The 56173-nt window shown below is 69.8% G+C and carries 52 protein-coding genes and 1 pseudogene (1 of these 53 cut by a window edge); 25 read left to right on the forward strand and 28 right to left on the reverse strand.

All coding sequences use genetic code 11. From position 1 onward, the window contains the following. Positions 1-193: 193 nt before the first annotated feature. The 7 genes from ABZS64_RS24570 to ABZS64_RS24600 form a co-directional block, all read right to left on the reverse strand. Positions 194-418 carry a hypothetical protein gene (locus ABZS64_RS24570; RefSeq protein ID WP_355833496.1) on the reverse strand — a complete coding sequence of 75 codons (225 nt, stop codon included), beginning with the start codon at positions 416-418 and terminating at the stop codon, positions 194-196. Positions 419-512: 94 nt separating this feature from the next. After that, complete coding sequence (locus tag ABZS64_RS24575; protein WP_355833499.1) at positions 513-1733, reverse strand: histidine kinase; 1221 nt, start codon at positions 1731-1733, stop codon at positions 513-515. After that, positions 1730-3463, reverse strand: a complete 1734-nt coding sequence (locus tag ABZS64_RS24580; protein WP_355833502.1) for a cation acetate symporter — start codon at positions 3461-3463, stop codon at positions 1730-1732. Before ABZS64_RS24580 ends, ABZS64_RS24575 begins: the two co-directional genes overlap by 4 nt. Positions 3464-3486: 23 nt before the next feature. Beyond that, positions 3487-3867 (reverse strand): hypothetical protein, encoded by a 381-nt coding sequence (locus ABZS64_RS24585; protein ID WP_355833505.1) that lies wholly within the window; start codon positions 3865-3867, stop codon positions 3487-3489. 113 nt (positions 3868-3980) lie between these two features. Beyond that, entirely contained in the window at positions 3981-4250 is a 270-nt protein-coding gene (locus ABZS64_RS24590; protein WP_355833508.1) for a hypothetical protein, read from the reverse strand. Positions 4251-4460: 210 nt separating this feature from the next. Then, complete coding sequence (locus ABZS64_RS24595) at positions 4461-5327, reverse strand: LytTR family DNA-binding domain-containing protein (RefSeq protein ID WP_355833511.1); 867 nt, start codon at positions 5325-5327, stop codon at positions 4461-4463. A gap of 33 nt (positions 5328-5360) precedes the next feature. Further along, positions 5361-5579 carry a zf-HC2 domain-containing protein gene (locus tag ABZS64_RS24600; RefSeq protein ID WP_355833741.1) on the reverse strand — a complete coding sequence of 73 codons (219 nt, stop codon included), beginning with the start codon at positions 5577-5579 and terminating at the stop codon, positions 5361-5363. 222 nt (positions 5580-5801) lie between these two features. On the opposite strand from ABZS64_RS24600, the gene ABZS64_RS24605 reads away from it, so the two are divergent. Continuing rightward, positions 5802-6467: a zf-HC2 domain-containing protein gene (locus tag ABZS64_RS24605; RefSeq protein WP_355833514.1), complete on the forward strand. Its 666-nt coding sequence runs from the start codon at positions 5802-5804 to the stop codon at positions 6465-6467. A gap of 4 nt (positions 6468-6471) precedes the next feature. Here ABZS64_RS24605 and ABZS64_RS24610 read toward each other — a convergent pair whose 3' ends face one another. From ABZS64_RS24610 to ABZS64_RS24640, 7 genes are all read right to left on the reverse strand, one after another. Further along, the gene (locus ABZS64_RS24610) at positions 6472-7332 is read right to left on the reverse strand and encodes a DNA-formamidopyrimidine glycosylase family protein (protein WP_355833517.1); all 861 of its coding nucleotides are present in this window, start codon (positions 7330-7332) and stop codon (positions 6472-6474) included. 37 nt (positions 7333-7369) lie between these two features. After that, positions 7370-8221, reverse strand: a complete 852-nt coding sequence (locus ABZS64_RS24615; RefSeq protein ID WP_355833520.1) for an amidohydrolase family protein — start codon at positions 8219-8221, stop codon at positions 7370-7372. Positions 8222-8227: 6 nt separating this feature from the next. Continuing rightward, complete coding sequence (locus tag ABZS64_RS24620; RefSeq protein ID WP_355833523.1) at positions 8228-8539, reverse strand: L-rhamnose mutarotase; 312 nt, start codon at positions 8537-8539, stop codon at positions 8228-8230. Continuing rightward, a complete protein-coding gene (locus ABZS64_RS24625; protein ID WP_355833526.1) occupies positions 8536-9537 on the reverse strand; it encodes an aldo/keto reductase in 1002 nt (333 codons plus the stop codon). The genes ABZS64_RS24620 and ABZS64_RS24625 overlap by 4 nt, the downstream gene beginning before the upstream one ends. Before the next feature lie 153 nt (positions 9538-9690). Further along, positions 9691-11031 carry a wax ester/triacylglycerol synthase family O-acyltransferase gene (locus ABZS64_RS24630; RefSeq protein ID WP_355833529.1) on the reverse strand — a complete coding sequence of 447 codons (1341 nt, stop codon included), beginning with the start codon at positions 11029-11031 and terminating at the stop codon, positions 9691-9693. A 114-nt stretch (positions 11032-11145) separates the two neighbouring features. Next, complete coding sequence (locus ABZS64_RS24635) at positions 11146-13218, reverse strand: SpoIIE family protein phosphatase (RefSeq protein ID WP_355833532.1); 2073 nt, start codon at positions 13216-13218, stop codon at positions 11146-11148. A 54-nt stretch (positions 13219-13272) separates the two neighbouring features. Further along, complete coding sequence (locus tag ABZS64_RS24640; protein WP_355833535.1) at positions 13273-14334, reverse strand: DUF6777 domain-containing protein; 1062 nt, start codon at positions 14332-14334, stop codon at positions 13273-13275. 155 nt (positions 14335-14489) lie between these two features. On the opposite strand from ABZS64_RS24640, the gene ABZS64_RS24645 reads away from it, so the two are divergent. Genes ABZS64_RS24645 through ABZS64_RS24655 form a run of 3 tightly spaced genes read left to right on the forward strand, consistent with a single transcriptional unit; the run spans position 14490 to position 17253 of the window. Beyond that, the gene (locus ABZS64_RS24645) at positions 14490-15308 is read left to right on the forward strand and encodes a YndJ family protein (RefSeq protein WP_355833539.1); all 819 of its coding nucleotides are present in this window, start codon (positions 14490-14492) and stop codon (positions 15306-15308) included. Continuing rightward, on the forward strand, positions 15305-15847 hold the full coding sequence (locus tag ABZS64_RS24650; protein WP_355833542.1) for a DUF1990 domain-containing protein: 543 nt from the start codon (positions 15305-15307) through the stop codon (positions 15845-15847). The genes ABZS64_RS24645 and ABZS64_RS24650 overlap by 4 nt, the downstream gene beginning before the upstream one ends. Beyond that, positions 15847-17253 carry a lipase maturation factor family protein gene (locus ABZS64_RS24655; RefSeq protein ID WP_355833545.1) on the forward strand — a complete coding sequence of 469 codons (1407 nt, stop codon included), beginning with the start codon at positions 15847-15849 and terminating at the stop codon, positions 17251-17253. Before ABZS64_RS24650 ends, ABZS64_RS24655 begins: the two co-directional genes overlap by 1 nt. Here the strand turns inward: ABZS64_RS24655 and ABZS64_RS24660 are convergent. Continuing rightward, entirely contained in the window at positions 17231-19585 is a 2355-nt protein-coding gene (locus ABZS64_RS24660) for an alpha-L-fucosidase (RefSeq protein ID WP_355833548.1), read from the reverse strand. The two genes, ABZS64_RS24655 and ABZS64_RS24660, sit on opposite strands and share 23 nt — an antisense overlap. A 177-nt stretch (positions 19586-19762) precedes the next feature. Here ABZS64_RS24660 and ABZS64_RS24665 point away from each other — a divergent pair, with 177 nt between their 5' ends. Together ABZS64_RS24665 and ABZS64_RS24670 are read left to right on the forward strand one after the other, a co-directional pair. After that, on the forward strand, positions 19763-21247 hold the full coding sequence (locus tag ABZS64_RS24665; RefSeq protein WP_355833551.1) for a carotenoid oxygenase family protein: 1485 nt from the start codon (positions 19763-19765) through the stop codon (positions 21245-21247). 15 nt (positions 21248-21262) lie between these two features. After that, positions 21263-22195: a helix-turn-helix domain-containing protein gene (locus ABZS64_RS24670; protein ID WP_355833554.1), complete on the forward strand. Its 933-nt coding sequence runs from the start codon at positions 21263-21265 to the stop codon at positions 22193-22195. A gap of 54 nt (positions 22196-22249) precedes the next feature. Here ABZS64_RS24670 and ABZS64_RS24675 read toward each other — a convergent pair whose 3' ends face one another. Further along, on the reverse strand, positions 22250-22423 hold the full coding sequence (locus ABZS64_RS24675; RefSeq protein ID WP_355833557.1) for a hypothetical protein: 174 nt from the start codon (positions 22421-22423) through the stop codon (positions 22250-22252). A 263-nt stretch (positions 22424-22686) separates the two neighbouring features. Here ABZS64_RS24675 and ABZS64_RS24680 point away from each other — a divergent pair, with 263 nt between their 5' ends. After that, positions 22687-23526: an SDR family oxidoreductase gene (locus ABZS64_RS24680; RefSeq protein ID WP_355833560.1), complete on the forward strand. Its 840-nt coding sequence runs from the start codon at positions 22687-22689 to the stop codon at positions 23524-23526. Here ABZS64_RS24680 and ABZS64_RS24685 read toward each other — a convergent pair. The 3 genes from ABZS64_RS24685 to ABZS64_RS24695 form a co-directional block, all read right to left on the reverse strand. Further along, positions 23498-24967, reverse strand: a complete 1470-nt coding sequence (locus ABZS64_RS24685; protein WP_355833563.1) for an SDR family NAD(P)-dependent oxidoreductase — start codon at positions 24965-24967, stop codon at positions 23498-23500. The genes ABZS64_RS24680 and ABZS64_RS24685 overlap by 29 nt on opposite strands. A gap of 186 nt (positions 24968-25153) precedes the next feature. Then, a complete protein-coding gene (locus ABZS64_RS24690) occupies positions 25154-25882 on the reverse strand; it encodes an SRPBCC domain-containing protein (protein ID WP_355833566.1) in 729 nt (242 codons plus the stop codon). Between the two features lie 86 nt (positions 25883-25968). Further along, on the reverse strand, positions 25969-26577 hold the full coding sequence (locus ABZS64_RS24695) for a helix-turn-helix domain-containing protein (protein ID WP_355833569.1): 609 nt from the start codon (positions 26575-26577) through the stop codon (positions 25969-25971). 313 nt (positions 26578-26890) lie between these two features. On the opposite strand from ABZS64_RS24695, the pseudogene ABZS64_RS24700 reads away from it, so the two are divergent. Beyond that, positions 26891-27169, forward strand: a pseudogene (locus tag ABZS64_RS24700) (endo alpha-1,4 polygalactosaminidase); the annotation flags it as partial. A 15-nt stretch (positions 27170-27184) separates the two neighbouring features. Here ABZS64_RS24700 and ABZS64_RS24705 read toward each other — a convergent pair. From ABZS64_RS24705 to ABZS64_RS24720, 4 genes are all read right to left on the reverse strand, one after another. Next, positions 27185-27601 (reverse strand): ATP-binding protein, encoded by a 417-nt coding sequence (locus ABZS64_RS24705; RefSeq protein WP_355833572.1) that lies wholly within the window; start codon positions 27599-27601, stop codon positions 27185-27187. Positions 27602-27744: 143 nt separating this feature from the next. Next, complete coding sequence (glgC, locus tag ABZS64_RS24710; RefSeq protein WP_355833575.1) at positions 27745-28962, reverse strand: glucose-1-phosphate adenylyltransferase; 1218 nt, start codon at positions 28960-28962, stop codon at positions 27745-27747. 28 nt (positions 28963-28990) lie between these two features. Beyond that, positions 28991-30154, reverse strand: a complete 1164-nt coding sequence (glgA, locus tag ABZS64_RS24715; protein WP_355833578.1) for a glycogen synthase — start codon at positions 30152-30154, stop codon at positions 28991-28993. A 69-nt stretch (positions 30155-30223) separates the two neighbouring features. Next, complete coding sequence (locus tag ABZS64_RS24720) at positions 30224-30916, reverse strand: (2Fe-2S)-binding protein (RefSeq protein WP_355833743.1); 693 nt, start codon at positions 30914-30916, stop codon at positions 30224-30226. Positions 30917-31138: 222 nt separating this feature from the next. Here ABZS64_RS24720 and ABZS64_RS24725 point away from each other — a divergent pair, with 222 nt between their 5' ends. Beyond that, on the forward strand, positions 31139-32236 hold the full coding sequence (locus ABZS64_RS24725; protein ID WP_355833581.1) for a DMT family transporter: 1098 nt from the start codon (positions 31139-31141) through the stop codon (positions 32234-32236). On the opposite strand, the gene ABZS64_RS24730 is transcribed toward ABZS64_RS24725, so the two are convergent. Then, positions 32138-33313 carry a transglycosylase family protein gene (locus ABZS64_RS24730; protein ID WP_355833584.1) on the reverse strand — a complete coding sequence of 392 codons (1176 nt, stop codon included), beginning with the start codon at positions 33311-33313 and terminating at the stop codon, positions 32138-32140. The two genes, ABZS64_RS24725 and ABZS64_RS24730, sit on opposite strands and share 99 nt — an antisense overlap. A 90-nt stretch (positions 33314-33403) precedes the next feature. After that, positions 33404-34663, reverse strand: a complete 1260-nt coding sequence (locus ABZS64_RS24735) for an ROK family transcriptional regulator (RefSeq protein ID WP_355833587.1) — start codon at positions 34661-34663, stop codon at positions 33404-33406. A 142-nt stretch (positions 34664-34805) separates the two neighbouring features. Between ABZS64_RS24735 and ABZS64_RS24740 the strand changes: the two genes are divergently transcribed. From ABZS64_RS24740 to ABZS64_RS24755, 4 genes are read left to right on the forward strand one after another with little or no spacing between them, the layout of a single operon-like run. Continuing rightward, positions 34806-36119: a sugar ABC transporter substrate-binding protein gene (locus ABZS64_RS24740; protein ID WP_355833590.1), complete on the forward strand. Its 1314-nt coding sequence runs from the start codon at positions 34806-34808 to the stop codon at positions 36117-36119. 10 nt (positions 36120-36129) lie between these two features. Continuing rightward, entirely contained in the window at positions 36130-37134 is a 1005-nt protein-coding gene (locus ABZS64_RS24745) for a sugar ABC transporter permease (protein ID WP_355833593.1), read from the forward strand. Beyond that, entirely contained in the window at positions 37127-37990 is an 864-nt protein-coding gene (locus ABZS64_RS24750) for a carbohydrate ABC transporter permease (protein WP_355833596.1), read from the forward strand. The genes ABZS64_RS24745 and ABZS64_RS24750 overlap by 8 nt, the downstream gene beginning before the upstream one ends. Before the next feature lie 29 nt (positions 37991-38019). Then, a complete protein-coding gene (locus tag ABZS64_RS24755; RefSeq protein WP_355833599.1) occupies positions 38020-39375 on the forward strand; it encodes a GH1 family beta-glucosidase in 1356 nt (451 codons plus the stop codon). Here ABZS64_RS24755 and ABZS64_RS24760 read toward each other — a convergent pair. Beyond that, positions 39335-40435 carry an aldo/keto reductase gene (locus tag ABZS64_RS24760; protein WP_355833602.1) on the reverse strand — a complete coding sequence of 367 codons (1101 nt, stop codon included), beginning with the start codon at positions 40433-40435 and terminating at the stop codon, positions 39335-39337. The genes ABZS64_RS24755 and ABZS64_RS24760 overlap by 41 nt on opposite strands. An 87-nt stretch (positions 40436-40522) precedes the next feature. Between ABZS64_RS24760 and ABZS64_RS24765 the strand changes: the two genes are divergently transcribed. Both ABZS64_RS24765 and ABZS64_RS24770 read left to right on the forward strand, forming a co-directional pair. After that, positions 40523-42256, forward strand: coding sequence for an ABC transporter ATP-binding protein (locus ABZS64_RS24765; RefSeq protein ID WP_355833605.1), 1734 nt, complete (start codon positions 40523-40525; stop codon positions 42254-42256). Continuing rightward, a complete protein-coding gene (locus ABZS64_RS24770; RefSeq protein WP_355833608.1) occupies positions 42253-44103 on the forward strand; it encodes an ABC transporter ATP-binding protein in 1851 nt (616 codons plus the stop codon). The genes ABZS64_RS24765 and ABZS64_RS24770 overlap by 4 nt, the downstream gene beginning before the upstream one ends. Here ABZS64_RS24770 and ABZS64_RS24775 read toward each other — a convergent pair. Further along, the gene (locus tag ABZS64_RS24775) at positions 44080-45489 is read right to left on the reverse strand and encodes a condensation domain-containing protein (protein WP_355833611.1); all 1410 of its coding nucleotides are present in this window, start codon (positions 45487-45489) and stop codon (positions 44080-44082) included. The genes ABZS64_RS24770 and ABZS64_RS24775 overlap by 24 nt on opposite strands. Next, the gene (locus tag ABZS64_RS24780; RefSeq protein ID WP_355833614.1) at positions 45482-45952 is read right to left on the reverse strand and encodes a cupin domain-containing protein; all 471 of its coding nucleotides are present in this window, start codon (positions 45950-45952) and stop codon (positions 45482-45484) included. The genes ABZS64_RS24775 and ABZS64_RS24780 overlap by 8 nt, the downstream gene beginning before the upstream one ends. Before the next feature lie 481 nt (positions 45953-46433). Here ABZS64_RS24780 and ABZS64_RS24785 point away from each other — a divergent pair, with 481 nt between their 5' ends. The 10 genes from ABZS64_RS24785 to ABZS64_RS24830 form a co-directional block, all read left to right on the forward strand. Beyond that, the gene (locus ABZS64_RS24785; protein WP_355833616.1) at positions 46434-47543 is read left to right on the forward strand and encodes a hypothetical protein; all 1110 of its coding nucleotides are present in this window, start codon (positions 46434-46436) and stop codon (positions 47541-47543) included. 1 nt (position 47544) lies between these two features. Further along, positions 47545-48291, forward strand: a complete 747-nt coding sequence (locus tag ABZS64_RS24790; protein ID WP_355833619.1) for a nucleoside monophosphate kinase — start codon at positions 47545-47547, stop codon at positions 48289-48291. Continuing rightward, positions 48288-49106, forward strand: coding sequence for a hypothetical protein (locus tag ABZS64_RS24795; protein ID WP_355833621.1), 819 nt, complete (start codon positions 48288-48290; stop codon positions 49104-49106). The genes ABZS64_RS24790 and ABZS64_RS24795 overlap by 4 nt, the downstream gene beginning before the upstream one ends. Next, positions 49103-50164 carry a pyruvate kinase gene (gene pyk, locus ABZS64_RS24800; protein ID WP_355833624.1) on the forward strand — a complete coding sequence of 354 codons (1062 nt, stop codon included), beginning with the start codon at positions 49103-49105 and terminating at the stop codon, positions 50162-50164. The genes ABZS64_RS24795 and pyk overlap by 4 nt, the downstream gene beginning before the upstream one ends. A gap of 4 nt (positions 50165-50168) precedes the next feature. After that, positions 50169-51695, forward strand: coding sequence for an AMP-binding protein (locus tag ABZS64_RS24805; protein ID WP_355833626.1), 1527 nt, complete (start codon positions 50169-50171; stop codon positions 51693-51695). Further along, positions 51692-53029: a type III PLP-dependent enzyme gene (locus ABZS64_RS24810; protein WP_355833629.1), complete on the forward strand. Its 1338-nt coding sequence runs from the start codon at positions 51692-51694 to the stop codon at positions 53027-53029. The genes ABZS64_RS24805 and ABZS64_RS24810 overlap by 4 nt, the downstream gene beginning before the upstream one ends. Continuing rightward, entirely contained in the window at positions 53026-54213 is a 1188-nt protein-coding gene (locus ABZS64_RS24815) for an acyl-CoA dehydrogenase family protein (RefSeq protein ID WP_355833632.1), read from the forward strand. The genes ABZS64_RS24810 and ABZS64_RS24815 overlap by 4 nt, the downstream gene beginning before the upstream one ends. Positions 54214-54266: 53 nt before the next feature. Then, positions 54267-54533: a phosphopantetheine-binding protein gene (locus ABZS64_RS24820; RefSeq protein WP_355833635.1), complete on the forward strand. Its 267-nt coding sequence runs from the start codon at positions 54267-54269 to the stop codon at positions 54531-54533. Next, positions 54530-55717, forward strand: coding sequence for a nucleotidyltransferase family protein (locus ABZS64_RS24825; RefSeq protein ID WP_355833637.1), 1188 nt, complete (start codon positions 54530-54532; stop codon positions 55715-55717). Before ABZS64_RS24820 ends, ABZS64_RS24825 begins: the two co-directional genes overlap by 4 nt. A 126-nt stretch (positions 55718-55843) precedes the next feature. Then, positions 55844-56173: the beginning of an LmbU family transcriptional regulator gene (locus ABZS64_RS24830; RefSeq protein ID WP_355833640.1), read on the forward strand. Its footprint extends 339 nt past the window's final position; 330 of the gene's 669 nt are visible here — the first part of the coding sequence; it begins with the start codon at positions 55844-55846; its stop codon lies beyond the right edge, outside the window.

Below are 56173 nucleotides of genomic sequence, written 5' to 3' on the forward strand. Positions count from 1 at the left end.
CGTGCCCGAAGGGCTACGGGGGAGCATCGCAAGGCATGAGGATGGGGGTCCCCCCGCCGAAGGCAGGGGGAGAGCCGACGCGGAGCGTCGGCGACCGACGCAACGCAGCGTGGGGGCACCTCCCGTGCCCGAAGGGCTACGGGGGAGTGCCGTGCCAGACCCCGCGAGCCCGGCAAGATCGACCGGACAGGACCTAGACGGCGTGCAGCTGCCTCGCCCGGCGGCTGAGGTGCCGGACGGCGCGGGTGGCCCGCCGGTGCACCTCGACCAGTGGCAGCCCGAGCGCGGCCGCGGCCTCGCCGGGGGTGCTGCGCAGCACATGGAGCTGATGGACCACCGCGCGATCGCGCGGGTCGAGCGCGCCGAGCAGGCTGCGCAGATCGTCAAGGGTGGGCGCCGCCGCGGATCGCATGCTCATCTTTCGTACTCCCCGTTGTAGTCGCTCATCGTCACCGGTTGATACGAAACGAGTGGCAAGGCGACTCAATGACGGCAAGGAAATCGGCGAAGTCTCAGTCCGTGGACCGGCGGCCGGCCGAGGAGTGCACGCCCGAGCGGTACTTGGGGATCCGGATCGTGATCTTCATGCCCGCGCCGACGCCCGTCTCGATGACCAGTCCGTGATCGTCGCCGTACACCTGGCGCAGCCGCTCGTCGACGTTGGAGAGGCCGATGCCCGACGACGCCGTCCGCTCCCCCGCCAGGATCTTCCGCAGCACGGCCGGGTCCATGCCCACGCCGTCGTCCTCGATGGTCACCATCGCCTCGGCACCGGCGTCCTGCGCCGCGATGATGACGCGGCAGTCCTTCCTGGAGTCCTCCAGACCGTGCTTGACGGCGTTCTCGACGAGCGGCTGAAGACAGAGGAACGGCAGGGTCACCGGCAGCACCTCGGGCGCGACCTGGAGCGTCACCTTCAGCCGGTCCCCGAAGCGGGCACCGGCGAGCGCCAGGTACTGCTCGATGGAGCGCAGTTCGTCGGCGAGGTTGGTGAACTCGCCGTGCCTGCGGAAGGAGTAGCGGGTGAAGTCGGCGAATTCCAGGAGTAGTTCACGGGCACGCTCGGGATCGGTGCGGACGAAGGAGGCGATCGCGGCGAGGGAGTTGAAGATGAAGTGCGGCGATATCTGGGCCCGCAGCGCGCGGATCTCCGCCTCGATGAGCCGGGTACGGGACCGGTCGAGCTCGGCGAGTTCCAGCTGTACGGAAACCCAGCGGGCCACTTCGGTCGCGGCCCGCACCAGGACGGCCGACTCCCGCGAGCCGTAGGCGACAAGCGCGCCGAGCACGCCCTCCTCACCGGTGAGCGGGGCGATCACGGCCCAGCGCAGCGGGCACTCCAGGTCCTCGCACTCGGTGTGCACGCTCTGGCTGCGCCCCGAGTCGAGCATGTCGGCGACGCGCACCATCACCCGCTGCTCGTGGTGGTCGGCGCCGGGACCGTCCCAGGCGAGCACGGATTCACGGTCGGTGAGGCAGAGCGCCTCGGTGCCGAGCAGGGAGCGCAGCCGCCGGGCCGCCTTGCGTGCGGTGTCCTCGGTGAGACCGGCGCGCAGCGGGGGCGCGGCGAGCGAGGCGGTGTGCAGGGTGTGGAAGGTGGCCCTCTCGACGGGTGTGCCCAGGTCGAGGTCGGGTTTGGAGCCGCGACGTGAGGTCAGTCTGCCGAGTGCCACACCGGCGGCGAGCAGTACGGCTCCGGCGGCGGCCAGTGCGGCCATTCCCGTCCCGGTCATCGTTCCGCTCCTTCGGGCTGGTGCCTGCCGACGAGGTCTTCCGGCAGATGCAGCCGGGCGAGGATGGCGGTGGCGCCGGGAGGTATGTGGCGCGGCGTGGCAAGCGACACCAGCACCATGGTCAGAAAGCCGACGGGTACGGACCACACGGCGGGCCATGCCATCAGGGTGTGCACCCAGCCGCCGGGGGCGAGGCCCGCACGGGTGGCCATCACCGCGGTGAGGGCCGATCCGCCGCCGACGACGAGCCCGGCCGCGGCGCCGGGCGGGGTGAGTCTTCGCCACCAGATGCCGAGCACGAGCAGCGGGCAGAAGGAGGAGGCCGAGACGGCGAAGGCCAGCCCCACCGCGTCGGCGACGGGCACATTGGTGGCCACCACGCTCACGGCCAGCGGCACCGCCATGGCGAGCAGGGTCGCGAGACGGAAGTGCCGTACGCCTCGCGAGGGCAGCACATCCTGGGTGATGACACCGGCGACGGACATGGTCAGTCCGGAGGCGGTGGACAGGAACGCCGCGAACGCGCCGCCCGCGAGCAACGCCCCCAGCAGATCCCCGGCGATACCGCCGACCATCCGCTCCGGCAGCACCAGCACGGCGGCGTCCGCGTCACCGGTGAGCGAGAGTTCGGGGGCGTAGATCCGTCCGAGGGCGCCATAGACGGGCGGCAGCAGATAGAAGGCGCCGATCAGTCCGAGGACGACGAGTGTGGTGCGGCGTGCGGCGCGTCCGTTGGGGCTGGTGTAGAAGCGGACGGCGACATGCGGGAGCCCCATCGTGCCGAGGAAGGTGGCGAGGATGAGTCCGTACGTCGCGTACAGGTGATAACCGTCCCTGCCGCCGGACAGGGGCTGGGACCAACTGGCCGGATCGGAGCCGGAGGAGGCCCGCTGGGGCACTTCGGCGCCCCGCGGGAAGACCAGGGACGTTCCCGCCCCGATGCGGTGGGTGCCCCGGTCGAGGGCGACTTTTCCGTCCTCGTACGGGGTGTTGTCGATGTCGCCGGTGACGGTGAGGGTCAGCGGCGTGTCGAAATCAACGCGGACGGTGTCGTCGATGCGCACCGTGGTGTGCTCGCGGAAGAGGGCCGGCGCGTCGAAGCGGGCCCTGGGCGTGTCGTCGCCGGCCCAGGCCGCGACGAGGAAGAGCGCGGGCACCAGCAGCGCGGTGAGCTTGAGCCAGTACTGGAAGGCCTGCACAAAGGTGATGCTGCGCATGCCGCCCGCAGCGACGGCCCCGGTGACGACAAAGGCGACGACCAGGCCGCCGACCCAGTCCGGTGCGCCGGTGAGGATCTCCAGGGTCAGTCCCGCGCCCTGGAGTTGGGGCAGCAGATAGAGCCAGCCGATGCCGACGACGAAGAGGCTGGCGAGTCTGCGCACGGCGGCGGACTCCAGCCGGGCCTCGGCGAAGTCGGAGAGTGTGTACGCGCCGGAGCGGCGCAGCGGGGCGGCCACCAGCACCAGCAGGACGAGATAACCGGCGGTGTAGCCGACCGGGTACCAGAGCATGTCGGGGCCCTGGAGGAGCACAAGGCCGGCTATGCCCAGGAAGGAGGCGGCGGAGAGGTACTCGCCGCTGATGGCGGCGGCGTTGAGGCCGGGCTTCACGGTGCGGGACGCGACGTAGAAGTCGGATGTGGTGCGGGATATGCGCAGGCCGAGCGCGCCGATGAGCACGGTGGCGAGCACCACGATGGTGACGGCGGTCACCGCGTAGGTCTGGTTCACGTGGGGTTCCAGGGGAGCATGGGTCAGCGGCCTTCGACGAGCCTGGTGAAGTCCTCTTCGTTGCGCTCGGCACGGCGTACGTACCAGCGGGCCGTCAGCCACATCACCGGGTAGACCGCAACACCGAGTGCCGCCCAGACGAACGGCTCAGGTGAGGCGAGGGGGCCGTCGAAGGCGGCCGGGAGCGCGAAGAGCAGCGGCAGCGAGCCGACGAGGAGGGCGAGCGCCCCCAGTGCGTAGAGCGCGGCCCGCAGCTGGCTGCGCATCAGGGAACGCACATAGGTGGCGCCGAGTGTCGTCTGCTCGCTGATCTCGGACCGGGCGGGCGCGTGGCCCGGCGCACGCCGGGCGCTGCGCGGCACGCCGGTGACCACCTCACGGCGTGGGGGTTGCTCTGCAGACATCGTCGTCCGCTCCAGCGTCTGTAGGCGAACTCTCGGGAGCTGTGGAGTCTACGCAGGCACGATTACCTGCGGTAGGCCTGCCGGGTAAGCCTGTCGGCGACCGGCCCCGAGCCTCAGTGGCCCGTCCGCTGGGCGCAGTCGCTCAGCGCGATCTCCAGCTCGACATAGGACTCCTCGGCCCTGCGGAAGGCGACTTCGAGGGCCGCCTCGGCGCGCGGGCCGACGAGTCCCTGGGCCGACTCCTGGATCTCGTACAGCACATCCGCCCAGCGCCCGGCGGCGCTCTTCACCGTGGCGAGCAGGGCTTCGAGGTCGCGAGCGCTGCCCACCCGGGTCGCCGGCAGGCTTCGGAGCTCCTCCAGCAGTGCTTCGATGTCGGACATCAGGCCCCTTCTCCGCTTGCCCGATCAAGGTTAGGCGGCGGCCGGGGCGGCTGCCGCCGAATGGGACACCGGCTCGGTCAGCGGACGGCGCCCGTCGCCGTACGGCCCTGACGGGGCGACGAGCGGCTGCCCACGGCCGTCGAACGGTCGGCCAGGACCGGGGCGCCGGGTCAGCCCCGTGCGGTAGGGGTACCTCCCGTGCCCTTGGGGCTAACGGGGGTGCATCAGCAGATCGCGCAGTTGGCGAGCGTGACGGCGGCTGACGGCGAGCTCGGCGTCGCCCACCCGCACGGTGGTCGTCCCGGCGTCCAGGCGCAGTTCGTCGATACGGGCGAGGGCGACCAGATGGCTGCGGTGTATGCGTACGAATCCACGCGATGCCCAGCGCTCCTCAAGGGTGGACAGCGGGATGCGCACCAGATGGCTGCCCTCCTTGGTGTGGAGGCGTGCGTAGTCGCCCTGGGCCTCCACATAGGCGATGTCGTCGATCGGTACGAACCGTGTGACACCGCCCAGTTCGACCGGTATCTGCTCGGGACCGGCAACACCTCCCGGCAGGACGCCGGCTGCCGGGGCGTGCTGCGGGACAGCCGGTCCGGACGTCGCTGTGTTCGCTACGGGGGTGTGCGCGGCCGGGGTGTACGCCCCCGGGTCCACCGGCTCGGACTGCCGGAGCTCCCGCGCAGAGACGACCAGATCGCGGACCCGTCGCACGGCTTCGGCCAGCCGCTCCCTGCGCACGGGCTTGAGCACATAGTCGACAGCCTTGAGGTCGAAGGCCTGGACTGCGAAGCCCTCGTGGGCGGTGACGAACACGATCAGCGGCGGTCGCGCGAATCCGGCGAGCAGCCGGGCGACATCGAGCCCGGTCAGTCCGGCCATGTGGATGTCGAGGAAGACGACATCGATGCCGTCCTCACCGTCCGGGCCCGCCTCCAGCGCACGGCTGATGCGGCGCAGTGCCTCGGTGGCGTCCGTCGCTCCCTCCGCGCTGGTGATCCGGGAGTCGGAGCGCAGCAGGTAGAGCAGTTCCTCAAGTGCCGGTTTCTCGTCGTCGACAGCCAGTACGCGCAGCATGCTGCGGAGTGTATGCGCGCCCGGATCGCGGGACTACGGCGTGTCGTCGCCGAGACCGCCGAGCAGGTCCTCCTCGGAGAACAGGGCCAGCAGCGCAGGCGCGTCGGCCATGTCGAGATAGGCGGTCCGGCACGGGTCGCAGTGCTGCAGGTGGCCGGAGACCCGGGCGTCCTCGGCGGGGCTGAGCGCGCCGAGGACGTAGGCGCCGAGCAGCAGTTCCACATGGGCACTGTCGGGGTGCGGCACGATCATGCGACTCCCCGTTTCTTCACCTGTCACGCACACATTCTGCGGGCACCTGTCCCTGCGCCTCAAGCGAGTCGGGCGGGCGAACCCCTTCACCCTCCACCACGGTCGAAACCGCCGCCGCGTTGCGCTTGTGGCACACGGGTTGAGCACAGCGCGCACCTGGTCCGTACTCCTGGGCAACAGACCGCACCGAACGCAGCACCGCAAGCGACGAATCGAGGACGCATGAGCATGCAGCAGCGGCACCGGGACGTCGCCGCCTATGCGCTGGGCGTTCTCGAGCCCGCGGACGTCTTCCGGTTCGAGGAGCATCTGGCCGAGTGCGTGAGGTGCACGGTACAGCTCTCGGACTTCACCGCCGTCGCCGCGTCACTGGCCGAACTCGCGGGCCCCGGGCAGGTCGAGGCCCGTCCCAGCCCGCTGATGCTCGACCGGCTGACCGCTGAGGTCGCAGTGGAACGACGGCAGAGCCGCGGGCGCAGGCTGCGGCTGGTGGCGGCGGCAGCCGCGCTGATCGTGGCCCTGCCGGCGGCGACGGTCGCGCTCAGGGGTGGCAGCGGTCCGGCCGGTCAGCGGGTCGAGGCGAGGGACGCCAGGACGGGTGTCACCGCGTCCGCCGCGTTGCAGGACCGGGAGTGGGGCACCGAGGTCGCCCTGCACCTCACCGACCTCAAGGGGCCGCGCTCCTGCAGACTGATCGCCATCGGCAAGGACGGCATCGAACACCCTGTCCTCAGCTGGTCGGTGCCCGCGGGCGGCTACGGGATCGCCGGCTCCCCCGGGCACGAGGAGCCGTTGGACATCGAGGGCAGTACGGAAGTACCGAGCGGCGAGATCGCCCGCTGGGAGGTCCGTACAGTCGACGGGCAGCCGCTGGTCTCCCTCAAGTAGAGGCCTATTTGAGCAGGCGCGAGAGTCTGCGGTCGGCGAGCGGCTTCCCGCCCGTCTGACAGGTGGGGCAGTACTGCAGCGAGGAGTCGCTGAAGGAGACCTCACGGATGGTGTCGCCGCAGACGGGGCACGGCTGACCCGTGCGGCCGTGGACGCGCAGGCCGCTTTTCTTCTCGGCCTTGAGGCGGCCCGCCGCCACTCCGCGTGAGCGCTCGACCGCCTCGCTCAGCGTCGCGCGCAGTGCGTCGTACAGGGACGTGATCCCGGCCTCGTCGAGGTTCTGCACCGGCTTGAACGGCGACATCTTCGCGACGTGCAGAATCTCATCGCTGTATGCGTTGCCGATGCCCGCGATCAGGCTCTGGTCCCGCAGGGCGCCCTTGATCTGGCGTCGTTCCCCGGCGAGCAGGGCGGCGAAGGCGTCGCGGTCGAAGTCGTCGGCGAGCGGATCGGGGCCGAGGCGTGCGATGCCGGGCACCTCGGCAGGGTCGTGCACGAGATGGACTGCGAGGCGTTTGGTGGTTCCCGCCTCGGTGAGGTCGAAGCCGCCGCCCGATGCGAGGACGGTACGCAGGGCGAGCGGCCCCTTGCCTGGGCGTGGCGGCGCGGCCGGGAACTCGTCCTTCCACTGGAGCCAGCCCGCCCTGGCGAGATGTGCGACGAGATGGAGGCCGCCCGCGGTGATGTCGAGCCACTTCCCGTGCCGGTCCACGGCGGTGACCTCGGCGCCCTCGACGGCGGTCAGGGGCGGGTCGTACGTCTTGAGGACGCTGATCGCCAGCGGCAGGACGCGGACGATCTGCTGTCCCACCAGGTGATCGTCGAGGAACTCTCTCAGCGCTTCGACTTCGGGCAGCTCCGGCATGCATCCAGAGTGCCAAAGGCGCGGAAGGGTCGCAGGTTCATAGCCCGCGCAGTCCGTAGACGCGGCTCGCGGTGGTCTCGAAAACGGCGGTGCGTTCGGCGTCGGTCAGCTGATGGGTCAGGGCCCGCGCCGCCGCCACCACCTCGGCATGGCTCGCCGCGAGAAGGCACACCGGCCAGTCGGAGCCGAACATCAGCCGGTCGGTGCCGAAGGCGTCGAGGACCGTGTCGGCGTAGGGACGGAGATCGGGGGTGGTCCAGGTGGACCAGGCCGCCTCGGTGACCATTCCGGAGAGTTTGCAGACGGCGTTCGGGAGGGCCGCGAGGGCGCGCACATCGCTCCCCCAGGGCTCCAGCTCCTTGGATGCGATGGGCGGCTTGCCGAGATGGTCGAGTACGAAGGTGAGCTGGGGCAGCCGAGCCGCCGCCTGGGCCGCTGCGGGCAGCTGGTGGGGCTGCACCACGAGGTCGTAGACGAGTCCGGCGGCCGCGACGGCGGCGAGGCCGCGCTGTACGTCGGGGCGCAGCAGCCACCCGGGGTCGGACTCGCCCTGGACCTGGTGGCGGATGCCTGCGAGCCGGTCCCCGCCGGGGAGTTCGCGCAGGGCAGCGAGCGTGTCGGCGACATCGGGCGCGGTGAGGTCGGTCCAGCCGACGACACCCGCGACGAGATCGCTGCCGTCAGCGAGCGCCAGGAATTCGGGGGTCTCCTCGGCGACGGTGACCGTCTGGACGAGAACGGTTGCGCGTACGCCTGCGGCGCGCGCCTGGGGGGCGAGGTCGTCGAGCGAGAAGCTACGGCGGATGGGCGCCAGGTCGGGGCCGGTGATCCAGTCCTGGTCCCGTACGGAGAGGTCCCACACATGGTGATGGGCGTCGATGATCGCCATCGGCTCTCACAGCTCCCAGACGACGGGCAGTCCGGCATCCGCACCGTCCGCGGAGTAGTCGTGCACCACATCGAGCAGTTCGGCCATCCGGGCCTGCCAGGCGATGTTGACGGGAAGCTTCTCGAGTTCGGCGAGGAGATGGCCGTAGTCGTCGCAGTCGAGGAGGTGGAACAGGTCCGTGCCGCTGCGCCAGATGGTCCAGGAAGTGACGCCGGCGGCACTGATCGCGGCGGTCAGCTCTGCGGGTACTTCGCGGTGCGCCGCCTCGTACTCGGCGATGCGGTCGGCGCGGACCTTGGTGCGCAGGGCGACTCTCATCGGGCATCCCCGTCCTTCGGCAGCGGTCCTTCGTCGTTCTTCGGCAGGAGTCCTTCGTCGCGCAGCTCGTCCCAGAGCGCGGGCGGGACGGTGCGGGCCAGCATGTCGGCCGCGTCCCGTACTTCAGCGGCGGAGCGGGTGCCGACGAGGACGCCCGCGACGGCAGGGTGGGAGAGCGGGTAGTGGAGGGCTGCGGCACGCAGCGGGACCCCGTGGCGTTCGGCGACGGCCTTGAGCCGCAGGGCGCGCCCCAGGATCTCCTCGGGCGCGGCGGTGTAGTCGTAGGTGGCGCCGGGGCGGGGGTCGGCGAGCAGCCCGGAGTTGAAGACCCCGCCGACGACGACGCTCCTGCCGCGGGCCGCGGCCTCGGGCAGCAGTTCGGTGAGCGCGCTCTGGTCGAGGAGCGTGAAGCGTCCGGCGCACAGGACGGCGTCGACGTCGGTGTCGCGCAGGAAGCGGGTGAGCATCGGCGCCTGGTTCATTCCGGCACCGATCGCGCCGATCACGCCCTCGGTGCGCAGCCGTTCAAGCGCCGGATAGCCGTGACGGAAGGCGGCTTCCTCATGCTCGTCCGGGTCGTGCAGATAGACGATGTCGATCCGGTCGAGGCCGAGCCGCTCGAGGCTCGCCTCGATACTGCGGCGCACGCCGTCCGCGCTGAAGTCCCAGACACGGCGGTGGTCCGCGGGGACGGCGAAGCCCTGCGCGAGGTCGTCGCCGCCGGCGGGGCAGGGTTCGAGCAGCCGACCGACCTTGGTCGAGAGGGTGTACGCGTCGCGGGGACGGGTCCGCAGCGCCTCGCCCAGCCGGCGTTCGGACAGGCCGAGGCCGTAGTGGGGTGCGGTGTCGAAGGTGCGGATGCCCGCGGCCCAGGCGGCGTCGACCGCGGCGGCGGCAGCGTCGGGCTCGACGGGGGTGAACAGATTGCCGATGCCCGCGGCCCCGAAGGACAGCTCGGTGATCTCGACCGCGCTGTGTCCGAGCGTGCTCCATCGCATCCGCTGAGCCCCTCACCGTGGCGTGCGCCGATCACTTCGCCGACGATCTCGCCGATCATTTCGCCGACCACGACGAATATTCATCGGATCACTTGGGGGCGTCAACACCCTTGGAGGGGCGAGATCTTGCGCCGACCGTCCGAGCTGTCCGATCTATCGGGTGACACCGAGGAGTTCGTCGAGCTCCTCGCCCAGACTCCGCGCCAGCCGGTCGAGGTCCGGGACGGCCTTGCCGTCGGCGACCAGACCGGCATGCACACGCCCGCCGTACGTCGACAGCGCGATCGCCAGGGACTGCCCGCGGGCGAGCGGCGCCATCGGGTAGATCTCCCGCAGCGGGCAGCCGCCCAGCGACAGGGCCGAGCGCGGCAACGGCACGTTGGTCACCAGGACGTCGAAGAGCATCCTGGCCGCACCCCCGGCCAGGGGCGCGCCGAACCGGTGTGCCAGTGGCGGCAGTTGATCGGCCAGTACGGCGAGTGCCCCGGCGCCCCGCGAGGGACCGGCGGCCTTGTTGCGGTCCATGGCGGTGCGTACGGCGTCCAGCCGGGAGCGTGGATCCGGGTCGCCGACCGGCAGTTCGAGCAGATACGCCGAGAACTTGTTGCCCGATCCGGGCGGGCTGCCGGGCCTGCGCCGGGAGACGGGCACGAGGGCACGCGGGTCGGCGGCGGGCAGCGGCTCGCCGCGGTCCTCCAGCCAGCGCCGCATCCCGCCCGCGACGACGGCGAGCAGCACGTCGTTGGCGGTACCGCCCGCCGCCTTGCGTACGCGCTGGACCTCGTCGAGGTCGAGCACGGCGGTGCCGAGGCGCCGGGTGCCACTGGAGCCGGCCGTGAGTGCGGGCACGCCGCGCGGGTCGAGCCTGCTGGCCCGTACGACGGAGGCGCCGACACCGACGGCCCGGCCGAGCTCCTCGATGCGGCCCCGGGCGAAACCGGCCACCTGCCGCGGGCCCGCGAGCCAGGACGTGGGCTGTACGGTGCGCGCCCGCCGTACACCCGCAGTGCGCGCGTCGGCGATCTGGTCGAAGATTCCCGCCCCGATGGCGACGGCACGCATGCCGTCGGCCAGTGCGTGATGGAGCTTGACCAGCACCGCGAACGGACCGCCCGACTCGCCGCTCAGCAGGTACATCTCCCAGGGCGGCAGGCCCCGTTCGAGTGGCCGCTCCATGAGCTCACCGGCGATCGAGACGGCCCCGGCGGCGAAGTCGCCGTCGGGGATGCGGACCTGGTGCACATGCCGCCGTACGTCGAAGTCCTTGGCCACGGACCAGGCGGCACCGCCGACGGGCAGCAGGACGTCCCTGACCCGCATCCGCAGCCGTCGGATCGCGGCGGCGCGAGTGGCGAGCAGGTCGAGGACACGCTCGCCGCTCTGCGCCCCGGGTGCCGGGGCGAAGAAGGCGAGGGCGCCGAGATGCATCGGATGACCGGCGGACTCGAGATGCCAGAACGCCAGATCGAGGGGGGCAAGAAGCTCGCTGCTCAAAGGGTCCTCTTGTCCTAGAAGTGTCCCGGAAGGCCACGGAGTGCGCAGTCAACCGCCTGCGGTCGGTTACGGTCAAGTACGATCAGTTCACGGACAGTTAACATCAGGTGGGCATCAGCGAGCCGGTCGGTTCGGGACGATGAATTCGCACCAGACACATTTGCCACTGCCTCTCGACTCGACGCCCCAGGCCTCCGCCAGGCGGTCCACCAGCATCAGTCCACGGCCCGAGACTCCCGACTCCCCAGCCTCCCGGCGGCGCGGCAGCGCGCTGGAGCGGTCCTCGACCTCCACGCGCAGCCGCCGCTCCGGGCCGGCCAGCACCCGGGTTGTCACGATCGCGCCGCCGTCGGTGTGCATCAGCGCATTGGTGATCATCTCGTCGGCGGCCAGTTCGATCTCGTCCGACCGCTCGCGCGCACCCCACGCCCCCACCGCCGCACGGATCATGTGCCGGGCCGAGCGCAGGGCCTCCGGGTCGTTCTGGCCGACATGCTGCTGCAGCCGGCCGCCCGACTGCGGTGTGAACGCACCCCTGCGACGCAACAGCAGGAGCGCCACGTCGTCGTCGCCGCCGCGCTCGTCCACCACCTCGCACAGGCGGTCGGCGAGCAGTTGCAGATCCTTCGGTCCTGAGCGCACCAGGGCGGTGAGCAGCTGCATTCCGTCGTCGAGATCGGCACCGGGCTGCTCGACAAGACCGTCGGTGCACAGCAGGAGGGTCTGTCCTGGGTCCAGTTCGACGGTGCTGACGGGGTATTCGAGCCGCCCGAACTCCGCCGAGAGCCCCAGCGGCAGCCCGCCCTCCACCGGCAGCCTGCGGCAGTCGCCGTCGTTGTCCCTCAGCAGCGGGTCAATGTGCCCGGCGCGCACCAGCTGGACCACGCCGGTCGTCAGATCGGCCTGCGCGTACAGGCAGGTCGCGAAGCGTTCGGTGTCCAGTTCATGGAGGAAGACGGAGGCACGCGCCATCACGGTGGCCGGGGTGTGCCCCTCGGCCGCGTACGCACGCAGCACGATCCGCAGCTGCCCCATCACCGCGGCCGCATCGGTGTCATGCCCCTGTACGTCGCCGATGACCGCGCCGACCCGTCCGCCGGGCAGCGCGATGATGTCGTACCAGTCGCCGCCGATGTCCCGGCCGAGCCGCGCGGAGCGGTAGCGCACCGCGATCTGAGCCCCGGGCACCTCGGGGATCCGGCGCGGCAGCATCGCCTGCTGCAGCCCTTCGGCGAGGTCGTGGTCCTGTTCGTACAAGACAGCGCGCTGCAGGCTCTGCGCGATGCTGCTGCTGAGCGCGACCAGCAGGTTGCGCTCGTCGGGGCTGAAGCCGATCTTGTCGCTGTAGAGCAGGCCGAGTGCTCCGATGGGGCGGGCCTGGGCGATCAGTGGCAGATAGGCCGCCGAGCTGATGTCGAGCCCTTTGATGTGCGGCCACAGCAGCGGATAGGACTCGGCGAAGTCCCGTGGGGACTCGATGAAACGGGGCGCGAGGGTGCGGACCACCTCGCTCATCGGGTACTGCTCGTCGACGCGCGTGTAGCGGGTGCCGGGCACGAAGGAGCCCTCGGGCCCCTCGGCGACCAGATGGATCCGGCCCGCTTCAAGCAGCCCCATGACCAGGCTGGTGGCCCCGAAGTGCTCCAGGCCGTGCGAGTCCTTCAGTACGTCGATGACGTCCTGGACGGTCCGCGCGTGGGCGAGGGCCGCGGTGGTGCTCTCGACGACACTGGTCCGCCTGAGCCGGTCGGCGTCGGCCTCCACGCGCGCGGTGGAGTCCGCGAGCTCCTCGGCGGCGTGGCGGACGATGCCGATGATCCGCAGCGGACGGCCTGTCTCGTCGCGGCGGACGGCCGCCTGCGTGTGGGCCCAGTGCAGGCTTCCGTCACGGCGGCGGATTCGGAAGTACGCGCCGTAGTGGTCACTGCCGTTCTTGAGCGCCTGTGCCACCAGCGCGTCCAGCCGGGCGGCCTCGTCCGTCGGCACCCGGGACGCGAGACTTTCCGGGCGGCCGTCGTAGTCACCGGATGGCATGTCGAACACCTCGAGAGCGGGCTGGTCCATGTGCATCAGCCCGCTGACCAGGTCCCAGTCGAAGCTGCCCATGCGGTTGAGGGTGAGGCTCAGATCCGGGTCGGCCGGCCAGTCGTCGGGGAGCGACAGGTCACCCGCTGCCCGATCAACCATGGAGCCACTCTGCCATCATTTGTCGGATTCTTCGACCGATTCGGACCGATCCGCTCAGCCCTGGACGGTGACCGGCTCCGCCGGCGCCTCGGAGGGCAGCAGCAGGTCCGGCTCGGAGGGCGTGACCCCCTCCTGGGAGGGCACGTCGGGCTCGACCGGCGGCGGCACCACGTCGCTCGGCGTGTCCGGCACCGGTTCGACGGGCGGGCTGACCGGCTGCTCGGGCGGGGAGGCGCTGCTGGTGCCGTCGCTCGGCGCGGTCGAGTCGCCGGGCGGCGTCGAATCACCGGGCCCGGGCGGCTCGGTGACCGGCGGGTAGACGAAGATGTCGTCCGGGGTCACGGGCGGGAGCACATCGGGCCGCTTGTCCTCCTCGCCGTCGGTCCCGGTCTTCCGTTCGATCCAGGTGTTGTTGATGACGTTGACGATCACCAGGCTGTTGATGATCTGGACCGTGGGCTTGATGACGACCACCTTGTCGGGCTGGTAGCCCGACCAGGCCTGGCCCGTGTGGACCACGGCGCCCTTGACGGCGACCGGCGGCTTCAGCGGGTTCCCGCAGGCGCATCTGACCCTCGGCGCTCCGTTCCCGTCCACGAGCACGGCGGTCCCGGCCTGCAGCACGGACTGGTAGCTGGTGGCGGATCCGTGCCGGTATCCGTGGTTGGTGACCCGGGTGTCGGCGCGCAGGACGACGGGGGTCAGTCCCCGCAGAAATTCGGGGATGTCGGCCTGGGATACGCCGGCGGCCCGGCCGAAGGCGCGCGCCTTTGCCTGGTCCGTGCTCAGGAACGTCACCTGCTGCTCGACGTCGCAGCTGCCCACCGACTGGGTGCCGCCGTAGAGACCGGGCGTCGCGCCGGAGAGGGTGCGCAGCGTCTGGCCCCTGCTGGGGCTCGGATCGCTCGACGGCACGGGCGGCGGAGGCGAGGGCGCGTCCGCGGAGATGGCTGTGGTGGCGGTGTACGGGTCCGGGCCCTGGGCCGCGGCGGGCTGGAGGAAGACCTCTCCCCGCGCGTCGGCCGCGCTGCTGGCTCCGCCGCAGCCGGCGACCAGGAGCGCGACACAGAATGCGGCGGCAACCGCGGCGTACCGACGACGTTTGGGTGGACGCACGAAGTTCTCCCGCCTCTTCACCCTTGCTTGTTCCTCTATTTGTTCCTCAAGTTCTGCCGGATTCCCGCAACCCCCGCGACTTGAACGCGTTCAAGTTAGCCCCTAGTCTCGACCCCAAGGGAGTTGAACGCGTTCAAGCCTGGGGTGGGTGCGTGATGTCCGTACTGGTCAACGTGATCGTGATGCTCGGCATGCTGGTGGTCGTGCCCGCGGGACTGCGCCTCATGGACGCCGTCGAGCTCGCGTCCATTCGGCGGATCTGGCCGGCGTTCGCCGTCCCGGGAGCACTCGCGCTCTGGCTGCCACGCTCGACGCCGGCCGCCGTACTCGCGACCGTCTACGCGCTCGGCACACTCGCCCTCGCCGTCCAGGCCCCGCGCCGACTGGCCCGTACCCACTCGCTCGCGCCCGCCGAAATCGCACAGCTCACCGCGCTGGTGACCCCGTCCGTCGCCGGGCTCGCGCTCGTCGCGGAACGCTCCGGACACGAGCTCTTCGGCTTCAGCCTGCCGATCCTGGCGCTGACTGTGCCTCACTTCCACTTCGCCGGCTTCACCGCGGCGCTGGTGGCGGGCCTGGTCTGCCGTGCGACGGCCGGCCGCGCCGGGCGCTTCGCCGCACTCAGCGTGCCGCTGGGCACCCTGCTCGTGCTGGCCGGCTACTTCCTGGACGACTGGGCCGAACTGCTCGGGGCACTCGTCCTGACCGCAGGCATGTGGACCGTGGCGCTGCTGACCTGGCGCGATGTCAGAACCGGCGGACGCGACCGGTTCACGCGCACCCTGCTGGCCGTCTCCGCCGCCGTCCTGGTGGCGACCATGCTGCTCGCCCTGAGCTGGGCGCTCGGCGAGGCCACCGGCCTGCCCCACCCGAATCTCACCTGGATGGCCGCAACCCACGGCCTCGGCAACGCCCTCGGCTTCGCGCTCTGCTCGGTGCTCGCCTGGCGACGACTCAAGGAGACGACCGTATGAACAGCGTCCGCCCCACGACCGGCCGCACGCTCAGCTATCCCGAGGTCGGCGCCACCCGGCTCGGCCCACTGCCCGACGGCTACCACCATCTCCACCACACCACGCTCATCGGCCGCGGCCGCGCCGTCTTCGATGCGGCGGGCGAGGCGGTCACCACCTGGCGGATGCACCGCGGCTCGGGGGCCCGGGTGCGCACCGGAGCCGTGCGCGCCGAGCCCGGCGCCCGGCTCCAGGTCTCGATCGGCGTGGGACCGCTGCGGTTCACCGCGCCGTGCGAGGTGGTCTGGACGGCGTACGAGAAGGACCGTACGGGCTTCGCGTACGGCACGCTGGCCGGGCATCCCGAGCGCGGTGAGGAGTCCTTCGTCGTCGACATCCGGGACGACGGCTCGGTGTGGTTCACGGTCATGGCGTTCAGCCGCCCCGCCCGCTGGTACCCCCGGCTCGCGGGCCCGCTCGTGCCCGTGCTGCAGAAGTGGTACGCCAAGCGGCTGGGTCATACCGTGCGGCGCCTTGCCGCGGACCGATACTGGAGGTGATGGAGTGGTTCACAGACAGCGACTACTGGCTCAGCCGGCTGGTCTTCCAGCGGGCGCTGGCCGCCGTGTATCTGGTTGCCTTCCTCACCGCAGCCCTGCAATTCCGGGCGCTGATCGGCGAGCGGGGCATGCTGCCGGTGCCCGCGTACGTACGCCGGGTGTCGATGCGGCGTGCGCCGAGTCTGTTCCAACTGCGCTATTCCGACCGGCTCTTCGCCCTCTGCGCCTGGGCCGGCGTCCTGCTCTCGGCGGCTCTGGTGGCGGGCGCCGCCGACCACATCCCGCTGGCTGCCGCGATGGTGTGGTGGGCGGCACCGTGGGTGCTCTATCTGTCGATCGTCAATGTCGGTCAGACCTGGTACGCCTTCGGCTGGGAGTCACTGCTCCTCGAGGTGGGCTTTCTCGCCGTCTTCCTCGGCAATGAGCGCACCGCCCCGCCGGTGCTCGTGCTGTGGCTGCTGCGCTGGGTGCTGTTCCGGGTGGAGTTCGGCGCGGGACTGATCAAAATCCGGGGCGACGAGTGCTGGCGCAATCTGACCTGCCTCTACTACCACCATGAGACCCAGCCGATGCCGGGCCCCCTGAGCTGGTTCTTCCACCATCTGCCGAGACCCTTCCACCGGGTGGAGGTGGCGGCCAACCATGTGACCCAACTCCTGGTCCCTGTGCTGCTGTTCACCCCTCAGCCGATCGCGAGCGCGGCTGCCGGAATGATCGTGCTCACCCAGCTGTGGCTGGTGCTGTCCGGCAACTTCTCCTGGCTGAACTGGATCACGATCGTCCTCGCCCTCTCCGCCGTGGACGGCTCCCTCATCGCGGATCCGCCCGCGCTGCCCGACTCCCCGGTCTGGTACGAGGCCGTGGTCATCGCCGTGAGCGCGCTGCTTCTCGGCCTGAGTTACCGCCCGGCGCGCAATCTGCTCTCCCGGCGGCAGTCGATGAACCGCTCCTACGATCCCTTCCATCTGGTCAACGCCTACGGCGCGTTCGGCACGGTCGGACGGGTGCGCCATGAGCTGGTGATCGAGGGCACGGACGAGAAGGCGCTCCACCAGGGCACGGTGTGGCGGGAGTACGCATTCAAGGGCAAGCCCGGGGACGTACGCAGACTTCCGCACCAGTTCGCCCCGTACCATCTGCGGCTCGACTGGCTGATGTGGTTCGCCGCGCTCTCCCCCGCCTATGCGCACCCCTGGTTCGGACCCTTCATGGAGCGGCTGCTCGACGGGGACCGGGACACGCTGCGGCTGCTGGGCCGCAATCCGTTCCCCGACGCCCCGCCCGCGTATGTCCGCGCCAGGCTGTACCGCTACCGGTACACGACCTGGCGCGAACTGCGGGCCACCGGCGCCTGGTGGCACCGGACCTATGTGCGCGAGTTCCTCAGGCCGACCAGGCTACTTTGAACACCCAGGCGATCTTCCCGGCCCTGCGGGCCGCGGCCGGGACGTCGATCACCAGCTTCCCGCCGGTCGTCCGCCAGGTCAGCGGTCGCTCGTACCCGAGCATCGTCACCTTGTCGCCGGGCCTGACCGGAACCGGAGCCTCGACGGTGAGTGTGCTGCCCGGCTCGGCGAGCGAGTGGATGTAGAAGGCCTTGTTCGGACGGATCGTGAAGCGCAGATCCTCACCGAGCTGCGGCATGCGCGCCCAGTACGTACTGCCGTAGATCGCCTCGCCGTTGACCTTCAGCCACTGGCCCGTCTCCCGCAGCCTGCGCTCCATGATCTCGGGGATGGTGCCGTCGGCGCGCGGCCCGATGTCGAGGAGGAAGTTGCCGTTCTTGGAGACGATGTCGACGAGTGAGTGCACCACTTCCTCGGTCGTCATATAGCGGTCGTCGGGCGTGGCCGCGTTGTAGCCGTAGCTGAAGGGGTCCAGGCCCCGGCTCGACTCCCACTTGTCGGTGACGATCGAGTCGTACGTCGTGTACTCGGGGGTCGTGAAGTCGTGCGGGCCTATGCCCGAGCGGTTGTTGACGGTCACGTCGACGGGCCTGGCCCGGTTCTTGGCATGGTTGAAGTACTCGGCCAGGACCCGGTGGCTGTCATTGGCGCCGCCGATGTCGCACCACAGGAGCTCGGGGTCGTAGCCGTGGATCAGCTCCAGCATCTGCGGGGCCTGCAGATCCTTGATGTAGTCGCCGGGCCGGTGACCGGTGTACGGAACGGGCTCCAGGGTGTACGGATTGCGCGGGGCGTGCCCCATCCAGGGGTTGTCGGGGTTGAACCACTCCGGCATCGAGAAGTACAGACCGCGATGCAGCTCGGGGGCGTAGCGGCGCGAGGCATCGAAGAGTTCCTTGATCAAGTCGCGCTTCGGGCCCATCTTCACGGAGTTGCGGTCGCTGACCTTGGTGTCCCAGAGGGCGAATCCCTCATGGTGCTTGGAGGTCAGCACGTGGTACTGCGCGCCCGCGTCCCGGAACAGCTCGACCCAGGAGCGCGGATTGAAGCGCTCGGCCCGGAACCGCGGGATGAAGTCGTCGTACGCGAAGGACTCTCCGTACGTCTGACGGTGGTAGGCGTACGTCGCGTTGTTGGGGTCCTGCATGTGGTTCCAGTACCACTCGGCGTACTGTTTGCCGACCGGCGCCCAGGCGGGCACGGAGTAGACACCCCAGTGGATGAAGATCCCGAACTTCACGTCCTGGAACCAGTACGGCGCCTGATGGGTGCTCAGCGAGGCGTCGGTGGGCTGGTAGTCGGCCACGCCGAGGGCGAGCGGGCGACGGGCGGCCGCCGCCTGCTGGCCACGGCCGCGGGCCACGACCGTGCCGTCCTGCGTGGTGCCGGGCTGCGTGCCGGGCGCCCGGCGGATACCGATGCGGACCCTGGCCTGTTCGCCGGGGGCGAGCCGGGTGACGGCGGCGGGGGCGACAGTGCGGGCCCCGGGGACGTCGACGGAGAGGCTGAGGGCGTCGGAGGCGAGGATGCCGACGGTGCCCGCGTTGATGACGGTGGCCTCGACGCTCTGTGCGCCGGAGTCGAGCAGCGATGCGGTGGAGTGCGCGTTCCGCAGCGCCAGTGCCCGTCCCTCGGCGGCCGGCTGGAGGGTGAGGGCGAAGATGTGGAGTGAGCTCTTGTTGGGCTGGGCCGGGTTGGTGACGGGCAGGGTGAGCGCCACGGCCTCCTTGGTGGAGTCCATGGCGAGTTCGGCGGGCGCGATGACGACCTGGTGCGGGTCCTTCTGTCCGTCGGGCTTGTAGCGGTACGGAGCGGTGAGCCGGCCGCTGCCCGAGTACCAGTCGGGCCCCCCGAGTGCCGAGGTCTGGGTGCTGCCGTCCGCGTAGTGGACGGTGGCCTTGCCCGATGCCGCGCCGTAGCTGCCGGCGACGAGGAACAGGCCCGAGAGATAACGGCCCTTGGGGAGATCGATGCGCTGTCCGAGGGCGACGATGTTGTTCTTGGCTCCCGCCGTGGCGGCGGGGAAGAGATAGGCGATGCCGTCGATCTCCAGCCGCCCGGAAGGGAGTTCCTCGCCGGGGAAGGTGTAGCCGGAGCCGTCGAAGTTGCCGCCGCGGGCGTCGGCGGTGTCGATGCCGTCGTTGTCGAACCAGTTCTCCAGCGGTACGGGCACGGCGGCGGGAACCGTGCTCCAGTCTCCGCCCCGATCGCCCTCGCGTATCTCTGCCGCCGTCAACGGGCTCGCATCGGCTGTGGCCGGGTGTCCAAGGGCAGCGCCGACTGCCGCCCCTGCCGTCATTCCGAGTACATGGCGCCTGGGAAGTTCGGTCATGAGGTCCGATGATTGAAGCGTGACAGAGACCTGTCAATGCTCTCAACCAGACGGAAGCCAACTTTCTTACCTCAGTCATCGGATGACCGATGATGGCCTTCACCGAGTGACTCTGTTAGTTGTAGTCTCGCGGCCACCGAGGCACGACCGGCCTCACCGTGGAAGGGGACCGCACCCATGGACCTTGAGCTCGTATCGCGCGCGTTATCGACGCTCCCGGTGGACGACGAACATCCGTACCGCACAGGACCGTGGCAGCCGCAGACCGCCGAGTGGCGGGCCGACGACCTGGAGGTGATCGGCGAGATACCCGCCGACCTCGACGGCGTCTATCTCCGCAACACCGAGAACCCGGTGCACCCGGCGCTCAAGCTCTACCACCCCTTCGACGGGGACGGCATGATCCATGTGGTCGGCTTCCGCGACGGAAAAGCCTTCTACCGCAACCGTTTTGTGCGCACGGACGGCTTCGAGGCCGAGCAGAAGGCGAAGCAGTCGCTGTGGGCGGGCATCGCCGAGCGGCCCTCACTGTCACTGCGCGAGGACGGCTGGGGCGCACGCACCAGGATGAAGGACGCCTCCAGCACGGACATCGTCGTCCACGCCGGACAGGCGCTGACCAGCTTCTGGCAGTGCGGCGACGTCTACCGTCTTGACCCGCTCACTCTCGAAACGGTCGGCAAATCACCCTGGGCGCCTGACTGGGGAGTCTCCGCCCACACCAAAGTCGACGAGGCGACCGGCGAGCTGCTCTTCTTCTCGTACGCGACCGAGGCTCCGTATCTGCGCTACGGCGTCGTGGGACCCGACAACCGCCTCAAGCACCTCACCGACGTCCCCCTGCCGGGCCCGCGCCTGCCGCACGACATGGCGTTCACTGAGAACTACGCGATCCTCAACGACTTCCCGCTCTTCTGGGACCCGGAGCTGATCTCCCAGGGCAAGTACGCCTCGCGCTTCCACCCCGAACTGCCGAGCCGCTTCGGCGTCGTACCGCGGCTCGGCACCGACGTCCGCTGGTTCGAAGCCGATCCCACCTATGTACTGCACTTCACCAATGCGTACGAGGACGGCGACGAGATCGTCCTGGACGGCTTCCACCAGGGCTGCCCCGAACCGGCCGACCCGCGCGGCGAGGGCATCTACCAGCGAATGTTCCGCTTCCTCGCGATCGAGCGGCTTCAAACCCGGCTGCACCGCTGGCGGCTCAACCTCCGTACGGGGAAGGTGAAGGAGGAGCAACTGAGCGAGCGCTTCACGGAGTTCGGCATGATCAACCCGGACCGCGGCGGCCGCTCCTACCGCTATGCGTACGCCTCGACCCAGCGGCCCGGCTGGTTCCTGATGGACGGCATCGTCAAGCACGACCTGACGACGGGAAGCGAGGAGCGATACGCGTACGGGGACGGGGTGTTCGGCAGTGAGACGGCCATGGCTCCGCGCACCGGCTCGGCCGGGGAGGACGACGGCTACCTTGTTACGCTGGCCACCGATATGAACGCCGATCGTTCCGAGTGCCTGGTCTTCGACGCCGCACGCCTGAGCGACGGTCCAGTCGCCCGGGTGCGCCTTCCGGAACGGATCTCCAGCGGCACCCACTCCACCTGGGCTCCAGGATCCGCGCTCCCCGGCTGGCTCGAAGGCCCCGCGGACACCCCCTAGGAGCCTGGGAGCACCGTGACCGAGGAGTCGGCGACCCTGCTGCAGGCCGGCGGACAGAACGCGATCGCGGTCACCCTCGGCCTGCTCGGCGACGAGTGGACGCTGCTGATCCTGCGCCATGCGCATCTGGGAGTACGCCGCTACCAGGACTGGCGCGACCAGCTCCCGATCTCGGACGCGGTGCTCACCGGACGGCTCGGCAGACTCACCGGGCACGGCCTGCTGACCCGCGACGCCTACCGGCAGCGGCCCGTGCGGTACGAGTACCGGCTCACCCCGCGCGGGCTCGCCGTGTGGCCGGTGCTGGTCTCCATCTGGGGCTGGGAGTTCCGCTGGGTCGCGGGCCAACGCGATGAGCTGCCGTGGATGCGGCACCGCTCCTGCGGGCGCAACAGCGAGCCGGTGATGATCTGCGACGGGTGCGGCGAGCGGACCGGGCAGCGCGATGTGCGCTCCGTCCTCGGGCCGAGCGGCGAGGCCGCCCGTTCCATCCCGGCGGCCGCGACACGGCGGCGCAGTACGTCCGGGGACGGGGGCGCGGCCGGTCTCTTCCCGGAGACGACCGCGCTGATCGGCAACCGCTGGTCGGTCGCGCTGCTCGGCGCGGCCTTCTTCGGCGTGCACCGGTTCGGGGAGTTCCAGCAGCGGCTCGGCGCACCGCCGGCGATGGTCGCCGACCGGCTGAGGACCTTCTGCGCGCTGGGAGTTCTCCGGGCGGCCGGCCAGGACTACCGGCTCACCGCCAAGGGCCGGGCGTTCTTCCCGGTGGTGATGACGCTGATCGACTGGGGCCAGCGCTGGTACGCGGCGCCGGAGGGGCCCGCGCTGGTGTCCGTACACCGTTCCTGCGGGCGGGAGTTCTCGCCGCGGCTGGTATGCGCAGAGTGCGGGGAGCGGCTGGTGGAGCGCGATGTGCTCGTCGTCGACGGGGTGCGGGCGGCTCCTTGACCTTCCGTGCCCCCTGCCTGTGGGGGCAGGGGGCACGGCGGCGAAGCGATCCGCTCAGTCGATGCCGGGCAGGATATGCGGCTCGGCGAGGTCTTCCTCGTAGCCGGCCAGCCTGATCGGGGCCGATCGGGCCCAGACTTCGAGACTGCCGAGTTCGTCGGACCGGGCGGTCCGTTCGCCGCTGCGTTCTTGCGGGCGTTTGTCGTGCTTCTTGACTTCTGATGTCACCGCGCACTCCTCTGTGTCGCGTAACTGGGACAAGGGCAGTTCGGGTCGCGGTGGCGCCGTTACTCGGGCGGGACCGCAGCCTGGTTGCAGGCTTGTCCCAGGACGGCCAAGGGAGATTCGTGGATCCCTTGGTGGCGTCCGTTCACCCCAGGGTAACCATATGAGCAGGCCCCTGCTCGATGGGGCCTGTAAATCTCCTGTAAACCCGCTCAATACCGGCCAACGATCTATCCCTGTGCGGGGCTTCGTGGGATCGTACGCGGATGATTTCCGGGCGAGCACAACGCAGCCTCGAAGGCAGAACGGCCCTGGTGACGGGGGCTTCGCGGGGTATCGGGCGCGCCGTCGCCGGGGCACTGGCCACAGCCGGGGCGAAGGTGGTGGTCACCGCACGGGACACGGATGGAGTAACGGAGGCCGTGGCCGGGCTGCGGAAGGCGGGCGCGCAGGCAGCGGGCTGCGTGGGCAGCGTCGGGGACCCGGACCATCTCGGCCGGTGCACAGCGCTCGCGATGCGTAAGTTCGGGAGCCTCGACATCCTGATCAACAACGTCGCGACCAACGCCCCCTACGGTCCGCTGATGGAGGCCGATCCCGACGAGTGGCGGCAGGCGTTCACGGTGAACGTCGAGGCTGCGCTGCGGCTGGCACAGCTCGCCTGGCGGGCCTGGATGCGCGAGCACGGCGGCGCGGTGGTCAACATCTGCACCGAGGGCACCCATGGCGTCGGCCCGAATGTCGGCGCGTACGGCACCAGCAAGGCGGCGCTGCTGCACCTCACGCAGCAGCTCGCGGGCGAACTCGCCCCGGGTGTACGCGTGAACGCCGTCTCACCGGGGCTCATACGCACCGAGATGGCGCGCTTCGTCTGGGAAGGCGCCGAGCGGCGCATCGCCGAAGGGCTGCCGCTGGGCCGGATCGGCGAGCCGGACGACGTGGCGCGGGCGGTGCTGTGGCTGGTCTCCGACGAGGCGGAGTGGGTGACGGGGGCCGATCTGCTGGTGGACGGCGGTACGAGGGTGCGCGCTGCTGCGGGCACCGGCTCGTACGCCGTCCACGATCAGCTGAGAACGTCTACCAGTTCGCCGGAGCGTAGTCCTTGAGGAAGCAGCCGAAGAGGTCCTCGCCGTCTTCGCCGCGCACGATCGGGTCGTAGACGCGGGCCGCGCCGTCGACCAGGTCGAGCGGGGCGTGGAAGCCCTCGTCGGCGAGACGCATCTTGTCGGGGTGCGGGCGCTCGTCGGTGATCCAGCCGGTGTCGACGGCGGTCATCAGGATGCCGTCGCTCTCGAACATCTCCTGGGCGCTGGTGCGCGTGAGCATGTTCAGCGCGGCCTTGGCCATGTTGGTGTGCGGGTGGCCCGCGCCCTTGTAGCCGCGGCTGAAGACGCCCTCCATCGCGGAGACGTTCACCACGTAGGTGCGCTTGGCCGCGGCGGCGGCCATCGCCGGGCGGAGCCGGCTGATCAGGATGAAGGGCGCGGTGGAGTTGCACAGCTGCACTTCGAGGAGCTCGACCGGGTCCACCTCGGAGACGGTCTGGATCCAGCTGTTGGTGTCGTGCAGATCGGGGACGAGACCGCCGGCGTCGATGGCGGTGCCGGCAGCGATGCGCTCGAGGGATGCGGAGCCGCTGACAAGTGCGAGGTCCGTCACGTCCTGGGCGCTCAGGCCCTCGCCCGCGGCGGAGGGCAGCGCGGCGACGGAATCCACGGCGCCGCTGCCGAAGGTGCCGATGACGTGGGCGGGCGGCAGCTCGCCTGCGGGCAGCGGCGCGGACTCGGCGGCGACCAGTTCGCTGTAGGCGCCCGGGGAACGGCGTACCGTCTGGGCAGCGTTGTTGATCAGGATGTCCAGCGGGCCCTCGGCGGCTACCGAGTCGGCGAGCGCGACGACCTGGGCCGGGTCACGCAGATCGATGCCGACGATCTTGAGGCGGTGGATCCACTCGTCGCTGTCCGGCATCGCCTTGAAGCGGCGGATCGCGTCGTTGGGGAAGCGGGTGGTGATGGTGGTGTGGGCACCGTCACGCAGCAGCCGCAGCGCGATGTACATACCGATCTTGGCCCGGCCGCCGGTGAGGAGAGCGCGCTTGCCGGTCAGATCGGTGCGGGCGTCGCGGCGGGCGCGGTTCTCGGCCGCGCACTTCTGGCACAGCTGGTGGTAGAAGGCGTCGACCTCGACATAGCGGGTCTTGCAGATGTAGCAGGACCGGGGGCGCTGGAGTATGCCCGCGATCGCGATCTCTCCGGTGACCGAGGAGGACGGCAGCAGACCCTCGGTCTCGTCGTCGATGCGCTCGGCGGATCCGGTCGCGGTGGCCTCGGTGACCGCCTTGTCGTTGGCGGTCTTGGCGGCCCGGCGCTCCTGGCGGCGGCGCTGCTTCACGGTGCGGTAGATGCCTGCGGTGGCACGGCGCACGATGATCGCGTCGGGGTGGTCGACATCCAGCTTGTCGAGCTCGTCGAGCACGCTGAGGCAGACGGCCAGGCGCTCCGGGTCGATGCCCTGGCCGAACACCGGGCTGTCCTCTGTCACCGTCATTGCCTTTGCCGTTCCTCGGTCACTCGTACGCAGTGGGTTTTCAAAAGCGCAACTTTACCGAGCAAAAGGGTGACGACAAAATCTCGTGACCAGGGGCTTCGCCCAGGACCCCGGTCCTAGGGGGTGTCATCCGGCCTGATCCGAAAGACACCCTCTAAGGCGAAGCCCCCGCCTGCCCCGACCTGCTCAGGCAAAGAGGCCGGTCAGCCAGGTCCCCCACGCCTCCTCGTTCTTCTTCGCGTCCGCACCACGGGCGAAGTCGTGCACGCTCACGCCGACCGGCGCACCGAAGTGGTTGCGGCCGAAGACGCGGTACATCGCCTCGTCGGTGCGGAGCCCGATGAAGTACGGATTGCGGTAGTCGAGGACCGCGTCCACCTGACCGGCGCCGGGCAGCTCGACCCGTACCGTCGCACCCTCGGTCGCGTCGTCCGCCAGCCCGAGTCCGCGGCTGACGACCTCGAGACCGCCCGGGGTGTTCGACGCGGCGGGAGCGTCCAGGGTCGCGAAGGTGGCGGCGCGGCCGGTGAAGTGCTTGAGGTACTGCTGCAGGGTGTGCAGATAGAAGTCGGTGTGCTTGTTGGCCCCGTCGTACTGGTTGTCCCAGTCCTCGACCAAGATGCCGCTGTGCACATAGCGGACCCAGGAGCCGCCGCCCTCACGCGGCTCGATGACATGGTCGAGCTGGTTGAGGGTCTGCTGCGTGATGCCTTCGGCATTCTCGGTGCGGCCGGTCAGATGGCGCGGCGGGTCCCATTCGGTGACGGTGCTGCCGTAGGGCCCGGCGCCGCCCTTTTTGGGCTCGTACTCCATGGGCCACAGCCAGCCGGCCGTGCCGGTGGTGATCGCCTCCCAGACCTCTTCGGGGCTCGCGTCGACCTCGAACTCGCGGACGATCTCGAATTCCTTGGACATGGTGACTCCTGATACTCAGGCGCTCTGGGGCGCGTAGACGATGTGCTGGACGCCCGAACCGGGCGACTTGGCCTGAGCGCTCCGGGTCATGACGACTCCTCGATGGCCGGTGGGCTTTTCACCGTGGGGTGGAGGGCGACGACGATGCGGTGCTCGCGGCCGCCCGGCGCGTCCTCGTCGTGGTACTTGGCGATCAGCGCGCCGACGCCCTGCGTGAGCTCCGCCACGAAGGCGGCCCGATCGGCAGCGGAGGCGAAGCGCACCTCGCCGTCCAGTGCATAGGTCGCCAGCCGCTTGCGGGCCTTGGCGGCGCCCGTGATCAGGGTGCCGACATCGCGCACGAGCCGCGCGGCGACCGCAAGCATCCAGCGGGCGGAGAGCTGGTCGCGGAAGCGGGCCGGGTCGGGCTGCACGGCGGCCAGGGCGAGCGGTGAGATGACGTACGAGGCCGCGGTGGCCCGCATCAGCCGCTCGGTGACATTGCCCTTTCTGCGCTCGCCGGCGAGCTCGACCAGGCCGTGCCGCTCCAGCGCCTTGAGGTGGTAGTTCACCTTCTGGCGGGGCAGCCCGACCCGGCCGGCCAGCATGGCCGCCGACGCCGGACCGGCAGCGAGCTCGGCGAGCAGCCGGGAGCGCATGGGGTCCAGCGAGACGGCGGCAGCCGCCGAGTCCTCGATCACGGTCACGTCCAACATGACTTCACCATCTCACCGACAACTTTTTTTGTCCAGACTCATTTCACTGTCGGTGAGTCTTCGCCGTCGCGATCACCAGGCCGCCGACCGGGTGGCCGAATCCCACCCCGCCGTCGCCCCCGCCGGCTGGCAGGTCCTCGTTGCGTCCGCGTCCCTCCTCTACGGCGTCGTGGTCAACGTCGACGACGGTCCCGCCGCCGCCCCCGACCCGGCGTTCGCCGACGCCGCCCGCGAGCTGCGGGCGGCCGGTGTGCGGGTGCTCGGGTACGTGGACACCGACTACGGGCCGCGGCCGGGCCGTCGCGCGCGAGGCATGATCGCCCGCCTCGCCCATGATCGCGGCATGTCCGTGGGACTCAAGAACGACCTGCCCCAAGTCGCCCAGCTGGTAGGGGACTTCGACTTCGCGGTGAACGAGGAGTGCGCCCAGTACGACGACTGCGCGGCCCTGACGCCCTTGGTGAAGGCCGGGAAGGCGGTCTTCCATGTCGAGTACGCGCTGCCGGTCGACAAGTTCTGCGAGCGGGCCCGCAAGCTGGGGCTCAGCTCCATGCGCAAGAAGCTCGATCTGGGGGTGTGGCGGCAGCCGTGCCGAGGGGGGCTCTCTTCAGGACGCGGCGAGCACCGCCTGTACGGTCTTGCCGCCCCCGGGCCCGCCCCGTACCGCGAAGTGCTGCGCGAGCTCGCGCACCATCACGATGCCCCGCCCGCCCTCGTCCGTGTCCAGCGGCGAGCACAGCCGCGGGTGGACCGGACTGGCGTCCTCCACCTCGACGGTGACCAGCCCCGGGTTGACGTGCAGCCGCAGCCGGCAACTGCTGCGGCCGTGCCGGGTGGCGTTGGTGACCAGCTCGGACACGACCAGGGTCGCGTCCTCCACCTGGTCACCGGACACCACTTCGCCGCAGCCCCGGGTGAGATACACCGTTGTCAGATGCCGTGCCCAGCGGGCGGACGTCTCCGCCTGCGGCAGGAGATACGTCGCGCATGCGGCGCGCCGACGTGAGCGCCTGTGCGCACGCATGTCATCACTCCTTTTCCGATCGAAACCAGCCAGGAAAACCGAGTGGGGCGGTCGTTGGCGGTCGAAGCGCAACGACAGGCCCCTCACCCCTCTGATTCCCGTACGGCGTGATCGGCAATCGGCCATGCCGCCGCAATACGGACTCAGAGCACCGGCTGCCCCTTGCCGAGCGCGATGACTCCGTTCTTGGAAACGGTGTAGAGCTCCTGGTCACGCTCGGGATTGACGCCGATCGTGGCGCCGGGAGGGACATCGACGTTCTTGTCGAGAATCGAGCCGCGCACCACCGCTCCCCGACCGATGCGAACGTTGTCGTGGAGGACCGAGCCCTGCACCACCGCTCCCTCCCCCACCGTCACACCGGGCGAGAGGACGGAGCGGGTGACCTGTCCGCGCACAATGCAGCCGGGGCTGACGACGGACTCGCTCGCGATGCCCGCGCCGATGAAACGGGCCGGCGGCAGCTGGCCGGAGTGGGTGTAGATGGGCCAGCGGCGGTTGTCGAGATCGAAGGCAGGGCGGTCCGAGATCAGATCCATATGCGCTTCGTAGTACGTGTCGAGCGTGCCCACATCGCGCCAGTAGCCATGCTCCCGCGCGCTCTCGCCGGGCACATGGTTCTCATTGAAGTCATAGAGCTGCGCCACACCCCGCTCGGTGAGCATCGGCAGTATCGAACCACCCATGTCATGAACGGAGTGCTGGTCCTCCGCGTCCCGGTGGAGCGCGTCGACGAGGATCTTGGTGGTGAAGAGATAGTTGCCCATGGAGGCGAAGACCCTGCCGGGGTCGCCGGGCAGTCCGGGCGGGTCGGTGGGCTTCTCCAGGAACCTCTCGACCCGGGCGCCGTCGGACGCGGGGGTGATGATCCCGAACGAGGACGCTTCGGCGCGCGGCACCTTGATCCCGGCGACGGTGACACCGGCACCGCCCTCGATGTGCTGCTTGAGCATCTGCCGCGGGTCCATCCGGTACACGTGGTCCGCGCCGAACACCGCGATGTAGTCCGGCCGTTCGTCGTTGACGAGGTTCAGCGACTGCAGGATCGCGTCCGCGCTGCCCAGATACCAGCGGCGGCCGAGCCGCTGCTGCGCCGGGACGGGTGTGACGTAGTTGCCGAGCAGACTCGACATCCGCCAGGTGGTGGTCACATGACGGTCCAGCGAGTGCGATTTGTACTGGGTGAGCACACAGATCCGCAGGATGTCGCCGTTGACCAGGCTGGAGAGCACGAAGTCGACGAGCCGGTACATGCCGCCGAAGGTCACCGCAGGTTTCGCGCGGTCGGCGGTGAGCGGCATCAGCCGCTTGCCCTCCCCGCCGGCGAGTACGATTCCGAGCACCGAAGGTCCACCGCGCATCGCAGCCCCTCTCTGCCTGCCGTGCGTGCTATGCCTGCTTGAGCAACTCCTCGTACACCTCGTACGTGCGCCGGGCCACCTGGTCCCAGCCGAACTCCCGTACCGCGCGCTCCCGTCCGGCGGCGCCCATCCTGGCGGCCTCGCCGGCGTCGTCGATGATCCGGTTCACCGACTGGGTGAGACCCGACTCGAAGGCTTCGGGATGAGCGGCGTCGTACGGCACGAGCAGTCCCGTGCGTCCGTCGTCCACGACCTCGGGGATGCCGCCGACCGCGGACGCGACGACGGCCGTGCCGCAGGCCATGGCCTCCAGATTGACGATGCCCAGCGGCTCGTACACGGACGGGCAGATGAACACCGCCGCGTGGCTGAGGAGTTGGATGACCTGGGGCCGCGGCAGCATCTCGGGGATCCAGTGCACCCCGTCCCGTACCCGCTCCAGCTCCCCGACGAGCTCCCGGAATTCACGGCCGATCTCCGGCGTGTCCGGGGCGCCCGCGCAGAGCACCAGCTGGGTGTCCGGGTCGAAGGAGCGGGCGGCGCGGAGCAGATGCGGAACGCCCTTCTGGCGCGTGATGCGCCCGACGAAGAGGGCGAAGGGACGGTCCGGGTCGAGGCCGATGCGCTCCAGGGCGTCGGTGTCGTCGTCGGGGCGGTACATACGGGTGTCGATGCCGTTGTGGACGACGCGCACCCGGTCCGGGTCGAGGGCCGGATAGCAGGCGAGGATGTCGGCGCGCATGCCGCGGGACACGGCGATCACGGCGTCCGCGGCCTCTATCGCGGTGCGCTCGGCCCAGCTGGACAATGCATAGCCGCCGCCGAGCTGTTCGGCCTTCCACGGGCGCAGCGGCTCCAGCGAATGGGCGGTCATCACATGCGGGACGCCGTAGAGCAGCTTGGCGAGATGGCCCGCAAGGTTGGCGTACCAGGTGTGGGAGTGGACCAGTTCGCGGCCCTGCAGCTCGGCGGCCATCGCCAGATCGACGGAGAAGGTGCGCAGGGCGTCGTTGGCGTTCTCGAGTCCCGCAAGGGCCCCGTGGCGCAGCACGCCTTCGGCCTCACCCTCGCCCCAGCAGTGCACTTCCAGATCGGCCAGGGTTCTCAACTCCCGGGCCAGGAACTCCACATGGACCCCGGCGCCCCCGTAGACGTCCGGCGGATACTCGCGCGTGAGCAGTCCCACCTTCACCTGATGATGGTCACTCACATAGGGCGTGCGGGGAAGAGCACGGTCAGGATCACTCCGCTTCTCTCACCGTCACCGCGCCGAGCGTGGTTGCGGGGGACGGTCGAAGACGCAGTCGCCGCAGAGCCCGCCGCCGGGACAGCGGTAATAGAGGCAGCAGGTTCGGCGCCTCATGGCGGGACCTTCGACGGTGCCGGACAGATCGGGGTGGGCGAAGAGCTCGGCGGCGAGCGCCGATGCCCGCTCGGCGACGTCGGTCCGGCCGCCGAGCCGGGCCCAGGCACGCAGTGCGCGGACGGCTCCGGCGAGGGCTGAGCCGGCGTTGCCCCACAGCAGCTGCCGCGAGATGCGGGTGTCGGCGGTGAGGAGATCGGCGAGCGGTACGAGATGGCCGTACTGCACCGCTTCGCGGACCGTGGCCGCGGTGGCGGGCACGGTGCGCGTGGCGGTCAGACAGAGATCGTCGGGGGCGCTGCGCCTCGGGTCCCAGTGCAGCCGGGCGGGGTCGAGATCGGGCAGCTCGCCGTGCAGCGCGGCACAGCCGAGGGCGACCGACCACAGGCGTGCGGCGAACCCCTGGTGCGCGATGGAGGCCGCGACCCGCCGCTCGGGGGTGTGCAGCCGGGCGGCGACCGTGTCGACCCGGGCCGTGAGCGGGGCGGTCTCGCCCGCGTAGAGCCGAGCCAGTGGCATATGCCCCTCGCCAGGCGTGCCGGTCCGCAGGCCGAACAAGCCGCCCACGGCCCCCACCTCGTCGAGATCCACACCCACGCTTCCGTACCCCGCTGTCAGCTTGCTGTCAGGCCTGTCGCCGTCCCTGTCCGCATGCGCAACGGTAGCGATAGCGTCGATCGTCCCCACCCGCGCTGACCTGCTCGCCCGCCGCAAGGGGGACTTTTGACCTAGGCTCGTACTACGTCGGCAGTACGTCCAAGTGCCTGCTCAAGGACGACGACGCGAACGCTGAAGAGGGAGATCGTGGTCTCTATGAGTTCCCTCGCGCTGGCCGTGGTGCTGTCACTGGTCTCCGCGGTCGCATATGCGGCCGGGGCGATCACGCAGGAGCATGTCGCTGCCTCCACCTCGGCCCGGCCGTACGCCCCGCTGCACCACGCCGCGTGGTGGGTCGCCGTCGCCCTCAACGGCCTCGGCGCCGTACTCCACGTCGTGGCACTGGCGTACGGGCCGCTGAGCCTGGTCCAGCCGCTCGGCGCGCTGACGATCGTCTTCGCCCTGCCGATGGCCGCGCTGTTCGTACGGCGCAGGGCGGGCAGGGCCGCCTGGCGCGGCGCGATCCTGACCACGGCCGGGCTCGCCGGGCTGCTGGCGCTGACCGGCACATCCGTTTCCCACTCGCTGGACGGCGGGCAGCGCGGGGTGCTGGCCGCCGCGACCTTCGGCGGTGTGGCGCTGCTCTTCCTGGCCGCCCAGACCGTGAACCGGCCGATCATCCGCAGTGTGCTGCTCGCCGCCGCGGCGGGTGTGGCCTTCGGTATCGCCTCGGTGTTCACCAAGACCGTCGCGGTGGACTGGTCGTGGTCGGAGCCGCTGGACCAGTGGCCGAGCCTGCTGGTGATCGCCGTTCTGGCCTGCGGCGGACTGCTGCTCTCCCAGTCCTCGTACCACGGCGCGGGCCTCGCGGCCCCGCTGGCGACGGTCACGGTCGTCAACCCGGTGGTGGCTGCCGCTGTCGGCATCACGATGTTCGGCGAGACGTTCCGGTACGGCGTGCCGGGAACCGTGTTCGCGCTCGGCTTCGGGGTCGTGGCGGCGGGCGGGCTGATCCTGCTGACAACGGAGCGGATCAAGGCGACGCGGACGGAGACGAAGGCGCCGGTGCGCACGTCCCAGTCGCAGGCGCACATGTCGGAGCCGGCGGGGCGCACGTCGGATTCGGCGCCCTCGCGACAGCAGGTGCGCCGCTCGGCGCCGCGGATTCTCCACGCGGATACGCAGGCGCGGCCCTCGGACCGGCAGGTGCTGTCCTCAGACCTGGACGCCGCCCGACCTGAGGTAGGCGAGGGGATCGATGTCGGACCCGTAGCCGGGCCCTGTACGCACTTCGAAATGGAGATGCGGCCCTGAGGTGTTGCCGGTCGAGCCCGAGCGTGCGATCCGCTGACCGCTGCTGACCTGCTGGCCGGAGCGCACGTTGAGCGCCGAGAGATGCGCGTACTGGCTGTACTTGCCGTCCGCGTGCCGGACTACGACCTGATAGCCGTACGCACCGCCCCAGCCGGCCGATACGACGCGGCCGGAGGCGACGGCCTTCACCGAGGTGCCCGTGGGGACGGGGAAGTCGACACCGGTGTGGTAGCCGCTGGCCCAGGAGGAACCGGGCTTGCCGTAGGGGGTGCCGATGCTCGCCTCCACGGGGGCGCTGAATCCGCTCCGGTGCGCGGGCTTGGTCGCGTGGGCCTGCTTGGGCGTCTGCTGTTTCGGGTGGGCCTTCGGCTTGGGCTGGGCCTTCGGCTTCGGTGCCTGCTGTTTCGGCCGGGCTTTCGGCTTCTGCCCGGCCGGTGCCTCCATGCGGAGGATCAGCTTCTGGCCCGGGTGGATCAGGTCGGGGTCGCTGCCGATGACGGTGCGGTTCTGCGCGTACAGGCGCTGCCAGCCGCCGCCGACGTCCTCGGAATCCGCGATCTTGGAGAGTGAGTCGCCGCGGGCCACGGTGTAGCCCTCGCGATGCGTGGGCACGGTGGTCGGGGTGGCCCTCTTCGGTGCGGTCTTGCGCTCACTGTGCGCCTGTAACCCCCTGGCCGGTGCGATGTCGGGGGCGTCACCGCCACGGGTGAGACCGGCGCGGGCCGAGCAGACGGGCCAGGCCTTCGGCCCCTGCCCCTTGAGCACCTTCTCGGCGACGGCTATCTGCTGGTCCTTGCTGGCGAGATCCGCGCGCGGGGCATAGTGCCTGCCGCCGTACGCCTCCCAGGTGGACTGAGTGAACTGCAGTCCGCCGTAGTAGCCGTTGCCGGTGTTGATCTTCCAGTTGTTCGTGGACTCGCAGCCCGCGACCTTCTCCCAGACGTCCACGGAGGCCGCATGGGCCGTGCCCGCGCCGATGAGCGGCAGGGCCATGCCCGCACCGCCCGCGGTGACGGTGAGGGAAGCACGGTTGATACGGCTCGGCTGGTATCGGCGGTGCCGACCGGTTGTGCCCATGGTGAGACTCCCCCACTGCCATGTAGGTCAGGCATGCAGTCACGTCACAAGCGGTCAACTTAGGTGCTTGGCCCGGACCATGACAAGGGTTCAGGCCCGGCGCACTGGGGCCGGGCGGCTGCCGCCGCGCGCCAGGAAGTCGGCGAGCGGAAGCGTCGCCGCGCCGACGGTGACCGCGTCCGGGCCGAGCTGTCCCAGCTCGATGGTGGTGCGGTCGGCGGCGTGCCGCAGGGCGTACTCCCCCGCGTATCGGCGCACTTCGGGGAGCAAGTGCGGGCCGATGAGGAGTCCGGCCCACCCGCCGATGAGGATCCGTTCGGGGCGGAAGAGGTTGATCAGGTCGGCGACGGCCGCGCCCAGGTACTCGGCGGTGTCGTCGAGGAGGGAGAGGGCCACCGGGTCGGGCTCGGGGCCGTCCTCGCCGGGGAAGGCCGCGGCCAGCAGAGCGGCGAGCGCGGTCTCGTCGTCGGCGTCGGCGGGGAGCGGTCCGCCGTCCTCCTGCCACCGTTCGCGCAGCGCTTCGGCCCCGGCGTATGCCTCCAGGCAGCCCAGCGAGCCGCAGCGGCAGCGGCGTCCCCGGATCCGTACCGTCGTATGACCCCATTCGAGGGCACTGCTGCGGGCGTTCTCGTCGGGGGTGGCGGCATGCACGACGCAGGCGCCGACTCCCGAGCCGATGAGGGCGACGGCGGCCTCGCGGGAGCCGCGCCCGCCGCCGAACCACATCTCGGCCTGGCCCAGTGTCTTGGCACCGTTGTCGATGAACAGTGGGACTTCCGGGGGCAGTTCGACGGCGTCCCGCAGCAGCTTCTCGAACGGCACGGCGCTCCAGCCGATCGTCTGGCCGTGCACGATCGCGCCGTCCGGGGCGTTCTGCTCGATGATGCCGGGGACCCCGATTCCGATGCCGAGGAGCCTTTCCGCGTCGGCGTCCGCCTCGCGCAGGACGTCGGCGACGCCCGTGCGGACATGGGCGACGACGCGCTCGACGTCGTAACCGTGCTGGGCCAACAGGCGTTCGGTGCGGGCCAGTTCGGTGAGGGAGAGGTCGAAGAGCTCGACACGTACGCGGGTCTCGCCGATGTCGATGCCGATGAGCAGGCCGCTCGTGGGACTGACGCGGAGCAGGGTGCGCGGGCGGCCGCCGTCGGAGTCGACCACTCCGGCTTCTTCGAGCACTCCTTCGGCCACCAGCTCCGAGACGACGTTGCTGATGGAACCTGAACTCAGCCCGGTGGCCGGTCCGAGCTCCTGGCGGCTCAACGGGCCCTCGAAATACAACCGTTGCAGAACCCGGGCACGGTTGCCTCGCCGCAGGTCACGTACGGTCCGTCTGGTGCGCTCCGCCATGGTGCTCCTTCCCTGGACGCAACATACCCCGGTCGCAGACCTTGACGCGACCTTCTCTCACCTCTTAAATCACGATCTAAATTAAGTCATGGAGGCCGTTCGGGAACCGAACGCAGCCACCCCCGGAAAGGGGCCACCTCTCATGCGCACGATCAGAGCCGCAGCAGCCGTAGCCGTCGTCACCGCGCTCGCCGCCGTCACCGGATGCGGGGGCGGCACCTCCACCGACGGGGGCGGCAGCAATGACTCGCCCAAGACGCTCACCTACTGGGCCTCCAATCAGGGCCCCAACGTCGAGGCCGACAAGAAGATCCTCACACCCGAACTGGAGAAGTTCGAGAAGCAGACGGGCATCAAGGTCAAGCTCGAAGTCATACCCTGGTCCGATCTGCTCAACCGGATCCTGGCAGCCACCACCTCAGGACAGGGCCCCGATGTCCTGAACATAGGCAACACCTGGTCGGCCTCCCTCCAGGCGACCGGCGCCCTGCTGCCCTGGGACCAGAAGAACTTCGACGCGATCGGCGGACGGGACCGCTTCGTCGGTTCGGCGGTCGCATCGGCCGGTGCCGAGGGCAAGGACCCGGCGGCCGTTCCCCTGTACTCCCTCGCGTACGCGCTCTACTACAACAAGAGGATGTTCGCCGAGGCCGGGATCGCGCAGCCGCCGGCCACCTGGGACCAGCTGGTCACCGACGGCAAGAAGCTCTCGAAGAACGGTAAGTGGGCGCTGGGGGCCGAGGGCGGGAACCTCGCCAACAACATCCACCAGGTCTTCGTCCTCGGCCAGCAGCACGGCGCGGACTTCTTCGACTCCTCGGCCAAGCCCACCTTCACCTCGGACGGCACCGTGGCCGCGGTGAAGCAGTACGTCGACTTCATGGCCAAGGACAAGATCGTCGCCCCGGGCAACGCGGAGTACGCCCAGAACCAGTCGCTCCAGGACTTCGCACGCGGCAAGACCGCGATGGTGCTGTGGCAGGCCGCCGCATCCACCTTCGCGGCCCAGGGCATGAAGCCCGCCGACTGGGGCGTCGCTCCCGTACCGGTCCCGGCGGGTGCTCCCGGCACCGGCAAGAACACCAACTCCATGGTCGCCGGCATCAATATGGCCGTCTTCAAGAACACCAAGAACATCGACGGCGCCAAGAAGTTCGTGAAGTTCATGACGAGCGACGCCGAGCAGAAGCTGCTCAACAAGACGTACGGATCGATCCCGCCCGTCAAGGCGGCGCAGCAGGACCCGGCCTTCTCCGCCCCCGAACTGAAGGTGCTGCGCGACACGCTGGCCACCAGCGCCGCGCCACTGCCGCAGGTGCCCACCGAGTCGCAGTTCGAGACGACCGTCGGCACCGCGGTCAAGGACCTGTGGGCCGATGCAGCGGCCGGACGGCCCGTGACGACCGAGTCCGTCAAGGCACGCCTGGCCAAGGCCGAGCAGCTGATGCAGCAGTGAGGCTCTCCTGATGACCGCCACCGTGACCGAAGGCCGCACGGAGTCGGTGGGCAGCGGCGAGAGCGTGGGCAAGGGGCAGGCGCGCGGCAGACTGCCGCGCATCCCCGACCGGGTCCGCCGCGGCGGCCTGCCCTATCTCCTGCTGCTCCCCGCCGTCGTGCTCGAACTGCTCGTCCATCTGATCCCGATGGTCATGGGCATCGTGATGAGCTTCCGTCAGCTCACACAGTTCTACATACGCAACTGGGGCGAGGCCCCGTGGGCCGCGCTCGACAACTACAAGGTCGCCGTCGACTTCGACGCCCCGATCGGCGAGGCCCTGCTCCACTCCTTCTTCGTCACCTGCCTGTTCACCGTCCTCGCCGTCGGCCTGTCCTGGCTGTTCGGCGTGGCAGCGGCGATCATGATGCAGGAGAACTTCCGCGGCCGGGGACTGCTGCGGGCCGTGTTCCTCACTCCGTACGCACTGCCGGTGTACGCGGCCGTCATCACCTGGGCCTTCATGTTCCAGCGCGACAACGGCATGATCAATCACGTACTGCACGACCAACTCGGCCTCACCGACCAGCCGTCCTTCTGGCTGATCGGTGACAACAGCTTCATCGCGCTGGTCGTGGTGGCCGTCTGGAAGTCGTGGCCGTTCGCCTTCCTCATCCTCATGGCAGGGCTGCAGAACATCCCGCGCGAGCTGTACGAGGCGGCGGCGATCGACGGCGCGGGCATCTGGCAGGAGATCCGCAAGATCACCCTGCCGTCGCTGCGCCCGGTCAACCAGGTGCTGGTGCTCGTGCTGTTCCTGTGGACCTTCAACGATTTCAACACGCCGTATGTGCTGTTCGGCAGGGCCGCGCCGGAGGCCGCCGACCTGATCTCGATCCACATCTACCAGTCGTCGTTCGTCACCTGGAACTTCGGTTCGGGCTCGGCGATGTCCGTACTGCTGCTGCTCTTCCTGCTGGTGGTCACGGCCGTCTATCTGCTTCTGACCTCTCGAGGAAGGAGGGCCGATGCCTAGGACGGCCGTCTCACCCAGTGCACCGCCGCGGTCCTTCGTCTGGACGCGCCGTATCGTCCTGAGCTTCCTGACGGCATTCGCCCTGCTGCCCGTCTATGTGATGCTCAGCAGTTCGCTCAAGCCGCTCCAGGACGTGTCGGGGAAGTTCCGGTGGATCCCCTCCGGGCTCACGATCCGTCCGTACATCGACATCTGGCACACCGTGCCGCTCGCCCGCTACTTCCTCAACTCGCTGATCGTGGCGGGTGCGGCGACCGTGCTGTCCGTGGTGATCGCGGTGTTCGCCGCCTATGCGGTGAGCCGCTACCGCTTCCGCGGGAAGCGGGTCTTCACCGTCACGGTGCTCTCCACGCAGATGTTCCCCGGGATTCTCTTCCTGCTCCCGCTGTTCCTGATCTTCGTCAATGTCGGGAACAGCACCGGAATCGCTCTCTACGGCTCGCGCGGCGGGCTGATCCTCACCTATCTGACGTTCTCGCTGCCCTTCTCCATCTGGATGCTGATCGGCTACTTCGACTCGATCCCTCGGGATCTGGACGAGGCCGCGATGGTGGACGGCTGCGGGGCACTCGGCGCGCTCTTCCGGGTCGTCGTTCCGGCCGCTGTCCCCGGCATCGTCGCCGTGGCCGTATACGCGTTCATGACGGCCTGGGGCGAAGTCCTGTTCGCCTCCGTCATGACGAACGACACCACCCGCACGCTCTCCGTCGGGCTCAAGGGCTACGCCACCCAGAACGACGTCTACTGGAACCAGGTCATGGCCGCGTCGCTCGTCGTCAGCGTGCCCGTCGTCGCCGGGTTCCTTCTGCTCCAGCGCTATCTCGTCGCCGGCCTCACCGCGGGCGCAGTCAAGTGACGCACGTGTCCCCTTCAGAAAGGCAGTCCGTGAACGACCTCAACGCCCTTCCAGCAGACTTCACTTGGGGCGCCGCCACCGCCGCGTACCAGATCGAGGGCGCCGCGGCCGAGGACGGCCGCTCCCTGTCGATCTGGGACACCTTCTCCCACACCCCGGGAGCGGTGGACAACGGCGACACCGGCGATGTGGCCTGCGACCACTACCACCGCTGGCCCGAGGACATCGCACTGATGAAGCAACTCGGCCTCGGCGCCTACCGGTTCTCGATCGCCTGGCCACGGGTGGTGCCGGGCGGCGACGGACCGGTGAACGGGCCGGGTCTGGACTTCTACGACCGGCTGGTGGACGGCCTGCTGGACGCGGGCATCACGCCCTTCGCGACGCTCTACCACTGGGACCTGCCACAGGCACTCCAGGACCGGGGCGGCTGGCCGTCCCGGGAAACCGCCGAGCACTTCGCGGCATACGCCTCCGCCGTCGCCGAGCGCCTCGGCGACCGGGTCAAGGACTGGGCGACCCTCAACGAACCGCTCTGCTCAGCCTGGATCGGCCACCTGGAGGGCCGGATGGCGCCGGGCCTCACCGATCTCCGGGCCGCCGTGCACGCCTCGTACCATCTGCACCTCGGACACGGCCTGGCCGTCCAGGCCATCCGCGCTGCCTCGTCCGACGCGCGCGTCGGCATCGTCAACAACCTCAGCCCGATCGAACCTGCAACCGACCGCCCGGAGGACCACGCCGCCGCAGCCCGGGCGGACGGCCACACCAACCGCTGGTGGCTGGACCCGATCCACGGCCGCGGCTATCCGCAGGACATGCTCGACCTGTACGGCGTCGAACTGCCCGAGCGGACGGGTGACTTGAAGACGATCGCGGCGCCACTGGACTGGCTCGGCCTGAACTACTACTTCCGCCAGATCGTTACTGCCGACCTCACCGGTTCGGTGCCGTACGCCAAACAGATCTACCTGCCGGGCGCCCGCCACACAGCCATGGACTGGGAGGTCCACGCGGACGGCCTGGAACAACTCCTCCTGCGCCTGACCGAGGAGTACGGGGCGGAGCGCATCTACGTCACCGAGAACGGCTCGGCCTACCCGGACGTGGTCCGCGCGGACGGCACGATCGACGACCCGGAGCGGACGCGGTACCTGGAAGAACATCTGGCGGCCTGCGGCCGTGCCGCCCGCCAAGGGGCCCCGGTCGCCGGGTATTTCGCCTGGTCGCTGATGGACAACTTCGAGTGGGCGTACGGCTACGACAAGCGCTTCGGCCTGGTGCACGTGGACTACGCGACGCAACGCCGCACGATCAAGGGAAGCGGGTACCGGTACGCGGACATCATCCGGGCGGCGGGGAGGAGGGGGCGGAGGGCGGCGTGATCGGGGCCGCGGCGACGCGCCGAGGCGTCGTCGCCGCGTAGTCCTCCTCGCGGCCCGCCGAGATCGAGCGCACGTCGGGGTAGCGGACGCCTGCCACTTGGTCGGCGATCCGGTCCAGCAGGCTCAGTGCTTCCTCGCTGAGGGTGATGCGCAGCGCGCGGGTGTTCTCCTCCACCCTGGTCCGCTTGCGGGTGCCCGGGATCGGGACCACCGTCAGTCCGTGGACGCGCGCCTGCTGGTGTACCCACGCCAGGGCGATCTGGGCCGGTGTCGCCGAGTGTTCGGCGGCCACGGCGCGCAGGGGCTCCAGCAGCTCGGCGTTGGCCGCGGCGTTGTCCCCCGTGAAGCGGGGAAGGGCGCCGCGCAGGTCACCGGCGGTGAGGTCCTTGTGGGCGTTCGTGAAGGAGCCGGACAGGAAGCTTCGGCTGAGGGGCGAGTACGGCACGAACGCGACACCCAGTTCACGTGCGGCCGGTACCACCGTCTTCTCGACATCCCTGCTGAACAGGGACCATTCGGACTGGACGGCCGTGATGGGGTGCACCCGGTGCGCGGCCCTGAGTTCGGCGCCGGTGACCTCGCTCAGCCCCAGGTGCCGCACCTTGCCCTCGACGACGAGTTCCGCCATGGCGCCGACCGTCTCCTCGATCGGGACGGTCAGATCACGCCGGTGCATGTAGTAGAGATCCACGTGGTCGGCCTCGAGGCGCTTCAGGCTCGCCTCGATGGATCGGCGGATGTAGGCGCGGTCGTTGTGGATCGTGCGCCTGGTCGGGTCGTGGGGGTCCACGGCGATGCCGAACTTGGTGGCCAGGACGATCTGTTCGCGGTGTGCCCGGACGAACGCTGCGAGGAACCGTTCATTGTCCCCGGAGCCGTACATGTCTGCGGTGTCGAAATGGGTGACCCCCAGCTCCAGAGCGCGCTCGAGAGCAGCCCGGGCTTCCGTCCCGTCGGTGGGGCCATAGGCGAAGCTGATGCCCATGCAGCCCAGTCCCTGGGCCCCGACTTCCGGGCCCTCGGTGCCGAGCCGCACGACGGGTATCTGCTCGCTTGTCATCTGGTTTACCTCTCCTCTTGCTGATTTCGCAGCACTGAAACATTCGCTCGCTTCCCTGGAGAAGTCCTGATCCCTAGGGTCGGCGCTATGGTGTTCCGACTTCTGCTGAAGCAGCTACGCCCGTACCGGACTTCCGTCATATTGCTGGGATTTCTACAGCTCACACAAGTCATCTGCATGCTCTACCTTCCCGTCCTCAATGCCGAAATCATCAACGGCGGGGTACTGGAGGGCGACTCGAGACACATTCTGAGGATCGGTGTCCCCATGCTTTTGGTGACGCTGATACAGGTCGGCTGCACTGTGTGGGCCATGCGCGTCGGGGCACGCTTGGCCACGGATGTCGGCCGGGACCTGCGGTCCGCGGTCTTCGACCGGGTTCAGGGTCTCGCCACGCTCGACGTCGGCCGGTTCGACGCTTCGTCGCTGATCACCAGGACGGTCAACGACGTCCAGCAAGTGCAGACGCTGGCCATGACGGCCTGCACCGTGGCGGTTTCAGCGCCCCTCATGTGTCTCGGCGCGGCGGTGCTGGCGCTCGGCCAGGACGTGCCGTTGTCGGTGCTTCTGCTGGCCCTGATACCGGTGCTGGTCGCCGTGATCGCATGGATCGTCCGCAGGACCCGGCCATGGTCGCGGCGTCTCCAAGAGGGCATGGACACCGTCAACCGTGTATTGCGAGAACAGATCACCGGAGTTCGGATCGTCCGCGCCTTCGTGAAGGACGACTACGAGCGCGAGCGGTTCGGCCGAGCCAATGACGAAATGACGGTAGTCGCTGAACGGATGGGGGGGCTCACTACTCTCATTCTGCCCACCGTGACAACCGTGGTGAACGCAGCTGCTGTTCCGGTGGTCTGGATCGCGGCACAGCGGATCGACAGTGGCGAGATGCGATTCGGTGCACTCACGGTCTTTCTCAGCTATCTGATGCAGATTCTCACCTCGGTGATGATGCTTTCCGCAATGCTTCTGATGCTGCCTCGCGCCGAAATCTGCGCCGTGCGCATCACGGAGGTCCTGAACACCGAATCGAGCGTCGTGCCCCCGTCGCGTCTCGTGCGGGAGGTCAGGCGCCCCGGGCTCCTCGAACTCCGGGGTGCCGGATTCCGGTACCCGGGCGCGGAAGAGCCCGTACTGCGGGACATCGACCTCGTGGCGGAGCCCGGTTCGACCACGGCTGTCATCGGTTCGACCGCCAGCGGCAAGACTGCCCTGCTTGCGCTGCTCGCCCGGCTGGTCGACGCCACCGAGGGCCGGGTGCTGGTAGGCGGCGAGGACATCCGGCAGCTGACCCCGAAGCGGCTGGCGCGGGCCGTCGGTCTGGTGCCCCAGACGCCCTACCTCTTCTCCGGGACCGTGGCCTCCAATCTGCGCTTCGGGCGGCCCGACGCCACCGACGACGAGCTGTGGCACGCCCTGGAAGTGGCGCAGGCCCGGGACTTCGTCGACGGGACGGAGGGCGGACTCGGCTCGCCGGTCGCCGCCGGAGGCGCCAACCTCTCCGGGGGCCAGCGGCAGCGGCTGGCGATCGCCCGCGCCCTGGTGGCCCGGCCGGAAATCTATCTGTTCGACGCCCCCTTCTCCGCACTCGACCACTCCACCGAGTCCGCCCTGCGTACGGCGCTCGCCGAGGAGACCGCGGGGGCCACGGTCGTCCTCGTCTCGCAACGGGTGAACACGATCCGGGACGCCGAACGCATCGTCGTCCTGGACGGGGGCCGGGTCGTGAGCGTCGGCACGCACGACAACTTGCTGGCCGGCAGCGGGACGTACCGGGAAATCGTGTCCTCCCAGCTCACCGAGGAGCAGGCAGTATGACCCTCACGCGCCACCCGGCCCCGGACACGGAACCGCCCCTGCCCGCCACCGAGGCGGCCAGGGCCGCGGCACCGGTCGTACGGCTGCTCTCGCTCATCCGACCGCAACGCGCCCTGGTCATGGCCATGCTGGTGTGCGGTGTCGCCAGCATCGGACTGGTCGTCGCGGGACCACGGATCCTCGGCCATGCCACCGACGTGCTGTTCGCCGGTCTGCGGGCGGGCGCCGGGGCCGACGGGCGGGCGCTGGCCCGCACCCTGTTCGTCGCGCTCGCGGTCTATCTCGCTTCCGGACTTCTGTGGATCGTCCAGGGCCGGCTGACCACACGGATCATCCAGCGCACCGTGGCCGGGCTGCGGGCACGGGTGGAGGCGAAACTGGGGCGGCTTCCGCTCTCCTACTTCGACCGGTCCAAGCGCGGCGAAGTGCTCAGCCTGACCACGAACGACATCGACAACTTCTCGCAGGCGCTCCAGCAGTCCATGAGCCAGATCGTGAACTCGCTGCTGCTCGTGGCCGGCGTCCTGGCCATGATGTTCTGGCTCTCGCCGCCGCTGGCTCTGATCGCCCTGATCGTCGTGCCGCTGTCGGTGTACGCCTCCCGGGCGATCGGCAAACGGGCGCAGCCAAGGTTCGCCCACCAGTGGAAGGCAACCGGCGAGCTCAACTCCCAGGTCGAGGAGGCCTACACCGGGCACGCCGTCGTCAAGGCCTTCGGCCGGCACGAGGAGTTGGCGGCCGCTTTCCATGAGCAGAACGAGGAGCTGCGCCGGGCCGCGTTCCGGGCCCAGTTCCTCGGCGCCCTCGGCCAGCCTGCCGTGGTGTTCCTGACGAACCTGAACTATGTGCTGATCGCGGTCTGCGGCGGGATCCTGGTGGCGTCGGGTTCCCTGTCCCTCGGAGGAGCGCAGGCGTTCATCCAGTACGCCCGGCAGTACAACGGTCCGCTGACGCAAGTGGCCGCCCTGGCCGCCGTCGTACAGTCGGGGCTGGCCTCCGCGGAGCGGGTGTTCGCGCTGCTCGACGCACCGGAGCAGAGCCCCGAGCCGCAGCTGTCACCGGAGTCGACGGGACGGCTCGGCGGGGCCGTCGCGTTCGAGTCGGTGTCCTTCCAGTACGAGCCGGGCCGACCGCTCATCGAGGACCTGACCTTCACGGCCGAGCGGGGGCAGCGGATCGCGATCGTGGGGCCGACGGGGGCGGGCAAGTCCACGCTGGTCGGGCTGCTGATGCGGTTCTACGAGGTGACGGGCGGGCGCGTCGTTCTCGGCGGCGTGGACATCGCCTCGCTGCCCCGCGAGGAGCTGCGCGCCCGGATCGGCATGGTGCCCCAGGACACCTGGCTCTTCCACGGCACCGTCGCGGAGAACATCGCCTACGGCGCGCCGCGCGGGGCGAGCCGCGAGCAGGTCGAGGAGGCCGCCCGGACCGCATACGCCGACCACTTCATCCGCACGCTGCCGGACGGCTACGACACGCTGCTGGACGACGAGGGCGGCAGGATCAGCGCGGGTGAACGGCAGTTGATCACGATCGCGCGTGCCTTCCTGTCCGATCCGGCGGTCCTGGTCCTCGACGAGGCGACCAGCTCGGTCGACACCCGCACCGAGGTACTGATCCAGAAGGCGGTGGCGCGGCTCAGCCAGGGGCGGACCACCTTCGTCATCGCGCACCGCCTGTCCACTATCCGCGAGTCGGACGTGATCGTGGTCATGGAGGGCGGGGCGATCGTGGAACAGGGCACGCATACGGAGCTGTTGGCGACCGGGGGCGCCTACACGCGCCTGCACGCCGCGCAGTTCAGCCGGCGGACGCCGGCCGGGTCAGCCCACCGCGTCGTGGAGTGAGGTGACCAGGGTGGCCGTCGTACGCAGCAGTTCCTCGGCCTGCGGGTCGGTCAGTACGTTCCGCTCCCACATCAGCCGCAGGGTGACGGAGCCCGGCATGTGGAGTACTCGCAGCACCAGCGGGCGGCCCCGGCGCCTGCTCTCGCCGGGCAGGACGATGTCGCGCGGCAGGTCCGCCACGTCGTTCATCGGGGCGAGCAGGCGCGTGCTGCGGGACATGTCTCCCGCCACTTGCGTGCTTTGGTAGTTGAACCAGGCGTTGCCCACCACCGGGGAGAGCGCGGGCGGCAGGATCCGGTTGCGCAGCTCCTCGACGTGGAGGCGGTCGACGTGGGCGAGCGCGTGGCCGCGCAGCTGCTGCCGGGAGCAGTCCCGCACCACCTCGAAAAGGCCGGGACCGGACCCGTCGAAGCCGTGCACGACGATCGGGGCCCGCATGAAGAGGTTCACGGCGGCCGAGCGCTGGGCCGGGCTCCGCCGGTTCAGGACATGTGCCTCGACCCGTACGGCCGCCGAGCGGGAGATCTCGCCGAGCGCCGAGCCGAAGGCGGCGAGCAGGACCGCGGAGACCGATGTGTCCAGCGTCTCGGCGACCGCGGTGGCCGCCGTCGCCATGCGTTCCGATACGAGAGAGCACGTCGGGAACACGGGGTCGGGCACCCGGCCCGCCGGGCGTACGGGTGAGTTGGCGGACCCGTTCCCCATGAGGTCGTGCAGGATGGTGAACTGCCGTTCCCAGTACGCCAGGGCGCGCTCCAGCCGGCGTACACCCGCTTCGGACTCCTCCCATGCGGTGATGTCGAGCGGCTGCGCCGGTACGTCCGCTCCGAGGATGCCGTCGGCTGCGCCCACGGCACCGGGCCGCACCCCGGACTCGGCCGCGGCCAGGAGCAGGTCCAGCTCCGCTCGGAGCACGCGCAGCCCCCAGTCGTCGATCGCCAGGTGGTCGGCCACCAGACCGACTTCGGTCACCCGGGAGCCGCGGGTGACGAGCACGGCTCGCAGCGGGAACCCGTCCGCGGGCCGGAACGCGGTACGGCGGACCGTGTCGAAGACCTCCCGCGCCCGTGCTTCCGCGACGACCGTGACGTACCCCTCGATCGCTCCCGGGCGGGAATGGCTCACGTGGACCGACTGGTGGCCACGTCCCGTGCCCTCGTAGTGGATGGCGGTCCGCAGCGACTCGTGCCGGGCGACCAGGGTGAGCAGGGCGGTCAGAGCGGCCGGCACGGTGACGGGTTCCTCGGGGACGACGCTGCCGAGCATGTTGTAGACGTGCGAATCCACCAGGTGCAGGTTCTCGTCCTGGCCGATGCGCCAGCCGGCGAGCCAGTCGAGCTGGGGCCGGTTCGTCGCTCCGACGCGTTCCGCCCCGCTCTCAGCCAAGGATCTTCCCGCTGCCCAGCATCAGACCGTCCAGGTAGGGCTCGGACTCCTCGACCACCGTCATGCGCTCGATGGAGTCCACGGGGTGATGGGGTGTGCTGAACGCGATGATCTGCAGGGCGTCGCCTTCCAGCGGTCCGCGCAGACCGTGGGGATATACGGCGGGCACAAAGATGGACTGCCCTGATTCCAGGGGAATTTCCTTGCCGTTGATGTGGATGGCGCCGGTACCGCCCAGCACATAGAGCAGATGGTCGCCCTCGTGGGTGTGCAGCGGGAACGAACTGTGCTCGTCGAGGATGATCCGGTCCACCCCGAGGGTGACCCCCGCCGCGGATATGGCGCGGGCGCCGCTCACACCGGTGATCCCCTCCACCTTGATCCCGTGATCGTCCACCACCTGCTTGCAGTCGGCGCCGGAAAGGTCGACCAGATGAAGGGCGAGGTCGAAAAGGTCGGACATGGGGCTCCTTCGAAAGGCGGCAGGAAGTGGGAGCGGCACGAGGCGAATTCCGCGCCACGGTCGCGTGGCGCGGAATGCCATGGGCCGCCCGAGCATCCTGAATATTCAGGGATTTCCCGTCAAGGACCCCGATACGCAAGGACGTTGGCGTGTCCCGCCGGCGGGACACGGGGGACGGTCCGGCCACGGGGAGCGCGGATCCGAACCCAATTCAGCCGCTTGACCTTTGAACAGAAATATTGTCAGGATCATGGCCCCTTCGAACGAGAGTGTGAGGGATGCCCGCATGCCTTCTTCGTTGTTCAAACAAGTCGCGTCTGCCCAAAACTCGGAATCCAGCCCGCTCGACGCGTTCCGCGCCGAAGTCATCGGCGCACTTTCCCCTTATTCCGAACACGGTCCGGTGCATGCATCCACGTGTTATGTGTGGCCGTCGTCGGAATGCCCGGTCGGATGCGGACATTGCAACTATGCCACCCCCATGTCCTTGGGCCGGCTGACGCGTTACAGCGTCGCCCGCGAACCCGATCCGGTCCTGCGGCTGATGAACGGCATGGGACTGTGGAAGGCGGTGCTCTCCGGCGGCGGCGAGCCGATGGTCGAGCCGGAATTCTGTGAACGTTTCGTGCACGAGATCGATTCGCCTCACCTGGAGGAGATCGAGCTCATCACGAGCGCGCATTTCGCCGAAGACGAGGAAGCGACGCAGCGGCAGGTCCGCCGCCTGGTCGAGGCCTGGCGGAGCCGCCCCGGGCATCTCTCGAAAGCCTCGCTGTCCATCCGTATCAGCCTGGACTGGTTCCATGCCCAGCGCATCGGTGTCGAGCCGGCGGCACGTGTGATCAGCGTGCTGGGCGAGGACGACCTGCGGGACGTGAACTGCTACATCCGCTCCGTCCTGCTGGCGGACGACACGACCTTCGTCCAACTGGCCGACCGCCTCGGCGGGCAGCTCACCGAGATCCGTGACTACCAGCAGGAGATCCTGCTGCCGGACGGCCGCAGCATCCTGATCTACCACAAGAACCTGATCGTCGAAGGCCGCATGAACCAGCGGAAGCTGGACCGGCTGCCGGTCGGCCTGCCCACCGAGTCCCGCGCCGACGTCTTCGGGGAACGCTTCAAGGACACCCGCGGCAAACATGTCCCCGCCCGTGTCTACAACGGACCGCAGGTGCGCCAACTGGACGGACTGGCCTGCCTGATCGAGGACGACGGCAAGGTCCGGATCCTTGAGGGCAACGATCCCGGCCGCAGCCCCAACGTCCGCCGGACCGACGACTGGGACGAGGCGGTGCGCTACCTCTACGCCGATCCGCTCACCGTCTACCTGGTCGACAACGGCCCGCAGGAGCTGGCCGTTCTGCTCGCCGACGCCTTCCCCGACTCGGTGCAGATGGCGGCCGACACCAACCAGCTCTACCACCTCACCGAACTGCTCCTGTCGACACCCGAACGCAGGCTCTACGGGATGCTCAAGACGCTCGGCCTGCACATCGACGAGGGCCGCACCAGCGCCGACGGTTCACTGCTCGACCGCGGGTGGTCCCTGCTCGCCGAACAGGGCACAGCCGTGCCCGGGCGTGCCTGACATGACCAGTGGTACGGCGCTCTCCGCCCACCTGGTGACCGGCCCGCCCGGAGCGGGCAAGACCACCGCGCTCATCGCCCTGGAGGCGCAGCACCCGCAGTTGACCCGGTTCGGCGTACGGGACTACGGGCTGAAGCTCGCCGAGGCCGGCGATCCGCTCGGGCTGGCGGCGCGGGACACCTTGACGCGGGGCGAGCTGCTCCCGGACGAACTCGTACTGCTGCAGTTCGCGCACTTCCTCGACCACCTCCCCGCGGAGGTCCGCTCCGTGGTCGTCGAGGGCTATCCCAGGGACGGGCGCCAGTGCGCCGACCTCGTGGGTGCGCTGGAGGCCAGGGGCGGGCGGGTGGCGTCGTACATCGTGCTGGAGGTGCCGGACGAACTGGTGCGTGCACGGGTGGCCAGGCGCCTGATCTGCGCGCGCTGCGGACTGCCGGTGCCGGAGGCCGCCCCCGGGGCGTGTTCGGAGTGCGGTGGACCGGTCAAGACACGCGACGACGACGCGGCTGCCCGGCTCGACCGGCGGCTGGCGGGCTACCGACGGCTCGGCGCGGACGTGCGGGCGTACTTCGAGGCGCGCGGCCTGCTCAGGATCGTCGACGGGCGACGTGACCCGGCCGAGGTACGCGGCGCGCTCGCCGGTCTCCTGGTGCCGGAGGCGCCGGCCCCGGACGGCGAGCCGGCCCTTCACCGGGCGGGTTCATCGCACGAGAGGCGAGCGCCTTCATCACAGGAGAGGCGAGGATGACACTTTCCGCACCGGACATGATGACCGTGCGACGGTCTGCTCTCGACGCCATCGCAGACCTGCCGCCGGCGGCGGTCCCGCGACGGCCGTTCGAGGACATACAGGTCGACGTGAACGACCACCTGTCGCCCACGGACGCGGGCACCGACGCCGTGCCCGCAAGCCTGGCCCGGGCCGTCGCCGACCGGCTCGTGAGGCACCACGACCGTGTGGGTCCGGGCGCCGCGGTCGTCACGGGTCTGGCATCCCGGTTCGGCCTCGGTACGGCGCGGGTCTTTCACGAGGCGCTGTTCCGCGAGGTGTGGGAGGAGTTCCGCTCGCGCACCGGCCGGCCCGGCCCCGAGGGGCGCTACCGCTTCAAGACGACGGTCACCTCCGACGGCGCCATCCCGCTGGAACTCTACGGAAGCAACTGGAGTTTCAAGCGGCCGCACATCGACCGGGACACGCTCGTCTTCTCTCATCTGTACGGCCCGCTCTCGGGTTTCTCCGGTGGGGGACTGCTCCTCGTGGACGTACGGGTGTACATGCACCGTCACGGACTGCGGTTCAAGGACGTGTTCGAGTGGTCCGACGAACCGACCGAGGGCAGCAAACCGGTGCTGCGCCATGCACACCTCGATGCGGCACTGGACGAGTGCGCCGTCGATCTGGGTGCCATGGGCCCCGACGAGATCCTGTTCGTGAACAACTCCCCGGACGCCGGAATCCTGCACGGAGTGACGGACGTGATCCCCGCCGACCGGGGGGACTTCGTACGGACCTTCCACCGGTGCAGTGTGAAGGAGTCGGAGCGGGGCGGTGAGGACGCATGACCACCGCCGCTTCTCCCCGGCGGACCGCGATCGTCGCCACGCTCGGCCCGGTCAGCGAGACGCGCCGCTGTATCGAGGGCCTCGTCCTGGCCGGCATGGACATGGTTCGCCTCAGCATGAGCAACGGCAGCAGGGAACGGCACCTGCGCACGGCGCGGCTCGTCCGTGAGGTGGCCGCCGAGCACGGCCGCGGCGTCGGGCTCCTCGCCGACCTCCAGGGGCGCAAGAACCGGCTGGGCGCCCTGCCAGGCGGGAGCGCGCAATGGCGCACCGGCGACACCGTCGTGCTGTCCTCCGGCCCGGGCCGAAGCACCCCGTACAGCACGTGGCTCACGCACGGCTGGAACCCCGCGCGTGTGCGGCCCGGCGGAGAGATCCTGATCGACGACGGGGTGGTCGTCCTGGCCATCACCCGTGCCACCGACACCGAGTTGCACTGTGCCGTGGTGGAGGGGGGCGGGGTCACCGACGGCCGGGGCGTCACTCTGCCGGGCGGGACCGTTTTCCCGCCCGGACTGACCGAGCGGGACGCGGACGACCTGCGCTTCGCGCGCGGACTCGGAGTCGAGTCGGTCGCCCTCTCTTTCGCGTACGCGGCCGAGGACTTCGACGCGGTCCGCGCGCTCGCTCCCGAGCCGCTGGTCATCGGCAAGGTCGAGCACCCCGCCGCCGTCGCGGCCCTTCCCTCGCTGGCCGGCGCCTTCGACGGGCTGATGGTGGCACGGGGCGACCTGGCACTCGAAGTCCCCTTCGAGGACGTGCCGTTCGTGCAGCGGCGGACCATCGCCGAGTGCAACGGCAGAGGCAAGCTCTCCATGGTCGCGACCCAGCTGCTGCATTCCATGCGGGAGAGCACGCTGCCCACACGGGCGGAGGTCTCCGACATCGCCCACGCCGTGTCGGACGGCGCCGGAGCCTTGGTCCTGACCGGGGAGACCAGTTACGGACGCCACCCCGTACGCGCGGTGGAGGTGCTTCGACGGGTGATCGAACGCGCGGAGTCACATGCTGCCGAGCACACGCCGGACCTCGGCCTGCCGGCCTGGTCAGGAAGGTGATGAGGTGTCAGTGACCCACCGGACCGGCGAGGTCCGGACCGCCCTCGCGAGCGGCGCCCGGCCGGCGTCCGCTCCCGTCTTCGTGCACGACATCCTCGACAGCGCGCGGGACCGCAGTCCGGACGCGGTCTCCGTGCGCGATGCCCGAGGCGCGTGGACGTACCGGGAGCTGGCCGACCACACCGTGCGGTACGCCGGGTGGCTGCTCGCGCGAGGTGTCGGGCCCGGAGACCGGGTACTCGTGCACGCCGCCTCGGACCGCCGCGTCGTGGCCCTCCTCTACGCGTGCTCCCGCATCGGCGCGGCCCTCGTACCGCTCGGCACCGGGGTCCCGGCCGCACAGCGGGACGAGATCGTCTCCGACGCACGGCCCCGTCTCGTCCTCGGCGACGAGACGGCACTCCCCCCGCTGGACGGGGAGCCATCGGGGGACGAAGCGGCCACCCCCGCGACCGGCCCTCAAGCAGGCGTACCGGCCGATGCCCTCGTGCCCGCCCTGGTCGTGTACACCTCGGGCAGCACCGCGCGGCCCAAGGGGATTGTCTGCCCGCACCGGCAGGTGGTCTTCGCAGCCTGCGCCATCGCCGAGCGACTGCGCTACCGAGCGGACGACGTGGTCTTCTGCCGACTGCCGCTGTCCTTCGACTACGGGCTGTACCAGGCGCTTCTCGCCGCCCTCGCGACCGCCGAGCTGGTGCTTGCCGGGCCGGGCGACGACGCGGGACTGCTGGCGGCACTGCGGCGCCGCAACGCGACCGTCGTCCCGCTCGTACCGTCCCTGGCGTCCTTGCTCGTGAAGCTGGCCGCACGTGACCGACGGCCCACCCGGGTCAGGCTGTTCACGAACACTGGCGAGGCGCTGCCCCCACCCACGATCGAGGGCCTGCGTGAGCGGTTCCCCGGCGCAGGAGTGCAGCTGATGTTCGGCACCTCGGAATGCAAGAGGGTCACCATCGCGGACGTCGACGCGGACCGGCTCAGGCCCGGATCGCTCGGCGTGCCGTTGCGGGGCACCGAGGTCGAGGTGCTCGACGAGTCCGGGGCGCGTATACCGGCCGGCTCCGCCGGGGAGATCGTCGTGTCGGGCCCCCATGTGATGGCCGGCTACTGGGACGCGCCGGAGCTGACCGCCCGCGTCTTCCGACGCGATCCCCACTCGGGTGAACTCCGCCTCCACACCGGCGACTTCGGGCATCTGGATGCCGACGGCCACCTGTACTTCCACGGGCGGCGCGACCATGTCTTCAAGCACAACGGCACGCGCACGAGCGTCACCGAGATCGAGGCGGCCGCGCTCACGGTCCCCGGGGTGACGGCTGCGGCCGTGGTCCCGCCGACGGGTGGCCGGGGCGCTCTGCTCTACGCCGTGGTGACGTCGGGCTCGCCCGCGGGCGTCCTGCGTGAACTGCACGAGCGGATCGACCCGTTGAAGGTCCCCGCGCTGTGCCGGGTGGTCCGGGAGCTGCCCCTCGGACCGTCCGGGAAGATCGACCGCACCGCCCTGCGGCTGCTTGCAGGAGGCGACGTATGACCGATCTTCCGGCGCTGGTCTCGCGCTTCGGCAGCCCTTTGTACGTGTACCGGCTGGAGAGCGTCCGCGACGCGCTGCTCGACCTCCGCCGTGCGCTGCCCGAGCCCACGACGCTCTACTACTCGTTCAAGGCCAACCCGCACCCCGACATCGCCCGGGAACTTCAACTGGGCGGCTGTCACGGCGAGTTGAGCTCCACCGGCGAACTCGCGGCGGCACTCCAGGCCGGTTTCGACGGCGGGCGCTGTCTCTACACAGGCCCAGCCAAGAGCCGCGAGGAGATCTCCGCCGCGATCAGAGCCGGCGTACGGCGGTTCTCGGTGGAGTCGGCCGCCGATCTGCGCGGGGTCGGCGCGGTCGCGGCCGCCCTGGGGGTGACCGCGGAATGCCTCGTGCGGATCAGCACCCGCTCCGTCGGCGCGTCGAGCCTGCGTATGGGCGGTGGGGCCCAGTTCGGCGTCGACGCCGGCGAAGTGCTCGCCGATCCCCGACAGTTCGGCGACATCGACGGCGCGCGGGTCGTGGGGGCGCATATCTTCCCGCTGAGCAACGCGCATGACGAGGACGCGCTCATCGCCGAGTTCACGGCGAGCATCGAGCTGGCGGGCCGGCTTCGTGACGGCGGACTGCCGATGAGGGTCATCGACCTCGGTGGCGGGTTCGCCGCCCCATACGCCCAGCCCGGTGAGCGGCCCCGCTACCCCCGGCTGCTCGCCGCCCTGGAGTCGGCGCTCGACGCCCGGCTCGCGGGCTGGCGCGAGGGGAATCCGGAGGTCGCCTTCGAGTCCGGCAGGCATCTCGTAGCCGAGTCCGGAACGCTGGTGACGACGGTGGTCGACATCAAGGAGGATCCAGGCAGGTCCTTCGTGCTGCTCGACAGCGGCATCAACCATCTGGGAGGCATGGCTGGCCTCGGCCGTCTGCTGCGGCCGGCCGCCACACCACGACGAACGGACGGCGACGAGTACGCCGTTCGCAGCAGACGCCCCACGGACGGCGGCCCGGGCACGGCGATCGAGGACGGTGGCCGCGCCGGCCGGACGACGCTCGTGGGCCCGCTGTGCACCCCCGCCGACGTGCTCGGCCGCGATGTGCCCGTGGGCAAGGTGGCCGGAGGGGAGCTGCTGATCTTTCCGAACGTCGGCGCGTACGGACTGACAGCGAGCCTTCTCGCCTTCCTGAGCAGGCCGACGCCGACCGAAATCGTCCTGCGTGACGGCCGGGTCACCTCCGCCACCCGGCTGGAGCTGGTCCGCACGGCCGTCGAGGACGAGCCGCCCGCCGGGCCGGAACCCGCGTCGCAACCACCCGAGGGTGAACGGAGTCATCCATGACAGTCGGCGAAACGACCGCCCGGGCCACCGCCCTGGAACGCGCGCAGGCGGTACGACCGGTCCTCGAGAAGTACGCGGCGGAAGTCGACGCCACGGGAGAGTTCCCGGTGGCGGGAGTTCGGGCGCTGCGGGACAGCGGACTGCTCGGACTGCTGGTTCCCGCCCGCCACGGAGGGCTCGACGGCGATGTGGGCGATCTGGTCGACATCGCCCAGGTCCTCGCGGGCGGCTGTCTGTCCACGGGACTGATCTGGGCGATGCACTGCCAGCAGGTCGACGCGCTCGTGAACCACGGCAGTCCCGCCCTCCTCGACGAGCTGCTGCCGCGGATCGCCGCCGGCGAGGTCTACCTCGCGTCCGTCACCACGGAACCCCGCACGGGCGGCCATCTGCTGACGGCGGCGGCCCCGCTGCGCGAGGCTGACGGAGGACTGGCCTTCGAGCGGTGGGCCCCGATCGTGACCGGCGGCGAACACGCCGACGGCTTCCTCATCACGCTGCTCGCCTCGGAGGACTCCGCCGAGAACCAGGTGAGCCTCGTGTACGCCGACCGCGACCGGCTGCGCTCACAGACGCACGGCGGCTGGGATCCGCTGGGCATGCGCGGCACCCGCAGCGTGGGGATGCGGCTGAGCGGAGTCGTCCCGGCCCACCATGTCGTGGGCGAGCCCGGCGGGTTCAGGACGGTGGCCACGGAAAGCATGATCGTCGCCGGGCATCTCGGCTGGGCCGCGTGCTGGCTCGGCGCGGCCCGTGCCGCGACGAGTGCCGTCGTTGCACTGCTGCGCTCGCCGCGGCGCCCCCGCGGGGTGGACCTGCGTTCGGACCTCATGGCCGAGAGGCTGGCCCGGATCCGGATGGACCTGGAGTTGGTCGGCGGCTATCTGCACCGGGTGCGCGACGAGGTCCTCGCCCACCGGGCGGCGGGGCGGTCGGTGGACAACCCCAGCAGCCAGATCCACCTGAACACGCTCAAGGTCACCGCGGCCGAGCTGACCTTCCGGGCCGTGGACCGGCTCATGCAGCTCACCGGCCTGGCGACCGGGTACCTGAAGGACTCGCCGGTTCCGCTGGAACGCCATTTCCGGGACCTCCGCTCGGCGAGCCTCAACTACTCCAACGACCGTCTGCTGACAGCCACCGGCACGCTCACGCTGCTCGACCGCGCGGTCCGACTCGCCTGACCCCGGGCCCCTTGGGCTCGCTTCGCCCGCCGAACCTCCGGAGGAGTAATTCCATGGCAACCACCCCGTGGCCGCCCGACTTCGACACCCTGCTGCGCACGCATCTGCCGCTGCTCGACAGCACCGAACGGGTCACCCCCGACCTGCCGCTGTCCCAGTACGGCCTGGATTCGCTGGCGACGGTGACCCTCCTGCTGGAGCTGGAGGACCAGTACGAAGTCAGCGTTCCGGACGAGCTGCTGTCCGCGACCACGTTCGCCGATCCCGCGAGCCTGTGGGCCGTCGTGACGGAGCTGAGGGGACAGGAATCCGCCGCATGACCACGACCGTGTCCGACCTCCTGGCACCGCCGTCACTGAGCGGTCTCTCCCTCGAAGCGCAGCTCGTCCTGTCCGCGGCCCGGCTGCGGCTCACGACGGCCCAACAGGCCCGGATCCACCGCTTCCTGGTGACGCACGGCAAGGAACTCGACTGGGGGCGGCTGGTGGACCTCGCGGCCCGGCACGGCGTCCTGCCGCTGCTGGGGCGCAACCTCATCCGGCTGCGGCTGACCCAGTCCGAGGAGGGCCGCCCCCTCGCGCCGTACCGCTGGATCCTCTCCTATGTCTACGAGGGGAATCGCCGCCGGAATCTCGCGCTCGCCGACGAATACGCAAAGGTGGTGCGGAGACTGAACGAACTCGGCATCGAATATGCCATTCGCAAGGGCCCCGTCCTGTGCGAAGGGGTCTACCGGGACATCGGTGCGCGTCGCATGGGCGACCTGGATGTGCTGCTGCGGCGCGAGGACTTCCCGGCGTTTGCCGCCTGCGCGGACGACCTCGGTTACGAACAGGGGCAGTCCTCACAGAGCGGCGAGAAGATCGTCCCCTTCGACCGCAGGACCCGAATGTTCTGGCAGGTCAACCTGAGCAATGTCGGTCTCCCTTATCTGAAGCTCGCGCAGCGGGACGACGTGGAGTTGTTCATTCTGGACCCCTGCTTCAGCCTGTTCCAGGCGCGTTCCGGTATCGACACCGACTCGGCGGAGTTTCTCGGCCGGGCCGTTCCCACCACCGTCTTCGGCGAGCCCGCCCGGATGCTGGACCCCGTTGACCAGGTCATCGACGCCAGTGTGCAGCTGCATGTCGAGGCGACCACGCTTTACTACATCGAAATCGGAAAGGACCTGACTCTCCTCAAATTCCTCGACTTTATCGAACTTTTGCACCCAATCCGGGGGGAAGCCCTGAATCGCCTTTCGGACAGGGTGGCCGAGTATGACTGCCCAACGAGTGTCCACTACGCACTGCACTATGCCGCCCAGCTCTATCCGGACGATGTCCCTGGTGAACTTCTTTCACGTTTCACACCCCAAGACCTGAGACACCTGGACGAATACGGCGAGCTTGACGGAGACGTCCAAACCTGGCAACAGGGGTTTGCCGAGCGCCTTTTCGACCCATTCCGAGCAAGGTCACTCAGTACGGGCAGCAACGTACCCGGCCCGCGTGCCGCGATTTAGCCACGACCACCCCTCCGTGTTTATTGCCAGTTCGTGAAATGGTCACGGTCAGCCTTGTCCCCGCCGAAGGACCTGACCGACCATCGAAATTGATCATGCACCTAGTGAACAAACGGGGGAAATGCGATGAGTGGTGACCGAAATGGCAGGGGCACAGCGGTGGTCACAGCGGACCGCGTGTTGCTCGAAGGTGTGGCGCGGACCCGTCGGACAGCCCTCTCGCTCATGCCCCACGCGACGTTCGCGGACTGGACCAGGGTGGGACGCCAGCTGTTCCTGATCACGGACTCGTCGTCGTGGTGGCTGGCGGACTGGCTCATCTTCGGCCAGGACGCCTATCCCGACCGCTACCGGCGGGCAGTGGAACAGACCGGTCTGGACTACCAGACGCTGCGCAACTACGCCTGGGTCGCCCGGCGGTTCCCGGCCGAGCGGCGCCGAGCCAAGCTGAGCCTC

The sequence above is a fragment of the Streptomyces sp. NPDC005408 genome (assembly GCF_040606445.1).
In the GTDB taxonomy this organism is placed as follows: Bacteria; Actinomycetota; Actinomycetes; order Streptomycetales; family Streptomycetaceae; genus Streptomyces.

Coding starts and splice junctions, on each gene's coding strand:
- ABZS64_RS24570 (WP_355833496.1), bottom strand. CDS start 418: ATGAGCATGCGATCCGCGGCGGCGCCCACCCTTGACGATCTGCGCAGC.
- ABZS64_RS24575 (WP_355833499.1), bottom strand. CDS start 1,733: ATGACCGGGACGGGAATGGCCGCACTGGCCGCCGCCGGAGCCGTACTG.
- ABZS64_RS24585 (WP_355833505.1), bottom strand. CDS start 3,867: ATGTCTGCAGAGCAACCCCCACGCCGTGAGGTGGTCACCGGCGTGCCG.
- ABZS64_RS24590 (WP_355833508.1), bottom strand. CDS start 4,250: ATGTCCGACATCGAAGCACTGCTGGAGGAGCTCCGAAGCCTGCCGGCG.
- ABZS64_RS24595 (WP_355833511.1), bottom strand. CDS start 5,327: ATGCTGCGCGTACTGGCTGTCGACGACGAGAAACCGGCACTTGAGGAA.
- ABZS64_RS24600 (WP_355833741.1), bottom strand. CDS start 5,579: ATGATCGTGCCGCACCCCGACAGTGCCCATGTGGAACTGCTGCTCGGC.
- ABZS64_RS24605 (WP_355833514.1), top strand. CDS start 5,802: ATGAGCATGCAGCAGCGGCACCGGGACGTCGCCGCCTATGCGCTGGGC.
- ABZS64_RS24610 (WP_355833517.1), bottom strand. CDS start 7,332: ATGCCGGAGCTGCCCGAAGTCGAAGCGCTGAGAGAGTTCCTCGACGAT.
- ABZS64_RS24615 (WP_355833520.1), bottom strand. CDS start 8,221: ATGGCGATCATCGACGCCCATCACCATGTGTGGGACCTCTCCGTACGG.
- ABZS64_RS24620 (WP_355833523.1), bottom strand. CDS start 8,539: ATGAGAGTCGCCCTGCGCACCAAGGTCCGCGCCGACCGCATCGCCGAG.
- ABZS64_RS24625 (WP_355833526.1), bottom strand. CDS start 9,537: ATGCGATGGAGCACGCTCGGACACAGCGCGGTCGAGATCACCGAGCTG.
- ABZS64_RS24635 (WP_355833532.1), bottom strand. CDS start 13,218: ATGGTTGATCGGGCAGCGGGTGACCTGTCGCTCCCCGACGACTGGCCG.
- ABZS64_RS24645 (WP_355833539.1), top strand. CDS start 14,490: ATGTCCGTACTGGTCAACGTGATCGTGATGCTCGGCATGCTGGTGGTC.
- ABZS64_RS24650 (WP_355833542.1), top strand. CDS start 15,305: ATGAACAGCGTCCGCCCCACGACCGGCCGCACGCTCAGCTATCCCGAG.
- ABZS64_RS24655 (WP_355833545.1), top strand. CDS start 15,847: ATGGAGTGGTTCACAGACAGCGACTACTGGCTCAGCCGGCTGGTCTTC.
- ABZS64_RS24660 (WP_355833548.1), bottom strand. CDS start 19,585: ATGACCGAACTTCCCAGGCGCCATGTACTCGGAATGACGGCAGGGGCG.
- ABZS64_RS24665 (WP_355833551.1), top strand. CDS start 19,763: ATGGACCTTGAGCTCGTATCGCGCGCGTTATCGACGCTCCCGGTGGAC.
- ABZS64_RS24680 (WP_355833560.1), top strand. CDS start 22,687: ATGATTTCCGGGCGAGCACAACGCAGCCTCGAAGGCAGAACGGCCCTG.
- ABZS64_RS24685 (WP_355833563.1), bottom strand. CDS start 24,967: ATGACGGTGACAGAGGACAGCCCGGTGTTCGGCCAGGGCATCGACCCG.
- ABZS64_RS24690 (WP_355833566.1), bottom strand. CDS start 25,882: ATGTCCAAGGAATTCGAGATCGTCCGCGAGTTCGAGGTCGACGCGAGC.
- ABZS64_RS24695 (WP_355833569.1), bottom strand. CDS start 26,577: ATGTTGGACGTGACCGTGATCGAGGACTCGGCGGCTGCCGCCGTCTCG.
- ABZS64_RS24705 (WP_355833572.1), bottom strand. CDS start 27,601: ATGCGTGCGCACAGGCGCTCACGTCGGCGCGCCGCATGCGCGACGTAT.
- glgC (WP_355833575.1), bottom strand. CDS start 28,962: ATGCGCGGTGGACCTTCGGTGCTCGGAATCGTACTCGCCGGCGGGGAG.
- ABZS64_RS24725 (WP_355833581.1), top strand. CDS start 31,139: ATGAGTTCCCTCGCGCTGGCCGTGGTGCTGTCACTGGTCTCCGCGGTC.
- ABZS64_RS24730 (WP_355833584.1), bottom strand. CDS start 33,313: ATGGGCACAACCGGTCGGCACCGCCGATACCAGCCGAGCCGTATCAAC.
- ABZS64_RS24735 (WP_355833587.1), bottom strand. CDS start 34,663: ATGGCGGAGCGCACCAGACGGACCGTACGTGACCTGCGGCGAGGCAAC.
- ABZS64_RS24740 (WP_355833590.1), top strand. CDS start 34,806: ATGCGCACGATCAGAGCCGCAGCAGCCGTAGCCGTCGTCACCGCGCTC.
- ABZS64_RS24745 (WP_355833593.1), top strand. CDS start 36,130: ATGACCGCCACCGTGACCGAAGGCCGCACGGAGTCGGTGGGCAGCGGC.
- ABZS64_RS24750 (WP_355833596.1), top strand. CDS start 37,127: ATGCCTAGGACGGCCGTCTCACCCAGTGCACCGCCGCGGTCCTTCGTC.
- ABZS64_RS24760 (WP_355833602.1), bottom strand. CDS start 40,435: ATGACAAGCGAGCAGATACCCGTCGTGCGGCTCGGCACCGAGGGCCCG.
- ABZS64_RS24765 (WP_355833605.1), top strand. CDS start 40,523: ATGGTGTTCCGACTTCTGCTGAAGCAGCTACGCCCGTACCGGACTTCC.
- ABZS64_RS24770 (WP_355833608.1), top strand. CDS start 42,253: ATGACCCTCACGCGCCACCCGGCCCCGGACACGGAACCGCCCCTGCCC.
- ABZS64_RS24780 (WP_355833614.1), bottom strand. CDS start 45,952: ATGTCCGACCTTTTCGACCTCGCCCTTCATCTGGTCGACCTTTCCGGC.
- ABZS64_RS24785 (WP_355833616.1), top strand. CDS start 46,434: ATGTCCTTGGGCCGGCTGACGCGTTACAGCGTCGCCCGCGAACCCGAT.
- ABZS64_RS24790 (WP_355833619.1), top strand. CDS start 47,545: ATGACCAGTGGTACGGCGCTCTCCGCCCACCTGGTGACCGGCCCGCCC.
- ABZS64_RS24795 (WP_355833621.1), top strand. CDS start 48,288: ATGACACTTTCCGCACCGGACATGATGACCGTGCGACGGTCTGCTCTC.
- pyk (WP_355833624.1), top strand. CDS start 49,103: ATGACCACCGCCGCTTCTCCCCGGCGGACCGCGATCGTCGCCACGCTC.
- ABZS64_RS24810 (WP_355833629.1), top strand. CDS start 51,692: ATGACCGATCTTCCGGCGCTGGTCTCGCGCTTCGGCAGCCCTTTGTAC.
- ABZS64_RS24815 (WP_355833632.1), top strand. CDS start 53,026: ATGACAGTCGGCGAAACGACCGCCCGGGCCACCGCCCTGGAACGCGCG.
- ABZS64_RS24820 (WP_355833635.1), top strand. CDS start 54,267: ATGGCAACCACCCCGTGGCCGCCCGACTTCGACACCCTGCTGCGCACG.
- ABZS64_RS24825 (WP_355833637.1), top strand. CDS start 54,530: ATGACCACGACCGTGTCCGACCTCCTGGCACCGCCGTCACTGAGCGGT.